This is a genomic window from Mycobacterium sp. NGS54 (genome assembly GCF_059812465.1).
Genome location: NZ_JCALCS010000004.1, coordinates 447954 through 501714, shown reverse-complemented (window position 1 = coordinate 501714; position 53761 = coordinate 447954). Strand labels below are relative to the sequence as shown.

The 53761-nt window shown below is 68.0% G+C and carries 61 protein-coding genes, 1 tRNA gene and 1 pseudogene (2 of these 63 only partly in view); 35 read left to right on the top strand and 28 right to left on the bottom strand.

Annotated features, from left to right (window positions below):
- Both AC5Y5E_RS14970 and AC5Y5E_RS14965 read right to left on the bottom strand, forming a co-directional pair.
- Window positions 1–476, bottom strand: the 5' end (the start) of a protein-coding gene (locus tag AC5Y5E_RS14970; protein ID WP_499903745.1) for an alpha,alpha-trehalose-phosphate synthase (UDP-forming). It extends 991 nt beyond the left edge of the window; only the first 476 of its 1467 coding nucleotides appear in the window; its start codon is at window positions 474–476; the stop codon falls past the left edge of the window.
- Window positions 477–641 carry a hypothetical protein gene (locus AC5Y5E_RS14965; protein ID WP_142281923.1) on the bottom strand — a complete coding sequence of 55 codons (165 nt, stop codon included), beginning with the start codon at window positions 639–641 and terminating at the stop codon, window positions 477–479.
- Between the two features lie 252 nt (window positions 642–893).
- On the opposite strand from AC5Y5E_RS14965, the gene AC5Y5E_RS14960 reads away from it, so the two are divergent.
- The 3 genes from AC5Y5E_RS14960 to AC5Y5E_RS14950 all read left to right on the top strand — a co-directional run bounded on the left by AC5Y5E_RS14960 (window position 894) and on the right by AC5Y5E_RS14950 (window position 3511).
- Window positions 894–1811, top strand: coding sequence for an enoyl-CoA hydratase (locus tag AC5Y5E_RS14960; RefSeq protein ID WP_499903744.1), 918 nt, complete (start codon window positions 894–896; stop codon window positions 1809–1811).
- 74 nt (window positions 1812–1885) lie between these two features.
- Entirely contained in the window at window positions 1886–2716 is an 831-nt protein-coding gene (locus tag AC5Y5E_RS14955; protein WP_499903743.1) for an SDR family oxidoreductase, read from the top strand.
- A 3-nt stretch (window positions 2717–2719) separates the two neighbouring features.
- Window positions 2720–3511, top strand: a complete 792-nt coding sequence (locus AC5Y5E_RS14950) for an SDR family NAD(P)-dependent oxidoreductase (protein ID WP_499903742.1) — start codon at window positions 2720–2722, stop codon at window positions 3509–3511.
- 57 nt (window positions 3512–3568) lie between these two features.
- On the opposite strand, the gene AC5Y5E_RS14945 is transcribed toward AC5Y5E_RS14950, so the two are convergent.
- From AC5Y5E_RS14945 to AC5Y5E_RS14935, 3 genes are all read right to left on the bottom strand, one after another.
- On the bottom strand, window positions 3569–5125 hold the full coding sequence (locus AC5Y5E_RS14945; RefSeq protein ID WP_499903741.1) for an LCP family protein: 1557 nt from the start codon (window positions 5123–5125) through the stop codon (window positions 3569–3571).
- A 287-nt stretch (window positions 5126–5412) separates the two neighbouring features.
- The gene (locus tag AC5Y5E_RS14940) at window positions 5413–5757 is read right to left on the bottom strand and encodes an integrase (protein WP_499903740.1); all 345 of its coding nucleotides are present in this window, start codon (window positions 5755–5757) and stop codon (window positions 5413–5415) included.
- Window positions 5758–5804: 47 nt separating this feature from the next.
- Complete coding sequence (locus tag AC5Y5E_RS14935) at window positions 5805–6074, bottom strand: hypothetical protein (RefSeq protein ID WP_499903739.1); 270 nt, start codon at window positions 6072–6074, stop codon at window positions 5805–5807.
- 72 nt (window positions 6075–6146) lie between these two features.
- Between AC5Y5E_RS14935 and AC5Y5E_RS14930 the strand changes: the two genes are divergently transcribed.
- The 3 genes from AC5Y5E_RS14930 (at window position 6147) to AC5Y5E_RS14920 (ending at window position 8230) form a co-directional block, all read left to right on the top strand.
- Window positions 6147–6893, top strand: coding sequence for an alpha/beta fold hydrolase (locus AC5Y5E_RS14930; RefSeq protein WP_499903738.1), 747 nt, complete (start codon window positions 6147–6149; stop codon window positions 6891–6893).
- 226 nt (window positions 6894–7119) lie between these two features.
- Window positions 7120–7296, top strand: coding sequence for a hypothetical protein (locus tag AC5Y5E_RS14925; protein ID WP_499903737.1), 177 nt, complete (start codon window positions 7120–7122; stop codon window positions 7294–7296).
- Window positions 7297–7357: 61 nt separating this feature from the next.
- The gene (locus AC5Y5E_RS14920; RefSeq protein ID WP_499903736.1) at window positions 7358–8230 is read left to right on the top strand and encodes an alpha/beta fold hydrolase; all 873 of its coding nucleotides are present in this window, start codon (window positions 7358–7360) and stop codon (window positions 8228–8230) included.
- Between the two features lie 15 nt (window positions 8231–8245).
- Here the strand turns inward: AC5Y5E_RS14920 and AC5Y5E_RS14915 are convergent, their stop codons facing one another.
- Window positions 8246–8734 carry an SHOCT domain-containing protein gene (locus AC5Y5E_RS14915; RefSeq protein ID WP_499903735.1) on the bottom strand — a complete coding sequence of 163 codons (489 nt, stop codon included), beginning with the start codon at window positions 8732–8734 and terminating at the stop codon, window positions 8246–8248.
- Between the two features lie 98 nt (window positions 8735–8832).
- On the opposite strand from AC5Y5E_RS14915, the gene AC5Y5E_RS14910 reads away from it, so the two are divergent.
- The 4 genes from AC5Y5E_RS14910 to AC5Y5E_RS14895 all read left to right on the top strand — a co-directional run bounded on the left by AC5Y5E_RS14910 (window position 8833) and on the right by AC5Y5E_RS14895 (window position 12174).
- The gene (locus AC5Y5E_RS14910; RefSeq protein WP_499903734.1) at window positions 8833–9480 is read left to right on the top strand and encodes a S1 family peptidase; all 648 of its coding nucleotides are present in this window, start codon (window positions 8833–8835) and stop codon (window positions 9478–9480) included.
- Between the two features lie 20 nt (window positions 9481–9500).
- Window positions 9501–9812, top strand: a complete 312-nt coding sequence (locus AC5Y5E_RS14905; protein ID WP_499903733.1) for a hypothetical protein — start codon at window positions 9501–9503, stop codon at window positions 9810–9812.
- 106 nt (window positions 9813–9918) lie between these two features.
- Window positions 9919–10698 (top strand): enoyl-CoA hydratase, encoded by a 780-nt coding sequence (locus tag AC5Y5E_RS14900; RefSeq protein WP_499903732.1) that lies wholly within the window; start codon window positions 9919–9921, stop codon window positions 10696–10698.
- Between the two features lie 159 nt (window positions 10699–10857).
- Window positions 10858–12174, top strand: coding sequence for a PE domain-containing protein (locus AC5Y5E_RS14895; RefSeq protein WP_499903731.1), 1317 nt, complete (start codon window positions 10858–10860; stop codon window positions 12172–12174).
- On the opposite strand, the gene AC5Y5E_RS14890 is transcribed toward AC5Y5E_RS14895, so the two are convergent.
- Window positions 12171–12962 (bottom strand): DUF4383 domain-containing protein, encoded by a 792-nt coding sequence (locus AC5Y5E_RS14890; RefSeq protein ID WP_499903730.1) that lies wholly within the window; start codon window positions 12960–12962, stop codon window positions 12171–12173. The two genes, AC5Y5E_RS14895 and AC5Y5E_RS14890, sit on opposite strands and share 4 nt — an antisense overlap.
- A gap of 146 nt (window positions 12963–13108) precedes the next feature.
- Window positions 13109–13264, bottom strand: a complete 156-nt coding sequence (locus AC5Y5E_RS14885; protein WP_499903729.1) for a hypothetical protein — start codon at window positions 13262–13264, stop codon at window positions 13109–13111.
- A 12-nt stretch (window positions 13265–13276) separates the two neighbouring features.
- Here AC5Y5E_RS14885 and AC5Y5E_RS14880 point away from each other — a divergent pair, with 12 nt between their 5' ends.
- Window positions 13277–13507 (top strand): deoxyribodipyrimidine photolyase, encoded by a 231-nt coding sequence (locus AC5Y5E_RS14880; protein WP_499903728.1) that lies wholly within the window; start codon window positions 13277–13279, stop codon window positions 13505–13507.
- A gap of 25 nt (window positions 13508–13532) precedes the next feature.
- Here the strand turns inward: AC5Y5E_RS14880 and AC5Y5E_RS14875 are convergent, their stop codons facing one another.
- The gene (locus AC5Y5E_RS14875) at window positions 13533–13676 is read right to left on the bottom strand and encodes a hypothetical protein (RefSeq protein WP_499903727.1); all 144 of its coding nucleotides are present in this window, start codon (window positions 13674–13676) and stop codon (window positions 13533–13535) included.
- Window positions 13677–13932: 256 nt separating this feature from the next.
- On the opposite strand from AC5Y5E_RS14875, the gene AC5Y5E_RS14870 reads away from it, so the two are divergent.
- Window positions 13933–14008, top strand: a tRNA-Thr gene (locus tag AC5Y5E_RS14870).
- Window positions 14009–14129: 121 nt separating this feature from the next.
- Here the strand turns inward: AC5Y5E_RS14870 and AC5Y5E_RS14865 are convergent.
- Entirely contained in the window at window positions 14130–14846 is a 717-nt protein-coding gene (locus AC5Y5E_RS14865) for a hypothetical protein (protein WP_499903726.1), read from the bottom strand.
- Between the two features lie 159 nt (window positions 14847–15005).
- Between AC5Y5E_RS14865 and AC5Y5E_RS14860 the strand changes: the two genes are divergently transcribed.
- Together AC5Y5E_RS14860 and AC5Y5E_RS14855 are read left to right on the top strand one after the other, a co-directional pair.
- Window positions 15006–15725 (top strand): response regulator transcription factor, encoded by a 720-nt coding sequence (locus AC5Y5E_RS14860; RefSeq protein WP_499903725.1) that lies wholly within the window; start codon window positions 15006–15008, stop codon window positions 15723–15725.
- A gap of 28 nt (window positions 15726–15753) precedes the next feature.
- Window positions 15754–17196, top strand: a complete 1443-nt coding sequence (locus tag AC5Y5E_RS14855) for a sensor histidine kinase (RefSeq protein ID WP_499903724.1) — start codon at window positions 15754–15756, stop codon at window positions 17194–17196.
- On the opposite strand, the gene AC5Y5E_RS14850 is transcribed toward AC5Y5E_RS14855, so the two are convergent.
- Window positions 17184–17588, bottom strand: coding sequence for an HIT family protein (locus tag AC5Y5E_RS14850; RefSeq protein WP_499903723.1), 405 nt, complete (start codon window positions 17586–17588; stop codon window positions 17184–17186). The two genes, AC5Y5E_RS14855 and AC5Y5E_RS14850, sit on opposite strands and share 13 nt — an antisense overlap.
- A 92-nt stretch (window positions 17589–17680) precedes the next feature.
- Between AC5Y5E_RS14850 and AC5Y5E_RS14845 the strand changes: the two genes are divergently transcribed.
- A complete protein-coding gene (locus AC5Y5E_RS14845) occupies window positions 17681–18316 on the top strand; it encodes a dihydrofolate reductase family protein (protein WP_499903722.1) in 636 nt (211 codons plus the stop codon).
- Between the two features lie 152 nt (window positions 18317–18468).
- A complete protein-coding gene (locus AC5Y5E_RS14840; protein ID WP_499903941.1) occupies window positions 18469–19863 on the top strand; it encodes a hypothetical protein in 1395 nt (464 codons plus the stop codon).
- A 2-nt stretch (window positions 19864–19865) separates the two neighbouring features.
- On the opposite strand, the gene AC5Y5E_RS14835 is transcribed toward AC5Y5E_RS14840, so the two are convergent.
- The 9 genes from AC5Y5E_RS14835 to AC5Y5E_RS14795 all read right to left on the bottom strand — a co-directional run bounded on the left by AC5Y5E_RS14835 (window position 19866) and on the right by AC5Y5E_RS14795 (window position 28391).
- Window positions 19866–20294, bottom strand: coding sequence for a ketosteroid isomerase family protein (locus AC5Y5E_RS14835; protein WP_499903721.1), 429 nt, complete (start codon window positions 20292–20294; stop codon window positions 19866–19868).
- 14 nt (window positions 20295–20308) lie between these two features.
- Window positions 20309–22321: an oxidoreductase gene (locus AC5Y5E_RS14830; protein ID WP_499903720.1), complete on the bottom strand. Its 2013-nt coding sequence runs from the start codon at window positions 22319–22321 to the stop codon at window positions 20309–20311.
- A 15-nt stretch (window positions 22322–22336) separates the two neighbouring features.
- Window positions 22337–23464 (bottom strand): NDMA-dependent alcohol dehydrogenase, encoded by a 1128-nt coding sequence (locus tag AC5Y5E_RS14825; protein WP_499903719.1) that lies wholly within the window; start codon window positions 23462–23464, stop codon window positions 22337–22339.
- A 151-nt stretch (window positions 23465–23615) separates the two neighbouring features.
- Complete coding sequence (locus AC5Y5E_RS14820) at window positions 23616–24161, bottom strand: nuclear transport factor 2 family protein (protein ID WP_499903718.1); 546 nt, start codon at window positions 24159–24161, stop codon at window positions 23616–23618.
- A gap of 2 nt (window positions 24162–24163) precedes the next feature.
- Window positions 24164–24373: a ferredoxin Fdx gene (gene fdx / locus AC5Y5E_RS14815; RefSeq protein WP_499903717.1), complete on the bottom strand. Its 210-nt coding sequence runs from the start codon at window positions 24371–24373 to the stop codon at window positions 24164–24166.
- Between the two features lie 12 nt (window positions 24374–24385).
- Window positions 24386–25741 (bottom strand): lanosterol 14-alpha demethylase, encoded by a 1356-nt coding sequence (cyp51, locus tag AC5Y5E_RS14810; RefSeq protein ID WP_499903716.1) that lies wholly within the window; start codon window positions 25739–25741, stop codon window positions 24386–24388.
- The gene (locus tag AC5Y5E_RS14805) at window positions 25738–26562 is read right to left on the bottom strand and encodes an SDR family oxidoreductase (protein WP_499903715.1); all 825 of its coding nucleotides are present in this window, start codon (window positions 26560–26562) and stop codon (window positions 25738–25740) included. The genes cyp51 and AC5Y5E_RS14805 overlap by 4 nt, the downstream gene beginning before the upstream one ends.
- Window positions 26563–27774 (bottom strand): cytochrome P450, encoded by a 1212-nt coding sequence (locus tag AC5Y5E_RS14800; RefSeq protein ID WP_499903714.1) that lies wholly within the window; start codon window positions 27772–27774, stop codon window positions 26563–26565.
- The gene (locus tag AC5Y5E_RS14795) at window positions 27771–28391 is read right to left on the bottom strand and encodes a TetR/AcrR family transcriptional regulator (protein ID WP_499903713.1); all 621 of its coding nucleotides are present in this window, start codon (window positions 28389–28391) and stop codon (window positions 27771–27773) included. The genes AC5Y5E_RS14800 and AC5Y5E_RS14795 overlap by 4 nt, the downstream gene beginning before the upstream one ends.
- A gap of 206 nt (window positions 28392–28597) precedes the next feature.
- Between AC5Y5E_RS14795 and AC5Y5E_RS14790 the strand changes: the two genes are divergently transcribed.
- The 4 genes from AC5Y5E_RS14790 to AC5Y5E_RS14775 are packed head-to-tail and all read left to right on the top strand — an operon-like array spanning window position 28598 to window position 32115.
- Window positions 28598–30067: an aldehyde dehydrogenase gene (locus AC5Y5E_RS14790; protein WP_499903712.1), complete on the top strand. Its 1470-nt coding sequence runs from the start codon at window positions 28598–28600 to the stop codon at window positions 30065–30067.
- A 9-nt stretch (window positions 30068–30076) separates the two neighbouring features.
- Window positions 30077–30826, top strand: coding sequence for an SDR family oxidoreductase (locus tag AC5Y5E_RS14785; RefSeq protein WP_499903711.1), 750 nt, complete (start codon window positions 30077–30079; stop codon window positions 30824–30826).
- Entirely contained in the window at window positions 30823–31680 is an 858-nt protein-coding gene (locus tag AC5Y5E_RS14780) for an NAD(P)-dependent oxidoreductase (RefSeq protein ID WP_499903710.1), read from the top strand. Before AC5Y5E_RS14785 ends, AC5Y5E_RS14780 begins: the two co-directional genes overlap by 4 nt.
- Window positions 31681–32115 carry a carboxymuconolactone decarboxylase family protein gene (locus AC5Y5E_RS14775; protein ID WP_499903709.1) on the top strand — a complete coding sequence of 145 codons (435 nt, stop codon included), beginning with the start codon at window positions 31681–31683 and terminating at the stop codon, window positions 32113–32115.
- Between the two features lie 79 nt (window positions 32116–32194).
- Here AC5Y5E_RS14775 and AC5Y5E_RS14770 read toward each other — a convergent pair whose 3' ends face one another.
- Window positions 32195–33280 carry an aldo/keto reductase gene (locus AC5Y5E_RS14770; RefSeq protein WP_499903708.1) on the bottom strand — a complete coding sequence of 362 codons (1086 nt, stop codon included), beginning with the start codon at window positions 33278–33280 and terminating at the stop codon, window positions 32195–32197.
- Window positions 33281–33395: 115 nt separating this feature from the next.
- Between AC5Y5E_RS14770 and AC5Y5E_RS14765 the strand changes: the two genes are divergently transcribed.
- Window positions 33396–33770, top strand: coding sequence for a MarR family winged helix-turn-helix transcriptional regulator (locus AC5Y5E_RS14765; RefSeq protein ID WP_499903707.1), 375 nt, complete (start codon window positions 33396–33398; stop codon window positions 33768–33770).
- Window positions 33771–33794: 24 nt separating this feature from the next.
- Window positions 33795–35063, top strand: a complete 1269-nt coding sequence (gene purD / locus AC5Y5E_RS14760) for a phosphoribosylamine--glycine ligase (RefSeq protein ID WP_499903706.1) — start codon at window positions 33795–33797, stop codon at window positions 35061–35063.
- On the opposite strand, the gene AC5Y5E_RS14755 is transcribed toward purD, so the two are convergent.
- Window positions 35060–36643 carry a gamma-glutamyltransferase family protein gene (locus tag AC5Y5E_RS14755; protein WP_499903705.1) on the bottom strand — a complete coding sequence of 528 codons (1584 nt, stop codon included), beginning with the start codon at window positions 36641–36643 and terminating at the stop codon, window positions 35060–35062. The genes purD and AC5Y5E_RS14755 overlap by 4 nt on opposite strands.
- A gap of 76 nt (window positions 36644–36719) precedes the next feature.
- Complete coding sequence (locus tag AC5Y5E_RS14750; protein ID WP_499903704.1) at window positions 36720–37637, bottom strand: alpha/beta hydrolase; 918 nt, start codon at window positions 37635–37637, stop codon at window positions 36720–36722.
- 61 nt (window positions 37638–37698) lie between these two features.
- Here AC5Y5E_RS14750 and AC5Y5E_RS14745 point away from each other — a divergent pair, with 61 nt between their 5' ends.
- Window positions 37699–38316 (top strand): TetR/AcrR family transcriptional regulator, encoded by a 618-nt coding sequence (locus tag AC5Y5E_RS14745; RefSeq protein WP_067011242.1) that lies wholly within the window; start codon window positions 37699–37701, stop codon window positions 38314–38316.
- A gap of 4 nt (window positions 38317–38320) precedes the next feature.
- Here AC5Y5E_RS14745 and AC5Y5E_RS14740 read toward each other — a convergent pair whose 3' ends face one another.
- Complete coding sequence (locus AC5Y5E_RS14740) at window positions 38321–39055, bottom strand: DUF429 domain-containing protein (protein ID WP_499903703.1); 735 nt, start codon at window positions 39053–39055, stop codon at window positions 38321–38323.
- A 38-nt stretch (window positions 39056–39093) separates the two neighbouring features.
- On the opposite strand from AC5Y5E_RS14740, the gene purB reads away from it, so the two are divergent.
- The 4 genes and pseudogenes from purB (at window position 39094) to AC5Y5E_RS14720 (ending at window position 43045) form a co-directional block, all read left to right on the top strand.
- The gene (gene purB / locus AC5Y5E_RS14735) at window positions 39094–40512 is read left to right on the top strand and encodes an adenylosuccinate lyase (protein WP_499903702.1); all 1419 of its coding nucleotides are present in this window, start codon (window positions 39094–39096) and stop codon (window positions 40510–40512) included.
- Window positions 40509–41753: a cytochrome P450 gene (locus AC5Y5E_RS14730; RefSeq protein ID WP_499903701.1), complete on the top strand. Its 1245-nt coding sequence runs from the start codon at window positions 40509–40511 to the stop codon at window positions 41751–41753. The genes purB and AC5Y5E_RS14730 overlap by 4 nt, the downstream gene beginning before the upstream one ends.
- Window positions 41754–41859: 106 nt before the next feature.
- Window positions 41860–42033: pseudogene (locus AC5Y5E_RS14725) on the top strand (tellurite resistance/C4-dicarboxylate transporter family protein); the annotation flags it as partial.
- A gap of 55 nt (window positions 42034–42088) precedes the next feature.
- On the top strand, window positions 42089–43045 hold the full coding sequence (locus AC5Y5E_RS14720) for an alpha/beta hydrolase (RefSeq protein WP_499903700.1): 957 nt from the start codon (window positions 42089–42091) through the stop codon (window positions 43043–43045).
- A gap of 4 nt (window positions 43046–43049) precedes the next feature.
- On the opposite strand, the gene AC5Y5E_RS14715 is transcribed toward AC5Y5E_RS14720, so the two are convergent.
- On the bottom strand, window positions 43050–43670 hold the full coding sequence (locus AC5Y5E_RS14715; protein ID WP_499903940.1) for a hypothetical protein: 621 nt from the start codon (window positions 43668–43670) through the stop codon (window positions 43050–43052).
- Window positions 43671–43730: 60 nt separating this feature from the next.
- Between AC5Y5E_RS14715 and AC5Y5E_RS14710 the strand changes: the two genes are divergently transcribed.
- On the top strand, window positions 43731–44624 hold the full coding sequence (locus tag AC5Y5E_RS14710) for a phosphoribosylaminoimidazolesuccinocarboxamide synthase (protein ID WP_499903699.1): 894 nt from the start codon (window positions 43731–43733) through the stop codon (window positions 44622–44624).
- Window positions 44621–46783: a S9 family peptidase gene (locus AC5Y5E_RS14705; protein WP_499903698.1), complete on the top strand. Its 2163-nt coding sequence runs from the start codon at window positions 44621–44623 to the stop codon at window positions 46781–46783. Before AC5Y5E_RS14710 ends, AC5Y5E_RS14705 begins: the two co-directional genes overlap by 4 nt.
- On the opposite strand, the gene AC5Y5E_RS14700 is transcribed toward AC5Y5E_RS14705, so the two are convergent.
- The gene (locus AC5Y5E_RS14700; protein WP_499903697.1) at window positions 46712–47158 is read right to left on the bottom strand and encodes a DoxX family protein; all 447 of its coding nucleotides are present in this window, start codon (window positions 47156–47158) and stop codon (window positions 46712–46714) included. The genes AC5Y5E_RS14705 and AC5Y5E_RS14700 overlap by 72 nt on opposite strands.
- A 95-nt stretch (window positions 47159–47253) precedes the next feature.
- On the opposite strand from AC5Y5E_RS14700, the gene AC5Y5E_RS14695 reads away from it, so the two are divergent.
- Window positions 47254–47817: a TetR/AcrR family transcriptional regulator gene (locus AC5Y5E_RS14695; RefSeq protein ID WP_499903696.1), complete on the top strand. Its 564-nt coding sequence runs from the start codon at window positions 47254–47256 to the stop codon at window positions 47815–47817.
- On the opposite strand, the gene AC5Y5E_RS14690 is transcribed toward AC5Y5E_RS14695, so the two are convergent.
- Window positions 47814–49406 (bottom strand): DHA2 family efflux MFS transporter permease subunit, encoded by a 1593-nt coding sequence (locus AC5Y5E_RS14690; protein ID WP_499903695.1) that lies wholly within the window; start codon window positions 49404–49406, stop codon window positions 47814–47816. The two genes, AC5Y5E_RS14695 and AC5Y5E_RS14690, sit on opposite strands and share 4 nt — an antisense overlap.
- A gap of 183 nt (window positions 49407–49589) precedes the next feature.
- Between AC5Y5E_RS14690 and AC5Y5E_RS14685 the strand changes: the two genes are divergently transcribed.
- Window positions 49590–50294, top strand: a complete 705-nt coding sequence (locus AC5Y5E_RS14685; RefSeq protein WP_499903694.1) for a DUF2334 domain-containing protein — start codon at window positions 49590–49592, stop codon at window positions 50292–50294.
- Between the two features lie 48 nt (window positions 50295–50342).
- Window positions 50343–52007, top strand: a complete 1665-nt coding sequence (locus AC5Y5E_RS14680) for an FAD-binding dehydrogenase (RefSeq protein ID WP_499903693.1) — start codon at window positions 50343–50345, stop codon at window positions 52005–52007.
- A 77-nt stretch (window positions 52008–52084) separates the two neighbouring features.
- Here AC5Y5E_RS14680 and AC5Y5E_RS14675 read toward each other — a convergent pair whose 3' ends face one another.
- Window positions 52085–52723 (bottom strand): MBL fold metallo-hydrolase, encoded by a 639-nt coding sequence (locus tag AC5Y5E_RS14675; RefSeq protein WP_499903692.1) that lies wholly within the window; start codon window positions 52721–52723, stop codon window positions 52085–52087.
- On the opposite strand from AC5Y5E_RS14675, the gene AC5Y5E_RS14670 reads away from it, so the two are divergent.
- The 3 genes in view from AC5Y5E_RS14670 to purQ are tightly spaced (at most 48 nt apart) and all read left to right on the top strand, a layout consistent with a single transcriptional unit that may run on beyond the window.
- A complete protein-coding gene (locus AC5Y5E_RS14670) occupies window positions 52700–53431 on the top strand; it encodes an ATPase (protein WP_499903691.1) in 732 nt (243 codons plus the stop codon). The two genes, AC5Y5E_RS14675 and AC5Y5E_RS14670, sit on opposite strands and share 24 nt — an antisense overlap.
- Before the next feature lie 48 nt (window positions 53432–53479).
- The gene (gene purS, locus AC5Y5E_RS14665; protein WP_499903690.1) at window positions 53480–53719 is read left to right on the top strand and encodes a phosphoribosylformylglycinamidine synthase subunit PurS; all 240 of its coding nucleotides are present in this window, start codon (window positions 53480–53482) and stop codon (window positions 53717–53719) included.
- Window positions 53716–53761, top strand: the 5' portion of a protein-coding gene (gene purQ / locus AC5Y5E_RS14660) for a phosphoribosylformylglycinamidine synthase subunit PurQ (protein ID WP_499903689.1). 629 nt of this gene lie beyond the right edge of the window; only the first 46 of its 675 coding nucleotides appear in the window; the start codon lies at window positions 53716–53718; the stop codon falls past the right edge of the window. The genes purS and purQ overlap by 4 nt, the downstream gene beginning before the upstream one ends.

The following is a 53761-nucleotide window of genomic DNA, read 5'->3' as shown; positions in this document are numbered from 1 at the left end:
ATCTTGGGAACCAGCTGCAGTTGGTAGTCCTGCACCCACACGGTTGCCCCGCGGGCCGCGGCGCGCGATGTGGCCTCGGCGAAACGGCGGTTGACGTCGACGTAGCGGTCCCACCAGTCGCGGTGGTAAATCGGTTTGACGATGACGTCGTGGTACAGCGGCCACAGCGTGGCGTTGGAGAATCCCTCGTAGTATTCGGCGACGTCGTCGGAGGTCAGCCGCACGGGGTGCAGCTGCAGGTCATCCTGGACGATCGGCTCGTAATCGAGCTCGTCGTCGTCATCGGCGACGCCGGGCCACCCGACCCACGCGCCGCGCCGGCGACGCAGCAGCGGCTCGAGGGCGGTGACCAACCCCCCGGGGCTGCGTTTCCACGTAGTGGTTCCGTCGGAAAGGCGCTCGAGGTCGACCGGCAGTCGATTGGCAACGACTACGAAATCGGAATTGCCGAATTGCTGGCCCCCGCTGGGAGTCATTTATGTGTCGTGTTTTGCCGGTCCGATACCGAGCATGGACAGGAAGACGCGGCACTCGTCGGCGTCGTTCGCGTACGCGGCGACCACCCGCCTGGCCTGGCTCGCGGTGCTGTCGGCCAAAGGCTCCACATCGCCGAGTTCGCCAGGATCAGATTTCGTAGGCATACGACAACTGTAGGCGACGTCGCTATTCGCCCGCAGGCATCTCTCACCGACGGCCGGCGCGCGGTCGCTGAACTTGCTGGTCAGTAGCATTTCGTTGCGCTGCCACCGGTGCATCGGGCGGCGCCGGGCCCGCGCTCGATCCACCCAGCGATCAGCGTCTTCGGCGGTGGCCGTAATCTGCAGAGAGTCGGTCCGGCGTTTACGGATCGGCCCCAACTTGTAACGAGCCCGATAACAAGGTAGGTGGGCGGAATGACACTCTCCGACCAGGCCGGCACTCAAGCGACCGACGCCGATCAGCTGGTGGCCTATGAAACCCTCGACGACGGCCGCATCGCCCGGATCTGGCTCAACCGGCCCGAGGCGCACAACGCGCAGAGCCGCGGGCTGCTGGTCCAGCTCGACGAGGCGTTCCTGCGTGCCGAGGCCGACGACACCGTCCGGGTGGTGATCCTGGCGGCGCGCGGCAAGAACTTCTCCGCCGGTCACGACCTGGGCTCGGAATTGGCGATCGCCGAGCGCAGCCAGTTGCCGAGCTTCCGCATCAACGGCGGCACCCGCGATCCCATCGCGGAAAAGATCTACCTGCAGGAGTGGCACTACTTCTTCCAGAACACCTGCCGCTGGCGGGATTTGCGCAAGATCACCATCGCCCAGGTGCAGGGCAACGCGATTTCGGCGGGCCTGATGCTGATCTGGGCCTGCGACCTGATCGTGGCGGCCGACAACGCGAAGTTCAGCGACGTCGTTGCCGTGCGTCTGGGGATGCCGGGCGTCGAATATTACGCCCACCCTTGGGAATTCGGCCCGCGTAAGGCCAAGGAGCTGCTGTTGACCGGTGATGCGCTGGACGCCGACGAGGCCTACCAGTTGGGCATGGTGTCGAAGGTGTTCCCGGTCGACGAGCTGGCGGACAAAACGCTCGAATTCGCGAGGCGCATCGCCGACCGGCCGACGATGGCGGCGCTGCTCGTCAAGGACTCGGTGAACGCGGCCTCCGACGCGATGGGATTCACCGAGGCGCTGCGGCACGCGTTCCACATTCACGAGCTGGGTCACGCGCACTGGGCCGCCCACAACGAGAACAGGTACGCGGTCGGCCTGCCGCCCGACGTCGAGGACTGGCGCGACGCCAAGCCCACGCAGATCGCCCGCCGCGATACGCCATAGCGTGACCCGTGTGGCGGCTGTTACCGCTCGCCTATGCTAGAACCCGTTTCAGTTTCGGCGTGAAGGGACGCGGCGTGCAGCTTTCTTTCGACAACCGGACGTACCTGGTGACCGGCGGTGGCAGCGGGATCGGCAAGGGCGTCGCCGCCGGGCTGGTCGCGTCCGGGGCGTCCGTCATGATCGTGGGCCGCAACGCCGATCGGCTGGCGACCGCGGTCCAAGAAATCGAAGTGCTCAAGGCGAACGGCGCGATCTGTTACGAGCCGGCCGACATCACCGACGAGGAGGAGGCCGCCCGCGCGGTAGACGCCGCGACGGCCTGGCACGGGCGGCTGCACGGGGTGGTGCATTGCGCGGGCGGATCGGAGACCATCGGGCCGATCACCCAGATCGACTCGGAGGCGTGGCGGCGCACGGTCGACCTCAACGTGAACGGAACCATGTACGTGCTCAAGCACGCCGCACGCGAACTCGTGCGCGGCGGCGGCGGCTCGTTCGTCGGGATCTCGTCGATCGCGGCCAGCAACACCCATCGTTGGTTCGGCGCCTACGGCGTCACCAAGTCGGCCGTCGACCACATGATGCAGCTCGCCGCCGACGAGCTGGGCCCGTCGTGGGTGCGGGTCAACAGCATCCGTCCCGGCCTGATCCGCACGGACCTCGTGGTGCCCATTACGGAATCACCGGAGCTGAGCGCGGACTACCGGCAATGCACGCCACTGCCCCGGGTGGGTGAGGTCGAGGACGTCGCCAACCTGGCGATGTTCCTGCTCAGCGATGCGGCCAGCTGGATCACCGGGCAGTGCATCAACGTCGATGGCGGCCACATCCTGCGGCGCGGCCCCGACTTCTCGGCGATGCTGGAACCCGCCTTCGGCGCCGAAGGTCTACGCGGGGTGGTCTGAGCGATGAAGCGACTCGAGGGCAAGAGGATCCTGGTGACGGGCGCGGCGTCCGGCATCGGCCAGGCCAGCGCGCTGCGATTGCTCGACGAGGGCGCCTCCGTGGTGGCCTCCGACGTCGCGGAGGACGGCCTGGCCGCCACGCGGGCCCTCGCGGACGAGGCCGGAACCGCCGACCGGCTAAACACCATGCCGATGGACGTCGGCGACGAGGGCTCGGTGATCGACGGCGTCCGCCTCGCGGTGCAGACGCTCGGCGGCCTGGATTCGCTCGTCAATGCGGCCGGCATCCTGCGCGCCGCACACACCCACGAGACCAGCCTCGAACTATGGAACTGGATCGTCGGGATCAACCTGACCGGAACGTTTCTGGTGGTCCGCGAGGCGCTGCCGGCGCTGCTGGGCAATTCGCGCAGCGCCATCGTGAACTTCAGCTCCACGTCAGCCTCGTTCGCCCACCCCTACATGGCGGCCTACGCCGCGAGCAAGGGCGGCATCCAGGCCTTCACCCATTCGTTGGCACTCGAATACGCCAAGGAGGGCCTGCGCGCGGCCTGCGTGGCGCCGGGCAGCATCAAGTCCGGAATCACCGACGCCACGGGCGGATACATTCCCAAAGACGCCGACTGGTCGCTGTTTCCGCGGCTCATGCCGATCCTGCCGACGACCGTCGAATCAAGCGGCGCCGGAATGGCCGAGCCCACCGCGATCGCCGGCGTCATCGCCATGCTGGTATCCGACGACGGCGCGTGGATAACCGGCACCGAGATCCGCATCGACGGCGGAACGCACGCGTAGGCCGCCCGATGGCGGCGACCCGCTGCACCCGGCTTCGCCGCGCTTGCGATCGCCGCGCTAGTTAACGCACGGCACGCCGCCGGCCGCCATCGGCTTCCCTTGATCGGGCGTCGGATACGTGGTGGTGGTTCCGTTGTAGTAGTACGTGTTCGACTTGCTGGTCGTCGTCGTGGTCGTGGTGTCGTCCATCGCGGTCTCGTCCTGCGACGGCATCGAGAAGTTGGTATCCACGGTCACCCGGATGTGCCCGGGCTGGAGGTCGGCGTTCGGTTGCTTGGGCGTATCGAGCCCGAGCAGGGTTGCCACGTTGCGTGCGTCCGTCTCGGCGCCGGCGCCATATTCGATGGTGGTCGCGGTCGGCTCACCCGAATTGCGGTCGCGCACTTGGCCAGCGGTGTAACCGCGCTTCTTCAGGGCGCGGGACACCTCGCTGGCCATCCCGCTCATGCTGCCCGCATTGATCACGTCGACGACGGTGGACGGACTGGGTTTGGCAGCGGTGGTGGCGGGCGTGGTCGTCGGCGGCGGCGCCCCGATCGCCTCGGCCACTTCGGCCTTGATCGCCGCCGGGTCGATGATGTTGACGTCCTGCCCGTCGATGTTGTCGTAACGGACGACGGGCAGCGTCCGGAATTCGAGGTTGCCACCGGAGGCCAGCGACCCCAGCCGTTGGATCAGGTCCTCGTCCCAACCAGCCGACAGCACAACGTCTTTGCGCGCCACCGCCATCAGGCTCTTGAGCTTGTCCAGGTCGGTGAAGGTGCCCGACGCCTGCAGTTCCTGCATGACCGACGAAAGGAACGCCTGCTGCCGATGCGTGCGGTCCAGGTCCCCGTTTTCCAGGCCGTGGCGCTGCCGGACGAACGACAGCGCCTGGGAAGCGTCCAGCCGCTGCCGGCCCGCCGGAAAGTCCGCACCCGAATACGAGTCCTCGACAGCATGATTCAGGCAGACCTCCACGCCGCCCAGGGTTTGGGCCAAGTCGTAGAAGCCGGCCAAATTGACTTCGGCGAAGTAGTCGATCGGAACACCGGTCAGGCTCCGCACCGCGCGCAGCGTCGCCGCCCGGCCCGCTTCGCGGCCCCGGGTCTCGAGTTCCTTCTGGGTGATACTGCCCTGGTTGGCGAGCTTGTTCGCGACGTACTGCTTCGTAAGCCCGTATGCCTCTTTGATTTTGATGTGGTTGTATCCCGGGACGCCGTTGAACGGCACCCAGTCGTCGCGGGGGATGGAAAAGGCGACGGCTTTGTTGTCCGCCCCGACATGTATGAGTATCAGGGTGTTGGTGTTGTACCCGCCGTTGTCGGAATCGCCTGCGTGCAAATGCTTTAGGATCGACCAGGGCAGGTCGTTGCCGTCCTGATCTTTGCGCGAGTCCAGCCCGATGAGCAAGATATTCATGTTGTCGCCGCTGGATCGCGGGTCCTCCGACGACAGGGCGTCCGAAACGGTGATGCCGCCCAGCGCGCCGTGGGCGACGTAGTATCCCGCGCCCGTCATCAGCACGGCCCCCACCGACACCAGCGTCATCAAGCTGCGCGTCAGGGCCTTGCGAAGGCGCGACGGTCGCCGAACGGCGCGACGGCGACGATGTGCGCCGCCAGACTGAGCCATCAAATTCCTCGTTCTGTTACCAGCGCACCACCCGCCACCGCAATAGGGGTTTGCGGTGATGTCGCTTGCAGCATGCCGTCAAGTATGCGGTAGCTTGCTATGAACCCTCCAATCAAGCGGCCCGATGTAAGCAGGCTCACGCGCCGGGAATACCCGGATTTTATGCTGCCAATCGGGCGCTTACCAGCGGTTTTAGTCACCGACGGCGAACCTGTTACCGCGCTGGTGTCACGATCGAGTCCGACTTGTTATTTCCCTGGCATCAAATGTTGGCCGCCCGAGCCCATTCAGCAATACGGGTATTCGATATGCCATCTGCCGTTCACATAGTCGGCGCGGTATTGGCCGCCCAGTTGCGGATTGGAGTCCCGGATGACACCGGAACCGCCGACGTTCGGCGCGAAGCCCGGCGGATCCCACGTGATCGACTGGGGATTGGGCGGCAGGCCTGGCGTGCAATTGATTTGCTTCTGGATGTACCCGTCTTTGATCTTCTGCTCGGCCGTGGCTTGGTCGCCGGCGTCGGGTGCGGGGTTGGCCGGGCAGAAACCGCTTGCGCCGCACATGCTTTGGCGCGCACCGACGAGCGCCACCTCGCCGGCGGCCATGCTTGGCATCAGCACTGCCGTCACCAGCAGCCCCGCCGCCGCGGTGCCGGCATGTCGCCACATATGGCCCCCTAGCCCGCCTTGACCAAATCTTCGCCCGAGGTGTAGTAGAGGCGAATGTTTGAGCCCGCGATGATTTCGGCGAGGTACACGCCGACCGGTTCGACCTCGTAGTAGTAGTGAGTATTGCCCTGCGGATCGACCGCCGTCGCGCAAAACAGGCCCGGCGCACCGCATCGTTGCTTGACCGGGATGGCGAGGATGGCGATTACCAGCGCGACAAGCAGCCCGACCGTGAGCGGGACTCTGATCGCTGCGTGCCTGGTCGGCACAGGATGCATCAAAGGAGTGTAAGCGCCGTCCGGGCGGCCGGCCCGCCCACCGGACTGTCGTGTCGTGCCACGATGTTCGCCATGACCGTGGTTCTGGTGCATGGCAATCCCGAGACCGCCGCCATCTGGGGGCCACTGGTCGAAGCCCTCGGGCGCCAGGATGCGGTGCTGCTGTCGCCACCGGGGTTCGGGGCGCCGTTGCCCGAGGACTTCCCGGCTACCTACCTGGCCTACCGCGACTGGCTCGAAGCCGAGCTGGAGCGCATCGAGCCACCGATCGACCTCGTCGGGCACGACTGGGGCGGCGGCCACGTGGTGAACGCCGTGATACACCGGCCGGAACTCCTGCGCAGCTGGGCCAGCGACGTGGTCGGGCTGTTCGACCCCGACTACGTCTGGCACGACTTCGCCCAGACTTGGCAGACTCCGGGTGAGGGCGAAGAGCTGGTGGATACGTTGCTCGGCGGCACCGACCAGGACCGCGCAGAACGGATGGCCTCGCTCGGCATCCCTATCGAGATCGCAAACTTGATGGCCCCGGAGCAGGGACCGGAGATGGGCCGGGCAATCCTGGCGTTGTACCGCTCGGCGCGCCAGCCCGCCCTGGCCGAGGCCGGTCGGGAGCTGGAGCGGGCCGCGGCCCGGCCGGGGCTTTCGCTGCTGGCCACCGAGGACCCCTTCATCGGCGTCACCGACAACCGGCGCCGGGCCGCCGGCCGGGCGGGCGCCCGCACCGAGGTGCTCGACGGGCTCGGGCACTGGTGGATGGTGCAGGATCCGGCCCGCGGTGCCGCGGCCCTGACCAGCTTCTGGGAAACGCTCGGCTAGGCCACTTTTGGGTTCCGGCTCGTTTCGATGCGCGTGCCCGGTGGGTACGCACTGGGGATGATCGACACCGAACCCGGTACGCCGGGAGAGACGCCGGAGCGACTGACGCCGGCGGAACCACCCGAACGGCTCACGCCGACGGACCCGCCGGAGCGCCTGACGCCCGCGGACCCGCCCGAACGTGAGACGCCGGCATGACAGACCCGAGCACGGATGGAGATGAGGCATGCGCGCCGAAGAGGGCGACGAAACGATGAAGGACTACGCAGTCGAGGGCGAGCAAACCCTCGACCGGATCATGGACTCGCAACGCGCGGGGAGCCCCCTCGGGCGGCTTTTCCTGCGGATAACCAAGTTCGTCGGGGTCAACCGGGCTTCCAGTGGCGGGCGGCGCGCCGGCTGACTCAGCAACTCTTCGGCGCCGGAAACGCCCGGAGATTTCGAGATGGTCTTACTATCCTCTGGTGACCACCGCGCCTGAAACGTTCTCGACCCAGGGTCCCGGCGGTGTCCGCATCGTCGCCGACCGCCTGGGCGATCCCGAGGCGCGGGCCGTGGTGTTCCTCCACGGCGGCGGACAGACCCGTCGTTCCTGGGCCAAGGCGGCCGCGGCCGTCGCCCAGCGCGGCTTTCAGGCCGTAACCATCGACCTGCGCGGCCACGGCGAATCCGACTGGTCCAGCGAGGGCGACTACCGGGTGGTCAGCTTCGCCGCCGACGTCCAAGAGGTGTTGCGCACCTTGCCGCCGCAGCCCGTGCTGGTGGGCGCATCGCTGGGTGGGTTCACCACGATGCTGCTGGAGGGGGAACTCTCGCCGGGCACCGCCAGCGCCGTCGTCCTCGTCGACATCGTGCCCAACATGGAGCAATCCGGCGCGACCCGCATCCACAACTTCATGGCCGACCGGGTCGAATCGGGATTCGCCTCGCTCGACGAGGTCGCGGACGCGATCGCCGAATACAACCCGCACCGCCCCAGGCCCACCGATCTGGACGGCCTGACCACCAACCTGCGCCGCCGCGGCGATCGCTGGTACTGGCATTGGGATCCGCAATTCATCAGCGGCACGGCGCCGAACCCCCCGTTCGAGGTCACCGACGCCGACCGCATGCACACGGCAGTCGAGGCGATATTGCGCAACGGCGTGCCGATGCTGCTGGTGCGGGGCCAGGTGAGCGACCTGGTCAGCCAGGAGCGCGCCGACGAGTTCCTCGCGCGCTTCCCGCAGGTCGAGTTCACCGATGTGCGCGGCGCGGGGCACATGGTCGCCGGCGACCGCAACGACATCTTCGCCGAGGCCGTCATGGATTTCCTCACCCGCCACGTCGGCGGCTGACAGATCCCGAATTCCCTACTGTCCGAGCAATCTTCGCTTCTGGGCCTCGTACTCGTCGGCGCTGAGGACGCCGCGGTCGCGCAGATCCATGAGTTCGGTGAGCCGGTCCACCGGACTGCGGGCCTGCTCCGCCAGCCACTGCTCGCGCATCGCGAAAGTCGCCTGCTGCGCGGCGTTTTGGGCCTCGGCGGACCGGTCCAGGACGACCTTGCGCTGATCCGATGGATCGTAGAGCACGGGCACGACCGTATTGAGCCAGGGCCGCTCCCTTTGCCACAGCCAGGCCTCGATTTCGGCGTCGAACGCGGGCGCGCCGTCGGGCTGCACCCTGATCGTCATCGTCCAAAGATCCGGAGTCGCTTGGGTGGGTGGGGTCTGATAGAACGGATCGTTGCTCTTGTAGAGCCCAGACATCGCCCGTCGGGTGGACAGCACGGTGGCCATCGCCGCCCTTCCGCGCCGGCGTAGTTTCCGCTCCAGCCGCCGGCTACCGATACCGAACACGCATCCTCCGCTCCGAACCGGATAGAGCCTACGGCAGACGCGCGGCGCGACTCAGTCGCTGCTGTTAACATGCTGCCCTACACGAGAAGAGAGGCGGCGTGGCCGTGCGTTGGTTGCGGGGGTTGGGGCTGTTCGGCGCCGTCGTCATTGTCGCGACGGCATTGGCGAACCCGGTGTGGGCAAATCCGGGCGTCGAGCCGGGCATTAAGGTCGAGGACGAAAACAGCACGTGCACAGCAGGTTTCGCTGCTCAGGGCGCCGACGGCAGCTATTACCTGATGACCAGTGGGCACTGCGACGCGCACGACAGCTCGGCGTGGACTTACGGGGACAACGTGCCGCTCGGCCGGATCACGGCCAGCGAGCACGAGGCCGACACGAAGGACGCCGCGATCATCCGGCTCAATCCGAGCGTCGGTGCGCCCACGGGTGACGTCGGCGGCAAGTATGTGGTCCGGGACGTATTGAGCGCCAACCAGATTCAGGTCGGCATGCCTTTCTGCAAGATCGGCGCGGTAACCGGCGAGACGTGTGGCGCGGTCAAAGACGTCGAGGGCGACGTCGTCGAAGCCAGCGTTTACAGCCTCAACGGCGACAGCGGCAGTCCCGGCTTCGTGAAGAACCCGGACGGCACCGTCAGCGCCGTCGGCCTCTTGATGTCGTCACCCGACGGCGACGATTACACGACGTACTTCGCGCTCGTGGATCCGCTGCTGGGCAGATGGGGTTTGCGCGTGCTGCCCTGAGCCCGCCTGAGAATCGACGTTTGCAATCGGTTGGGCACGGGTATCTGGCGAGGCGGCGCTCGGCGGCGTCCGTTCATCGGCTGGAACGACGGCCCGGCCCCGCACCACGCCCCGCCCGGCTGGTATGGCCCCGGCCTCCCGCCGGCTGGGACCGCCCGCCGCCTCCGGGTGGGTGGAACCGCCCCTGGGCCGGCCCGCCGCGTGACGTGGTCTACGCCCGGTCCGACTTCGGCCCGTTCGAGTACAACACCTTCACCGTCTTCCCGGTCTTCAACTGGTATCACGGCGCTCGGGGATACTGGTTCTTCGGAGTCTGGGTCCCGCTGTACTGAACGTCCCCCAGCCCGCAGGGACAGATGAAACGCCGCCCCCGGTCCGCCCCGGGGGCGGCTTTTTTCGTTGCTGACCTTTCCCCGCGACTCGTGTAGGCGTATAGGCATGGACGCGACGGAAACAGGGTTCGTCAAGCTCGGTCGCGACGGCGGCGCGCTCACCATCGAGTTGATCAACTCCAAGCCGCTGAACATCGTCGGCACCGGGGCCATCGAGGAACTGACCCAGGCGTTCGGCACCGTCGGCCAGGACGGCGACGTCCGGGTCGTCGTGCTGCGCGGAGCCGGTGAGAAGGCGTTCATCGGCGGCGCCGACATCAACGAGATGGTCGCGCTCGACCGGTCCAGCGCGGAGGTGTTCATCCGGCGGCTCGCGGGGCTGTGCGAGGCGATCCGCGACTGCCCCGTCCCGGTCATCGCGCGGCTCGCGGGGTTCTGCCTCGGCGGCGGCTTGGAGGTCGCGGCGGCCTGCGATCTGCGAATCGCGGAACCGGGCGCCAGGTTCGGAATGCCGGAGGTGGCAGTCGGCATCCCGTCGGTCATCCACGCCGCGTTGATCCCGAGGCTGATCGGGGCCTCGCACGCGGCCTGGCTGCTGCTCACCGGTGAGACGATCGACGCCGCCACGGCCGCCGCCTGGGGCCTGGTCCACGAGGTCGTCGCGGCCGACGCCCTCGACGTCCGCATCGCCGAGCTCAGCGCGAGGCTCGGCGGCTTCGGCCCGCAGGCGGTCCGGCAACAAAAGCGCCTCCTCAACGCCTGGCTCGACACGACCGTTCACGGCGCTATCGAGGACAGCATCGAGCAGTTCGGCCTGGCGTTTCTGACCGGGGAGCCGCAACATCACATGCGGGCGTTCCTCACGCGCAAGGAGGCTCGGCGCTAGGCCTCCACCGCGAGAGTGCAACTACCGACGGGTCCCCTCGCGGGAAATGCGTCGCTAGTTGAACTTTCGCGTGATGCTGATTGGTCGAAACCGGCCACATCTTCGCGCGTCGCGCTCCATGATGGCTAGTACTCATCACCAAACCGGGGGGTTAGGCGAATGTCATCTGTGCTCGTTGTGCCGGAAATCTTGGAGACGGCCGCGACCGATGTGGAGCGCATCGGTTCGGCCGTGACCGCCGGCAACCTGGCGGCGGCCATCCCGACGACCGAGCTCGCGGCGGCGGCCGCCGACGAGGTGTCGGCGGGCATCGCGGCGCTGTTCGGCGCGCACGCCCAGAACTATCAGGCCGCGGCGGCGCAGGCGACGAATTACTACGAGCAGTTCGTGCGCACGTTGAGCGCAGCGGCCGCGTCGTATACGGCCACCGAGGCGGCATCCGCCGCGAGCCTTCCCGGCGAGCTGCAGACGTTCCTCGACGCTCCGCTCAACACGATCACCGGGGCCTGGGCCACCAGCCCGTTCGGCAGCGCGATCGACCAGGCGCTGTTCGGCACCGGCGGCAACCAGCAGTCGATCGTCATCGACTTCGTGCGGCACGGGCAGTCAGTTGGCAACGCGGCCAACCTGATTGACACGGCCGTGCCCGGATTGCCCCTCACGCCGCTGGGCGTGCAGCAGGCGACGGTCATCGGCACCGCGCTCGGGCCGCAAAGCAACTTCGCCGGGGTTTTCGAGTCGCAGCTGACCCGGGTGCAGCAGACCGCCTTCTACGCCGGCATGACCAACGTGCCGGCATTGGCCGGGCTCAACGAGATCAGTGCCGGCGTCTTCGACGGCGCGCCGGACATCAGCCCGCAGGGCCTGCTGTATCTGGTCGCCCCGCTCGCGTGGACGCTCGGATTCCCCATAGTGCCGATGCTTGCCCCCGGCTCGGCCCACATCAACGGGGTCGTTTTCGACCAGGGCTTCACCAACGCGGTGCAGACCATGTATGGCACCGCCATCACGAACCCGGTCGTGAACCCCGCGAACGGCCAGATCACCGACGTCGGGTTCTCGAGCGAGTTTGCGATCGAGGTCGGCACGCTGATGAACGTCAACAATCCCGATCCGTTGCTGATGCTCACCCACCCGCTGCCCAACACCGGCGTCGTCGTGGTGCAGGGCAGCCCGCAGGGCGGCTGGACGATGACCAGTTGGGACGGCATACCCGTCGGCCCGCCGACCCTGCCGACCAAGCTGTTCGTCGACGTGCGCGACCTGATCACGGCGCCGCAATTCGCCGCCTGGAACAGTTTGGCGTCGCTTGGCACCGGCGATCCGACGACGATCGTGAACGCGGTGCAAAACGGCGTCGACGAGGTCGCGGCGGCGACGGTCCACTTCCCAGTGGCGGTGACCCGCGACCTGATCCACGCCGTCACCAACACCAGTGTCGGCGGCCTGACGGCCGAGCTGAGCGGCTTGCTCTAGTGACCGCGGCGGCTTATCCAGACGGCGATGCCGACGACAGCCGCCAGGACCGCAACGGCCATCAGAACCCGGCGTGGTTGCGCCCTGTCGGTCGCCCGAGCGGCGGAATGCTCTACCGGCGTTGACTTCTCGGCATCGGGGGCAGAGAGATCATTGGTTTCTTGGTTGCTCGACTGCCCGAAGTCGGCGGGTTGAGGTGGGTTTGTTTGAGAGCCCGACTCGTGCGTACGTGCCGCCGCGGCGTGGGGTATTGCGGTGACCGCTTCGGGGGGCCGGGGCGGGCGCCGATCGCGGTCGCGCCCCCGCCGTCGCGGCGCCCAGACCTCGTCGCCCAACTCGTCGGGAATCAGCCACATCAGCAGCGCGAGGTTGACCACCGCCAGCACCCCGTGCAGCAAGATGTCAACGGCGTGGAACCCCATCGGCGTCGGGATCCTGCGCGCCGTGGCGACGCTGCTGAAGAACAACAACATCGTGTAGCCCAGCGCGCTGAGCGCGGTGACGGTCACCGCCGCGCGGCGATTGCCGACGGCGGCGATGGCCACGATCCCGAAGGCGAGCAGCAGGCCGCTGTGCGCCGGGGTCGACGTCAGGCCGAGAACCGGGGCACCGGTGGGCCCGGCGTGCGGATGCAGGGCGGCCGAGACCAGAGCGGCAATGCCGAACGCGCTCACCGCCGCGCCCTCGGCCAGCAGGAACCAACGCCCGCTGTGGAAGCGCCCCGGATCCATCGGCACCCGGCGCCAACCCGACGTCAACCCGGGAACGTGCCCCGCGGTAACCGGCATCGCGCAACCTCCAGGCCGAAACAAATTCCTTGCCATCGGCTACCCGTTACCCGCCGGACTACTCCGGTGGGTTTTCCTGCCGGCCTAAGGATTGAGCACCCGTTCCCAGATCGTCGCCAGCGTGTCGATGAGCGCCACCGCGTCGTTCACCCGTTGCTGGCCGGGCTCGCCGGCATCAGCTTGCTGCTGGGAAAGCGCCGCTCGCAGGAGACGATCTCGGATCGCTGACGGCCGGCTTGGTTGCTGGGCCGTTTGGGTATGTATGCGAGGAGATCGGCGCACGCCCGGACTGTGTCGTTCACGAAGGAGGCACCATGTTGCACAGCATCGTCCTTGCAGCGGCGCAACAGCCCGAGGCCGCGGGCATCATCCTCAGGGGGATCAAAGGCATCTTCGTCGCGATCGGAAGCATCATCGCCGCCATCGTGTGCGCCGTGGTCGCCGGCATGAAGGGTCGCAGCGCAATCGTCTGGGGCATTCTCGGCCTCTTCTTCTCGATCCTGACGCTGATCGTCGTGATCGTCATTCCGTCGAAGAAGTCTTGATCACCGCGTCACGAAAAGCTTCGGTCTACCAACCCCACTCGTCCTCGTCCAACACATCTACGGTGAGTGAGTTGTCCGCAGCGCCCTGCGTTCCGTAGAGGAAGGTGAGCAGAGTCCGGTCGTCGTCGAGGGGTTCGGTCGCGACGACGGTGGCGTGCCCGATCTTCATGCGGATCCTGTCTCCGGGCTTCAATTCGTCGACACGCCTAAGGGGCACGCTCAACCATAAATGCCAGTGACGCTGCCAATGCCCCAACCGCCTCTGGTCGGCGCGCACTGTCGTTGAGGTTGACGATTCGCCGGGCCGCCACCTCGGCCCGACGACACGACCGCGCTGTCATGCACCTCTGCCGGCTCGGGTCGGCGCGGAGTTCCGACGGCATCACCCCGTCGTAGAATCGTCATGGCTCATCGAGCCGGCCCCGGCCGCGTTAGCTCAGTTGGTAGAGCGTCGCTCTTGTAAAGCGGATGTCGAGAGTTCGAGTCTCTCACGCGGCTCCATTTTGTGTCAGCACTGACCGATAGTGTCGTCCTAGGTCAAGGACCTGTCTCGGGTGCGGAGTCGTTCTCGAAGACCGTCGACTAAAGGTGTTCTGCACCAATGCATGCCAACAGTGGTCGGTCAATCGTCGCTCTCGATGATCCGCGTGGAGCGCACCGGCCGCGACGACGGACGCCGTCGGCCGGGCAGCGGAATCCGGTCGGCGATGTTGCTGAGCGGGTTGACCACCATGGTGAGCCCGATGACGGCGTCCTGCAGGGTGGCGATCGCCGGCTCCAGCGCCTCCATCCCCGGGGTCAGCCGGGCCAGCGTGTCGGCGACGTCGGCGAGCTGTTCCAGCGGACCGTTCCTGGCGGTCAGCTTGTCGATCAGCCCGCCCTCGGCGAGCAGCCGGTCCGCCAGCCCATCCTCGGACAGCACGCGCTCGACCAACCCGTCTTCGTCGAGCAACTGATCGGCCAGCCCGCCGGGCTGCAGCGCGCGCTGCAGCGCGCCGCCCTCGGCGGTCAGCCGGTCCAGCACGCCGCCCTCCGATGTCAGCATGTCGACCACCCCGCCCGGTCGCAGCAGGCGGTCCAGCGGCCCGTCCGTCGCCACGGCGCGTCCCAGCGGCGCGTCCTCGTCCAGCAGCCGGGCCAGCCGGTTGGCGCGCACGATCGCCTCGTCGATTCCGAGCATCGAAGCCATCGCGTTGGTCCCGGAGTCCCCGACATCGCCCAGCGCGCGCTTCGCCACTCCCACCGCCGCGGTGGCGACGTTCAGGCCCGCGTCGGCCGCGGCCAGCCCGACCCGCGCGGGGGCCGTCGCAAGCGACACGATTCCCTTGGCGAAGTTCATGCCTCCAGATTCTATTCGTGAGACCCCTGCGCGACCCCAGCCGTTCCAAGCTCATACGATGACTCTTTGCAGCGTGTTAGCAGACGACTGGCATCGAGCTTTCAGGAATTACACAATAATCGGAAAGGCAACGTTCAAACAAAGGACAGACGTGACCTCATGACAGCGCCCAGCCCAAGCGGATCCAAACCGGAAGCTCGCGTCCTCGTGATCGACGACGAGGCCAACATCGTCGAACTGCTCTCCGTCAGCCTCAAGTTCCAGGGCTTCGAGGTGTACACCGCCACCAACGGGGCCCAGGCCCTGGACCGGGCGCGTGACGCGCGCCCCGACGCGGTGATCCTCGACGTGATGATGCCGGGCATGGACGGCTTCGGGGTGCTGCGGCGGCTGCGCGCGGACGGCATCGACGCACCGGCGCTGTTCTTGACCGCCCGCGACTCCCTGCAGGACAAGATCGCGGGCCTCACGCTGGGCGGCGACGACTACGTGACGAAGCCGTTCAGCCTCGAGGAGGTTGTCGCCCGGCTGCGAGTCATCCTGCGGCGCGCCGGCAAGGGCGGGGCCGAACCGCGCAACGCCCGCCTGAGTTTCGCCGACATCGAGCTCGACGAGGAGACCCACGAGGTGTGGAAAGCCGGCGAACCGGTGTCGCTGTCGCCCACCGAGTTCACCCTGCTGCGCTACTTCGTCATCAACGCGGGCACCGTGCTGAGCAAGCCGAAGATCCTCGACCACGTCTGGCGCTACGACTTCGGCGGCGACGTGAACGTGGTCGAGTCCTACGTGTCGTACCTGCGCCGCAAGATCGACACGGGGGAGAAGCGGCTGCTGCACACCCTGCGGGGCGTGGGCTACGTGCTGCGGGAGCCGCGCTGAGCGGCGAGTGGTAGCGAGGAAGACGGGCATGCCCAACAAGATTCGACGCGGATTGCCACTCCGGGTGGGGCTGGTGGCCGCCACCCTGCTCCTGGTGGCCTGCGGTCTGGCGGTGTCCGGTCTGGCCGTCACCTCGATCCTGCGGCACAGCCTGATCGGCCGCATCGACCAGACACTGCTCGACGCGTCGCGCAGCTGGGCACAGGCCCCGCGGCGGGAGTCACCCCCGCCCTACGAAGGCCCCGATCCCGGCCGTCCGCCCTCGAAGTTCTACGTGCGAGGCATCGGCACCGACGGCACCCCGTTCACCGCCATCAACGACCGCAACGCGGAGCCGGCGCTGCCCCCCGACAACGACGTCGGACCCAATCCGACGACACTGCCCTCGGTCAACGGCTCGGACATCCAGTGGCGTGCGGTGTCGGTGCGCGGGCCGCACGGCCTGACGACGGTCGCGGTCGACCTGTCCGACGTGCAGCACACGCTGAGCTCGCTGGTCTGGTTGCAGATCGGCATCGGGGTGGCGGTGCTGGCCGTCGTGGGGATCGCCAGCTTCGCGGTGGTGCACCGCAGCCTGCGGCCACTGATGGAGGTCGAACACACGGCCGCCGACATCGCCGCGGGCCAGCTGGATCGCCGCGTCCCGGAACGCGATCCCCGAACCGAGGTGGGGCGACTTTCGTTGGCGCTCAACGGAATGCTCACCCAGATCCAGCAAGCGGTGGCCTCATCGGAGTCGTCGGCCGAGAAGGCCCGCGGTTCCGAGGAACGGATGCGGCGGTTCATCACCGACGCCAGTCACGAGCTGCGCACGCCGCTGACCACCATCCGCGGCTTCGCGGAACTGTATCGCCAGGGCGCCGCGCGCGACGTGTCCATGCTGTTGTCGCGCATCGAAAGCGAGGCCAGCCGGATGGGCTTGCTGGTCGACGACCTGCTGCTGCTGGCTCGCCTGGATGTGCAGCGACCGCTGGAGCACAACCGTGTCGATCTGCTGGCGCTGGCCAGCGACGCCGTGCACGACGCGCAGGCGATCGATCCCAAGCGCGCCATCACCATGGAGGTGCTGGACGGGCCCGGCACCCCGGAGGTGCTCGGCGACGAGCCCCGCATTCGCCAGGTGCTGGGCAACCTCGTGGCCAACGCCCTGCAGCACACCCCGCCTAGCGCCGATGTCACCGTTCGCGTCGGCACCGCGGGCCACAACGCGGTGCTCGAAGTGGCCGACAAGGGTCCGGGGATGAATCAGCAGGATGCGTCGCGGGTTTTCGAGCGGTTCTACCGAACCGACTCGTCGCGGGCGCGGGCCAGCGGCGGCACGGGCCTTGGGCTGTCGATCGTCGACTCGTTGGTGCGCGCGCACGGCGGCGATGTCACGGTGACGACCTCACCCGGCGAGGGGTGCTGCTTCCGCGTCACGCTGCCCCGCGTCAGCGATGTGTCGGCGCCGGAGCCGGCTCACGCCAGTTGAGCCAGCGCCGCCTTGATCTTGGCTTGGGCCGCATCGAGGGATTCCGCTGACGGGTTGCGGTCCACGTTGGCGAAACCGAAGTCGCTCAGGCTGCGGGTGGGGAAGACGTGGACGTGCAAATGGGGGACCTCCAGCCCGGCGATGATCATTCCGGCACGCTCCACCCTGAACGCCTTGCACAGGGCCCTGCCGATCAGCTGGCTCACCGCCATGACGCGGGAGAACACCGCACCGTCGACGTCCTGCCACTGATCGATCTCGGCCCGGGGCACCACCAGCGTGTGGCCCTGCGTCATGGGCTCGATCGTCAGGAACGCGACGATGTCGTCGTCCTCGTAGACGAAACGGCCGGGGAGTTCACGGTTGATGATCTTGGTGAAGATCGACGCCATGGCCCCCAGCATAGGTTCGCCGATCGACCGATGAGTTTCGCGGGTACGGACGGTCAACCCTGCGACGACCCACGACCCAAAGGAGACCCGCCATGTCGCAGGTGCGCGTACACAATTTCTCGGTTTCCCTCGACGGTTTCGGCACGGGGATCGGACAACGCGCGGACGCGCCGTTCGGGCACGCCGGCGGCCGGCTGCACGAGTGGTTCTTCGCCACCCACACCTTCCGCGCGATGCACGGCGAGTCGGGTGGGACGACGGGCATCGATGACGCCATGGCGCGCGCTTGGGCGCCCGGGATCGGCGCCGAAATCATGGGGCGCAACAAGTTCGAGCCATGGGACGCCGGCGACGGATGGCAGGGCTGGTGGGGCGCCGAACCGCCGTTTCACACGCCGGTCTTCGTGCTTACCCACCACCCCCGGCCGCCGATCGAGATGGACGGGGGCACCACCTTCCACTTCATCGACGCCGGCCCCGCGGAATCCCTCGAGATCGCTCGAAAAGCCGCCGGAGGCCTCGACATTCGCCTCGGTGGAGGGCCGTCGACAATCCGCCAATTCCTTGCCGCGGACCTCGTCGACCAGCTGCACGTCGCGGTGGTGCCCATCATCCTGGGGCGCGGGGAGCCGTTGTGGCAGGGACTGGAGGGCCTCGAGCAACGGTTCGCGGTGGAGGCGGTGACCGGCCCCAGCGGCGTCACGCATCTGAGCTTTACCCGGCGCTAACCAACCGCGTCTGCCACGCCGTCTCGAAGCCGAATCGTTAGCTCACCGTTGCCATTTCGTTCCGCAGCGTCGGGAAAATCACTGTACGCAATTCACGGGAGGAGACCTCTGTGCGGTTTCCCGTGGCATTGCTGGCCGCTTGCGCCGTCGCCATGGCCCCGGCCCTGGTCTCCGGCGCGGCGCCGTCCGTGCGGGCGGCCGCCGCGTTCGGGCCGTTGGCGCCGCCCAACCCGTTCATGGCTCCGCAGGGGCTCGCGTCGCTGCACAACGACTCCGAATCATCCGACGCCGGACCGCTTCCCGGTCCGGGCGCCCACCTGGTCCCGATCTTCGGCTACCCGCTGCTGGCGGCGTGCCCGACGATCATGCAGGGCACCGACGGGCTGGTGTTGGCGCTGTGCACCACCGACATCGGCCAGACCCCGACGGTCGTCCTGATCGATCCGGGTGGCTGGGTCCCCGTCTTCGTCCCGTTGGCCAAGCTGCACGTCGCCAAGGGGGGCCTGCTCGGCGGCGTCTACGCCTACCTCGACAACAACAACCAGGTGGTGATGATCGACGGCACCAACCACCTGTTGCGCATCGCCCACGTCAAGGACGGGGCCCTGGGCTGCTGGAAGCTGGTCGTCACCGAGTCCACCGACCTGTCCGGCGCGATACCCGCCGGCGACAACTCGGTGGGCCTGGTCCCCGACTATGCGGGCAACGTCTGGTTCGCCACCGGCAACGGCGTTGTGGGCGTATCCAAGCCGGGCGGCGGCGTCGCCACCGTTCAGCTGCCCGCCGGCGAGCAGGTGGCGAACAGCATCTCGTCGGCGCCCAGCGGGCGCGTCGCGGTGGCCACCACCTTCGCGGTCTACGAACTGAACCTCGACGTCGCGGGCAACCCGCAAATCCTTTGGCGCGCAGCGTATGACCGGGGCCCGGCCCGCAAGCCCGGCCAGCTGAGCTGGGGGACGGGCTCCACCCCGGTGTACTTCGGCCCCACCAGCGGAGCCGACTACCTGACCATCGTCGACAACGCCAGCCCCCAGGTGCACGCGCTGGTCTACCAGTCCGGCACCGGCCAATTGATCTGCCAGCAACCAGTTTTGACGCTGGGCGGCCCGGGCAGCGAGAACGCGCCGATCGGGGTCGGCAATTCGGTGTTCGTGTCGAGCACCTACGGCTACCCCTACCCGGCGGTTCCTGCGGGAGCGCCCCCGGCCGTTCCGCCGACGGCGCCGTTCGTCGGCGGGATGACCCGGGTCGACGTCGACAACCCCGGCTGTCATACGGTGTGGGAGAACAAGGTTCGCAGCGCGGCGCTACCGCACTTGTCGATCGCGGACGGTCTCCTCTACACCATCACGCGGATCGGGTGCGACAACACCACGCCGCTCGACCTGTTCGCCTACGGTGTAGTCGACGCGGGCAGCGGGGCGCTGCTCTGGCAGCAGCCGAAGTCGGCCACCATCCTCAGCGACCCGCTGCAGACCCCGACCATGGTGCTGATGGACGGTAAGGCCATGCAGGGCAACCTCACCGGGCTGGGCCGCATCGGCTGAGCTCAGTCCTCCTTGCCGAACTTCATCATGTCGAGGTTCCAGTAGCCGCGCATGTTGCTGATCAGGCCCGCGTCGTTGACCTTGTAGGTGAACACCCCGCGCACCGTGCTGGTGAACCCGCCCTCGAACTTGCTGTGCAGCACCAGGATATGGGCGATCTCGTCGGGCGAACTCGACGGGAACGTCTCCTCGCAGGTGATGGTCAGCTGGTTGGCCGCGATGTTGTTGTCGTAGAAGGCCGCGACGCCCTCTTTGCCCTTGACGCCTTCACCGTCGGGGTTGGTGACCGACTTGCCGATCGGATCCTCGACGACAACGTCGTCAGCCATCAGCGCCAGCCAGCCCTCCCGGTCGTGGGCTTGCACGCAGCGCCACGAGGATTGCGATGCGGCCAGAGCTGGGGAGGCCTGAGATTGCGCGGTTTCGGTCATGCTGTTCTCCTTCTCTAGATTGCGCACGCGGCGCGTGCGCCTTCCTCGGTGGCTTTGCGGATGAGGCCGAGGCCGGTGCAGTCGCCGGCGGTGTGCACCTCGGCGCCGGGCAGGGTGGCGACCAGGGTGTCGAACAGGGCGGTGTCGGGCTCGACCGTCCCGGCGACGACGACGCTGTCGGCGGCCAGCTGCCGGGTGGCGCCGCCGGCCGGCGCAAACACCACGGCCTGCGTCGTGATCCGTTCGACGGCCGCGCGGACGTGCACGGTGACGCCGAGCCGGTCGAGGCGATCCATGTGCTCGGTCTTGCGTTTGTTGCCCACCTCGGGGGCGATGTCCTTGCCCGCCTCGAGAATTGACACCAACCTGCCGCGGGCGGCGAGGAACTCGGCGAGTTCGAGGGCGACCAGATCGCCGCCGATGATGGTCACCCGCCGGCCCAACGGCATCCACGCACGGCTCGCCAGACGGAACGCCGCGGGGTGCACCAGCCGCTGTCGCCGGCCGGCGAACAGCCGGCCATCGAGCAACTCGCGCAACCCGGGCCCGGTGTGCACGTGCGGCAGTCCGGCGCCCGGAATGGTTGGCACCGCGACGTGGCCGCCGGTGGCCACCACCACGGCGTCGGGAGTTTGCGCGGCCACCTCGCCGGCGGAAACGCTTCGTCCCAACCGGACTTTGACGGTGCTCGCCTTGATCTCGTCGCGCAGGTATTGCAGGAACGGCTGATTCTCCGGATGCAGCACCGATGCCCAGCGCAATGCCCCGCCGAGTTGGCCGGCGCGCTCGAAGAGCGTGACGCGGTGGCCGCGTTGCGCGGCCACGCGGGCGGCCTCCAGGCCGGCTGGCCCGCCGCCGATCACCACGACGCGCTTGGCGCGGTCGGCGCGCGGCGCGGCCAGCTCCCGCTCCTTGCCGGTGCGGGGATTGACGGCGCAGTCGACGGAGAAGCGTTGTTCCATTGCGTCGATGCAGTTTTCACACGAGATGCACTTACGGATGCGATTCGCCCGGCCGGATCGCAGCTTGCCGGCCAGGTCGGGGTCGGCCAGCAGCGGACGGCCCATCGCGATGAAATCGGCGCGGCCCTCGGCCAGGATGCGTTCGGCCCGCACCGGGTCGTGGATGCGGCCTACGGCGATCACCGGCACGTCGACCACCTGCTTGACCGCGGCCGCGGCGCCCACGTTGAGCGCGTCGCCGTCGTCGGCACCGTTGACCATCCCGGTCACGAGCCGGTCGATCACGCCGCCGCTGACGTGGAATGCGCTCACGCCGGCGGCGACGAGTTCGGTGGCCAGCCGCGCGGTTTCGTAGATCGGCCGCCCTCCCGCGACCCGCTCGTAGCCGGAGATGCGCAGCGTGATCGGCAGGGCGTCGCCGATCTCCGAGCGGATCGCGGCCAGCGCCTCCAGCACCACCCGCACCCGGCCGCGGGACGAGTCGCCCCGGTAGTCGTCGGTGCGCCGGTTGCGTTGCGGGGCAAGGAAAGACCCCAGCAGCATGTAGCCGTGTGCGGCGTGCAGCTCGATGCCGTCGTAACCGGCCTCGACGGCGCGGCGCGCCGCGGCCTTGAACAGATCGAACACCTCGCACAGCTGCCGCTTGCTGATCTCGGCCGATGGCCGCCCGGTGAGGTAAGAGGGGATCACCGAGGGGCCCAACGAGGTGACACCGAAGATCTCCGGCCCCAGCCCGTCGGGCCCGGCGTGCACGATCTGGGGCTGGATCTTGGCCCCGTGTTCGTGCACCACCTCGACCAACGCCCGGTGCGCCGCGACGGCGTCGTCGGTCGCCAGGTGCAGGCCCCCGGGCGTCTCGGGGTGCTGGTGGTCGACCCCGGTGGCGCCCAACGTGATCAGGCCGACCCCGCCCTTGGCGCGCGCGGCGAAGTAGTCGCGGGTGCGCTGTGACGGCAGCCCGTCCGGGGTGCCGTACATCGTCTCCATCGGGGACATGACGACCCGGTTGCGCACCGCCATGGCGCCGATTCGTCCTGGCGCCAAGAGGTGGGGAAAGCTGGTCACTGAGGACCGGTCGGATTACCGGTCGGCGTCGGTGTACCGGATGACGCCGCGAATGTTCTTGCCTTCCAGCATGTCCTGGTAGCCGTCGTTGATCTGCTCGAGCTTGTACTGGCGGGTGATCATGTCGTCCAGGTTGAGCTTGCCGGCCTTGTACATCGACAGCAGCTGCGGGATGTCGTACTGCGGGTTGCCGCCGCCGAAGATGGTGCCCTGCAGGTTCTTCTGCATCAGGGTGAGCATCGCCAGGTTCAGGTTGACGTTGGTGTCCAGCAGGCTACCGATCGCGGTCAGCACGCAGGTGCCGCCCTTTTGGGTGATGTTCAGGTAGGCGTCGACGTCGGCGCCGTGCAGCTCGCCCACCGTCACGACCACCTTGTGGGCCATCAGACCGTAGGTGACTTCGGCCATGCCCGCCAGCGCGGCGTTGATGTCGGGGTAGACGTGGGTGGCGCCGAACTTCAGGGCCTGATCGCGCTTCCACTCCACCGGGTCGATCGCGAAGATGTAGCGCGCGCCCGCGTTGACGGCGCCCTGCAGCGCCGCCATGCCCACGCCGCCGACGCCGACGATGGCGACGTCCTGGCCCGGCCGGATGTCGGCGGTGCGGACCGCCGAACCGTAGCCGGTGGTGACGCCGCAGCCGACCAGGGCTGCGACCTCAAACGGGACCGACGGGTCGATCTTCACCACCGAGCTGCGGTGCACGACCATGTACGGCGCGAAGGTACCCAGCAGCGTCATGGGGAAGACGTTCTGGCCGCGGGCCTGGATGCGGAAGGTGCCGTCGGATACCGCGGCACCGCCGAGCAGCCCGGCCCCGAGGTCACACAGGTTGCGCATGCCGGCCTGACATGTCGGGCAGGACCCGCAGGACGGGATGAACGACAGCACCACGTGGTCGCCCGGGGCGATGTCCTCCACGCCGGGGCCGACCTCGGTGACGATGCCGGCGCCCTCGTGGCCGCCCAGCACCGGGAAACCCGCCATCGGGATGCCGCCGGTAACTAGATGGTGATCCGAATGGCACATGCCGGCGGCTTCCATCTGGATCTTGACCTCATGCGCCTGCGGGTCGCCGATCTCGATTTCCTCGATGGACCACGGCTGGTTGAATTCCCAGATCAGCGCGCCTTTTGTTTTCATGAAGGACCTCCATCAGCATGCCCTGACCCGAGTATCGGTGAAAGGGACCGACCGGTACCGGACGGCAAGTTAGAACGTGTTCTCATTCGCAGACCATTATGACCTGCGTCACCGGGCTGTCGACAAGGGGTACCACCAACCGGTCGGGCGGTCACCAGATGGGTACCGGAGCCTCGCCGAGCGGGTAGTAGCCGGGCAGCCTATCGCCGGCCAGGCTGCGCTCGATCCGTTTCTGCATGCCGGTGGACAGATCGCCGGACTCGATCAGGGTCGCGAACATCTTCGCGACGTGACCGAAGTCGAAGAAGTCCCGCTGCCACTCGATGAGCTGGTCACTGCCCAGGCGGAACCAGCTGCCGCCGATGCCGTAGATCTCGTCCTGGCTGCCGTCGGCCTTGTTGACGATCTGCTTCCAGAAGCCGACGATCTCGCCCTGCTTCTCGTCGATGAGCACCTTCTGGTACTCGTAGACCCAGTTCTCCAGGCCCTCCATCTCCAGGCCGAGCGCAATGTCGCGGATCTCGTCGACGCCGACGCACATCACGTCCTCCTTGGGACCGATGTTCCAGCCGTAGGTGGCGTCCTTGGCGTAGAAGTCCGCCAGCGGCCGCCAGTCGCCGGCCTTTTCGCAGTCCCTGTTGACCTGCAGCCAGCGATCGACCCATGCCTCGAGGTCCTCGCGCGAGTGTGACGCCATGGTCAGTCTTCTTTCTCTTTGAGGAATAGTGCTTGCGTTGGGCACATAGCGACCGCGCGCTCGACGTCGTCGCGGGCGTCTTCGGGCGGTTCGGGGTCGAGGATCTCGACCTTGCCCCGCTTGGGCACCCGGAAGTAGTCCGGCGCCTCCAATTCACACATGGCGTGGCCCTGACACAAATCCAGATCCGCTTCGATCCTGAATCCGCCCATGGGACTGACTCCTTACGCGCTGCGCTTGCGGTAGCGGGCCTTGGCCGGCCGGGCGAGCTGGACGACCATCTTGGAGTGGTCGTTGTGGTAGCTGTCGGCGGGCTGCGCCATCTCGAACTCGTACTCGCGCAACAGAACCGAGAAGATCGCCTTGATCTGCATCTGGGCGAAGGCGGCGCCCACGCAGCGGTGCCGCCCCGCGCCGAACGGAATCCAGGTCCACCGGTTGACGATGTCGGCCTGCTCCGGCTTGTCGTAGCGGTCGGGCTTGAACGCGTCCGGATCGGGAAAGTCCTCGGGAATCCGGTTCGAAATCGCCGGCGAGGCCGCGACATAGTCGCCGTTGTGAATGGGGAAGCCCTCCACCTCGAACTCGCCCTTGGCGACCCGCATCAAGATGATCAGCGGCGGGTGCAGCCGCAGGGTCTCCTTGACCACATTGTCCAGCTTCGGGATCTGGCGCAGGGCATGGAAACTCACCTCCTGGCCGTCGGCGTAGAGCTCCTCGAGCTCGGCCAGCACCTCGGCGTACACCTCGGGATGGCGGATCAGCTCGATCAGGGTCCACGCGGAGGTTCCAGAGCTGGTGTGGTGCCCGGCGAACATCAGCGAGATGAACATCCCGGTGACCTCGTCGGCCGAGAAGCGCAGGTTGCCCTCCTCGTCCTTGATCGAAACCAGCACGTCGAGCATGTCGCGGTCGGCCTTGTCCTTGGGCGGGTTTGCGATTCGCTGATCCATGATTTCCTGCACCAGCGCAACGAGTTTCACGCGAGCCTCGTCGCGGAGCTGGAAACTCTCGATCGGGAGGTACGGGTCGACGTAGCACAGTGGGTCGGTGCCCCGTTCCAGCTCGTGGTAGTACTCCGCGAACCGGTGGTCGAGCTGTTCGCGGAACTTCAGACCGATCAGGCAGGCCGTCGAGGTGTAGATGGTCAGCTCGGCGAAGAAGTCGAGCAGCTCGATCTCGCCCGCGTCGCCCCAGTCGGCGATCATCTTCTTCACTTCGCCCTCGATGGTGGCGGCGTGGCCCTTCATCTGCTCGCCGCGCAGCGCCGAGTTGTGCAGCATCTCCTTGCGCCGCTCCGGGCTGGCGTCGAACACCACTCCCTTGCCGAAGATCGGCGTCATGAACGGGTAGGCCTCGGCCTGGTCCAGGTCCTCGTCGGCGGACCGGAAAAAGAACTCGTTGGCGTTCGCGCCGGACAACAGGATGACATGCTTGTCCGCCAGCTGGAACCAACCCACGTCCCCGCATTCGTCTCGCACCCGTTGCATCAAACCGATTGGGTCGGTGCGGAATTCCTCCAGATGACCGTGCTCTTCTTCGCCGCCGGAAACCCGCGGCACGGTGGCGGTGGTTGTCATGACGGCATCCCCTCTTCGCCGAGTGCGAGCTTCTGGCGATCTTTCTTGTCGGCCAACGGGGCTTCGGGCTGAAGCTCCATGTTCGCGATGAAGCCACCGCGCGGGGTCTCGGCGACGAAGGTGATGGCTCGTGCCAGGTCCGCCGCGCGCAGGAAGTAGTCGTGGCGGGCTTGGCCCCACTTGGCCCAGTCCTCAAGTGCGGGGCCGATCTTCTCGGCCGGGAGGCTCCAGCCCATCGATGTCTTGGTGGGGCCGGGGTGCACGATCGAGGCTCGCACGCCGGTGCCCTCGAGCTCCATCTGGAAGTTGGTGACCATCGCGACGAGTGCGGCCTTGGCGGCGCCGTAGGCGCCCATGTGCGGTCGCTGGCGCAGCGCCACATCGGAACCCACGAAGATCAGGTCGCCGCGCCGCCGGTCGAGCATGCCCGGCAGCACCGCGGCGGCCAGCCGGTTTGCGCCGACGAGGTGGATTTGGAGCTGCGACTCGAACTCGTCGGTGGTGATCTCGGCGAGCTTGCCGAAGTAGGTGTCGCCCGCGCCGGTCACCAGCACCTCGATGTCGCCGAGCGCGTCGACCGACTGCGCGACAAAGGACTTCACCGAGTTCGGGTCGGTGACGTCCAGGTGGAATCCGACCGCCTCGCCGCCCTCGGCGTTGATCTTTCCGACGATGTCGTTGAGCTTTTCCACCCGGCGGGCGCCCAGGGCGACGGGGAAGCCGTGCGCCGCGAGTTCGATGGCGGTGGCCTCTCCGATCCCGGAGGAGGCGCCGGCCACAATCGTGGGGCGACGTTCCGGTAGCGGGTCAAAGCGGGGCATTCAGCGGACCTCCACGGTCATGGGTAGGTGAGCGAATCCGCGGACGTTGCTGGAGTGGACGCGGACGGCGTTGGCCTCGTCGACCTCATATCCGCGGATTCGCTTGAACAACTCGATGAGCGCGACCCTGGCCTCCATCCGGGCGAGGTGGGCGCCCAGGCAGAAGTGCGCGCCGCTGCCGAAACTCAGTAGCTTGGGCCCGATTTCGCGCCCGATCAGGAAGTCGTCCGGCTTGTCGAAGACCCGCTCGTCGCGGTGGCCCGATCCGGGCAGCAGCAGCAGGACGTCGCCCCCCGGGATCGTGGTGTCGTAGAGGGTGAGCTCTCCCGCCACGGTGCGGGCCAGGATCTGGCTGGAGGTGTCGTAGCGCAGCGTTTCCTCGACCCACAGCGGCACCCGGGACAGGTCTGCGTAGACCGGCGCCAGCTGGTCGGGGTTCTTGTGACCCCAAAAGGCGGCGTTGGCAAGGAGTTTGGTGGTCGTCTCGTTGCCGGCGATCACCATCAGGAACATGAACCCGAGGATCTCGTCGTCGGTGAGGCGGTCGCCGTCGATCTCGGCTTCCAGCAGCGCCGACGTCAGATCCTCCGTCAGCTTCTTGCGCCTCTCGGCCACCATCCCCTGGTAGTAGACGATGAGGTTGATGGAGGCCTCGACAGCCTCGGGCGGCACGTCGGTGACGCCCTCGTCGCGGTGCATCACGCCGTCGGCCCAGGCCCGGACCTGTGGTCGATCCGGTTCGGGGACACCCATCAGCTCGGAGATGACGTCCATGGGCAGCTTGCCGGCGAACTCGTCGATATAGTCGACGGTTCCGTCCTTCGACATCTCCAGCATGGTGTCGAGGTGCCGCGTGGCTATTTCGGTGACGCGAGGCTCCAGTTCCCGAATCCGCCTCGGCGTGAAGCCCCTTGACACGAGCGTCCGCAGCCTCAGGTGGGCCGGATCGTCCATTGCCAGAAACGACATCGTCTTGGACGCATGCGGGCCGCGCGACGCCGGATCCAGCGAGACTCCGTACTTGTTGGAAAGCGTTGTGCTGTTACGGAACCCCTGCAGCACATCGTGATGTCGTGACAGTGCCCAGAAATTCAGTTCCTCGTTGCGGTACAGCGGCGCCTCGTCGCGCAGCCTCTTGTAATACGGATACGGATCCTCGTGGAAGTCGTAGTCGTAGGGATCCAAGACCGGCTTTTCGGTCTGTACGGTCATTGGTCTGCTCCGGGGTGGGGGAGGATGAGGCCGACGACGTAGCCGAGGCGGTCGGCGATCTGGTGATAGGTGAACTGGCCGCTGGCGGCCTGCACCAATGCGCCGAAGAACGCCATCTCGAGCGCCGAGACGGTGCTGGGGTCCGCGCCGGGCCCGATCGCGGTGGCGATGCGGCGGTGGATCTCCGCACCGATCCGGTCCCGCGCGGCGGCCACCGCGGGGTCGGTGCCGCCGCCGAGCAATGCGGTGGTGCATGCGGCGCCGACCTCGGGCTCATCGGCGACGACGAGCGCGAGGTGGCGCAGCACCTTGTCCACCCGGACCGGCATCGGGTCGTTGACGTCGGTGAAGTACGGGACTTGCCGGACCAGGTCGAGGTAGACCTCGGCGATCAGGTGGTTCTTCGACGAGAAGTAGGTGTAGGCGGTGGCCGGAGCGACCTTGGCGCGGGCGGCCACCGCGCGCACCGTCAGGTCGGCATAGGACTTCTCCCGCAGCGTTTCGATGCCGGCGGCGAGGACCTTGCGGAAGGTCTCCTCCTGGCGGCGGTTGCGCACAGGTTCCCCGGTCTTCCGGTCGGCCTGGGAGGTGATCGCAACCAGTGCATCGCTGGACACGTGTCCACGCTAGAGGATGTCGGCGAGTGGAAGCAAGCATCATTGGTGAATACACAGGTGAACGTGGTATCCATTGACGGTGAATGGCGGCCGACTAGATCGGACCTTGCACCCCTGACCGCCCGGCGACTATGGTGCGAGACGGCAATATCGGACAACTGTCCACTCACCTTTGCGGGCCCCACGATCAGGCGGGAGCGGGAGACATGGCGTTACTGGCCGACGGCGCGAGCGCACTGTTCATCGACGGCAAGCTGTCGCCCGGGAGTGCGGGGACTTTCCCGACGATCAACCCGGCGACCGAGGAAGTGCTGGGAGTCGCCGCCGACGCGGACGCCGACGACATGGGCCGCGCCATCGACGCGGCGCGGCGGGCCTTCGACGACACGGACTGGTCGCGCAACACCGAGTTGCGGGTACGGTGCGTGCGGCAGCTGCGCGACGCCATGCAAGCGCATCTCGAGGAGCTGCGTGACATTACCATCGCCGAGGTCGGCGCGCCGCGGATGCTCACCGCCATCGCCCAGCTCGAGGTGCCCGTAAAGGACTTGGCGTTCGCGGCCGACACGGCCGAGTCCTACGTGTGGAATCAGGATCTCGGCGAGGCGGCGCCGATGGGGATCCGCACCAGGCGCACCATTGCCCGTGAGGCCGTCGGTGTCGTCGGCGCCATCACCCCGTGGAACTTCCCGCACCAGATCAACCTCGCCAAGATCGGGCCCGCCCTGGCCGCCGGAAACACCGTGGTGCTGAAGCCCGCGCCCGACACGCCGTGGTGTGCGGCGGTGCTGGGGGAGCTCATCGCCGAACACACCGACTTTCCGCCCGGGGTCGTCAACATCGTCACCTCCAGCGATCACGGTGTCGGCGCGCTATTGGCCAAAGACCCTCGGGTGGACATGGTTTCGTTCACCGGGTCGACGGCCACCGGGCGCAGCGTGATGGCCGACGGCGCCGCGACCATCAAGAAGGTCTTCCTCGAGCTGGGCGGCAAGTCGGCATTCGTCGTGCTCGACGACGCCGACTTGGGCGGCGCCGTCGGGGTTGCGGGATTCTCGGTGTGCATGCACGCCGGGCAGGGGTGCGCGATCACCACCCGGCTGGTGGTGCCGCGGGCACGGTACGACGAGGCCGTCTCCATCGCGGCCGCAACGATGGGCGGCATCAAGGCCGGCGACCCCACCGACCCCGGAACCATTTGCGGCCCGGTGATTTCGGCGCGCCAGCGCGACCGGATACAGGGCTACCTCGACTCGGCGATCGCCGAGGGCGGGACGTTCGCGTGCGGCGGCGGCCGGCCGGCGGACCGCGAGGTCGGGTTCTTCATCGAGCCCACCGTGATCGCCGGCTTGGGTAACGACGCCCGCGTAGCGCGGGAGGAGATCTTCGGCCCGGTGCTCACGGTCATCCCGCACGACGGCGACGACGACGCCGTGCGCATCGCCAACGACTCGCCATACGGCTTGTCGGGCACCGTCTTTGGCGCTGACCCGGACCGGGCCGCCGCGGTCGCCGCCCGAATAAGGGCGGGCACCATCAACGTCAACGGCGGTGTCTGGTACTCCGCCGACGCGCCGTTCGGCGGCTACAAGCAGTCCGGCAACGGCCGCGAGATGGGTCTGGCCGGTTTCGAGGAATACCTGGAAATCAAGACCATCGCGACAGCGGTCAACTAGAGGAGCGGCATGCGATTCGAGAACAAGGTGGCCATCGTCACCGGATCCGGTGGCGGCATCGGGCAGGCGTACGCGGAGGCGCTGGCGCGCGAGGGCGCGGCCGTCGTCGTCGCCGACATCAACGTGCCGGGCGCCGAGAAGGTGGCCGACGGGATCAAGGGCGAGGGCGGAACGGCGCTGGCCATCCCGGTCGACGTTTCGGACCCGGCATCGGCCAAGGAGATGGCCGACCGCACGCTGGCCGAGTTCGGCGGCATCGACTACCTGGTCAACAACGCCGCGATATTCGGCGGCATGAAGCTGGATTTCCTGCTCACCGTCGACCCCGAGTACTACAAGAAGTTCATGAGCGTGAACCTCGACGGCGCGCTGTGGTGCACCCGCGCGGTGTACAAGAAGATGGCCAAGCGCGGCGGCGGGGCGATCGTCAACCAGTCTTCCACCGCAGCATGGCTTTACGCGAACTTCTACGCACTGGCCAAGGTCGGCATCAACGGCCTGACCCAACAGCTATCGCGCGAGCTGGGCGGCCAGAACATCCGGATCAACGCGATCGCGCCCGGCCCCATCGACACCGAGGCCAACCGGACCACCACCCCACAGGAGATGGTCGCCGACATCGTCAAGGGCCTGCCGCTGTCGCGGATGGGAACGCCCGAGGACGTCGTCGGGATGTGCCTGTTCCTGCTGTCCGACGAGGCGTCGTGGATCACCGGACAGGTCTTCAATGTTGACGGCGGACAGATAATCCGGTCATGACCGACCACGCGAAGCTCGGCTACATCGGGCTGGGCAACATGGGCGCCCCGATGGCCACGAAGATGACCGAATGGCCCGGCGGGGTGACGGTCTACGACATCCGGGCCGACGCGATGACTCCGCTGGCCGAGAAGGGCGCCAGCCTGGCCGACAGCGTGGCCGACGTTGCCGCCGCGGACATCGTTCACGTCACCGTGCTGGACGATGCGCAGGTGCGCGAGGTCGTCGGCGAACTCGCGGCGCACGCCAAGCCCGGAACGGTCATCGCGATCCACTCGACCATCAGCGACACCACCGCCGTCGAGTTGGCCCGCGAGATGAAACCGCGCGACATCCACGTCGTCGATGCGCCCGTCAGCGGTGGCGCGGCCGCCGCCGCGAAGGGCGAGCTGGCCACCATGGTGGGAGCCGATCGCGAGGTATACGAACGGATCAAGCCGGCGTTCAAACACTGGGCCGCGATGGTGATCCATGCCGGCGAGCCGGGCGCGGGTACCCGAATGAAGCTGGCGCGCAACATGTTGACGTTCACCTCGTACGCCGCGGCGTGCGAGGCCATGAAACTGGCCGAGGCGGCCGGCCTGGATCTGCAGGCGCTCGGGCGGGTGGTGCGCCACACCGATGCCCTTACGAGCGGCCCGGGGGCGATCATGGTGCGCGAGAACATGGACGACCTTGAGCCCGACAACTTCCTGTACCAGCCATTCCTGCACACCCGCGGGCTCGGCGAGAAGGACCTCAGCCTGGCGCTGGCGCTGGGCGAGTCGGTGGCGGTCGACCTGCCGCTGGCGCAGCTGGCCTTTGAGAACCTGGCGGCGGGCCTCGGCGTGCCACACACAGAGAAAGAGACGTAAATGGACGAACTGCGCCGCAAGGGCCTCGAGAAGATGAACGAGGTCTACGGCTGGGAGATGCCCAACATCGAGGGCGACGCGTACTTCGACCTGACCGTCGATCACCTCTTCGGCAGCATCTGGACCCGACCGGGCTTGTCGATGCGCGACAAGCGGATCATGACGCTGACGGCGGTGACCGCGATCGGCAATCGTGACCTGGCCGAGATCCAGATCAACGCCGCGCTGCTCAACGGGGAACTGTCCGAGACCGAACTGAAAGAAATGGCCGTCTTCCTGACCCACTATCTCGGGTTCCCGCTGGGGTCGGCGCTCAACGGCGCGGTGGACGCGGTCGTGGCCAAGCGCAAGAAGGCCGCGGCGAAGGGCGCCGGTGAGGACAAGAAGGCCAACGTGGACGCCGCGGTCAGCATGCACAGGGGCAAGGCCGACTAGTTCCCGCGAGCAGACGCAAAATCGCACGTTCCGAGGCGGAAACGTGCGATTCCGCGTCTGCTCGCGGTGATGACGGACGTCAGTAGGGCCGGGCGCCCTGCGGCATCACATATTCGGACGGCGGCGCGGAGATGCCGTTGATCCTTGTTCCGCCGTTGATGATGCCCGGCGCCAATTCCAGCATGTTGTGGGGAAATCCGAACGCCGGTTTGGTCAGCTCGTCGAGGCGGGCCAGCTCCTCGGCGTCGAGCTCCACGTCGACGGCGCGGAGGTTGTCGTCGAGCTGCGAGAGCCTGCGTGCCCCGATGATGACCGACGAGACGGCGCGCTGCGCGCTGACCCACGCCAGCGCCACGCTGGCGACCGTCGTGTCGTGCGCCTTGGCGATGACCTCGAGTTCGTCGATCAGCGCGTAGGTCTTCTCGTTGAGGAAGCTGTCAACCATCGCGCCGCGATCGGCGTTGTGCTGCCCGGCGTTTCGGCGGGTGTACTTGCCGCTCAGCACGCCGCCCTTCAGCGGCGACCACGGTGTCATCCCAAGTCCGAACTCGGAGGCCATGGGCACGAGTTCCTGTTCGACGTCGCGTTCGAGCAGCGAGTACTCGACCTGCAGCCCGACGAATGCCGACCAGCCGCGGAAGCGGGCGATGAGGTTGGCCTGGGCGATCTTCCACGCCGGGGTGTCCGAAACGCCGACGTAGCGCACCTTGCCGGCCCGCACGAGGTCGTCGAGTGCCGCCATCGTCTCCTCGATGGGAGTATTCGCGTCCCAGATGTGCAGCCAGTACAGGTCGATGTAGTCGGTCTGCAGGCGCCGCAACGAGTTTTCGCACGCGCTGATCAGTGATTTGCGGCCCGACCCGCCACCGTTCGGATCGCCGGGATAGAGGTTGCCGCTGAATTTGGTCGCGATCACGAGGCGGTCGCGGCGGGCGGGGCGGCGCCCGATGTGGTCGCCGATGATCTTCTCCGAGTGGCTCCGGGTATAGAAGTTGGCGGTGTCGATGAAGTTGCCGCCGAGCTCGGTGTACCGATCGATGATCTGTTGGGACTCTTCCACACTGGTGCCCCACCCGAGGTCTTCGCCGAATGTCATCGCGCCGAGGCACAGCGGGCTGACGCGCAGGCCGGAGCGTCCGAGTGTCACGTAGTGATCCAGAGGCATGGTGATCGCTTTCTGGTAGATTGTTCGCCTATGCGCTTGTTCCATTCTAAACTAGTTCACTTCTGAACGATCTGGCAAGTCGATGTCAGCGGTCGATGCGGCGAAGATCTGGTCGTTGAACTACCGGGTGCTCGTTTCGGTCATCTCTTGCGCCGAGGCCGACATCTGCGCGCTCGGGCTCGAGTCCAAGGAGCTGTTCCTGCTCGCCGAGATCGACGAGCATCCCTACCCAGCCGAACTGGCGGCGACGCTGAGCATGCCGAAGGCGACGGTGACGGTCTACCTCAAACGGCTTGAGGCGGCGGGATTCGTACAACGCGAGATCGACCCCACCGACCTGCGGCGCCACCGGCTACTGCTCACCCCGGCCGGCCGAAAAACCGCCGCCGACGGCCTCGCGCTGCTGTCGGCGGAGTTCGAGAAGCGTCTCGGGCGCCTCACCGCTGCGCAGCAAAAAGAGCTCAAAGGCCTGCTGGAGCGAATTGTCTGAACGGCTGGGCTAGTCTGACGTGTCGTGCGCGTCCTGGTGATCGGTTCCGGTGCCCGTGAGCATGCGCTGCTGCTGGCGCTTCGCGAAGACCCGCAGGTCACGGGGCTGGCCGTCGCCCCGGGCAACGCCGGCACCGGGCGGCTCGCCGAGCAGCACGACGTCGACATCACCTCGGGTGAGGAGGTCGTCGCCCTGGCCCGTGAGGTCCGCGCCGACCTGGTGGTGATCGGCCCCGAGGTGCCGCTGGTACTGGGGGTGGCCGACGCCGTGCGCGCCGCCGGGATCGTCTGCTTCGGGCCGAGCAAGGACGCCGCCCGCATCGAGGGCTCCAAGGCGTTCGCCAAGGAGGTCATGGCCGCCGCCGGTGTGCGCACCGCGGCCAGCGAAATCGTCGACAGCCCAGCGCGTTTGGATGCCGCCCTGGGCCGGTTCGGGCCGCCCGCCGGTGACCCCGCCTGGGTGGTGAAGGACGACGCCCTAGCCGCCGGCAAGGGCGTGGTGGTTACCCCCGATCGTGATGTGGCGCGCGCGCACGCGGCAAGCCTGCTCGAGTCGGGGCACCCGGTGCTGCTGGAATCCTTCCTCGAGGGGCCCGAGGTGTCGCTGTTCTGCGTCGTCGACGGCGCCACGGTGGTGCCGCTGCTGCCGGCGCAGGACTTCAAGCGCGTCGGCGACGGCGACAGCGGACCCAATACCGGCGGCATGGGCGCCTACGCGCCGCTGCCGTGGCTGCCCGAGGACGTGTACCGGGAAATCGTCAGCGGAATCGTCGAACCCGTTGCGGCCGAACTCGTTCGGCGGGGCAGCCCGTTCTCCGGATTGCTCTACGTCGGCCTGGCGATGACCGGAAAAGGCCCCGCGGTGGTCGAATTCAACTGCCGCTTCGGGGATCCCGAGACCCAGGCCGTGCTGGCGCTGCTGGAGTCGCCGCTCGGCCAGCTGCTACACGCCGCGGGCGCCGGCACGCTCGCCGATTTCGGCGAGTTGCGGTGGCGCGAGGGCGCCGCGGTCACGGTGGTGCTGGCCGCCGAGAACTACCCCGGGCGCCCCCGTGTCGGCGACGTCGTCGTCGGGTCCGAAGCCGACGGGGTATTGCACGCGGGAACCGCCCGGCGCGACGACGGCGCCGTCGTCTCCTCGGGCGGGAGGGTGCTGTCCGTGGTGGGCACCGGCGCGGACTTGTCCGCCGCCCGCGCGAACGCGTACGAGATCCTGAGTTCGATTCGATTGCCCGGCAGCCATTTCCGCAGCGACATCGCCCTCGCGGCCGCCGAGGGCAAGGTCAGCGTCTAGAAACCCGCCGACTGCCCGTCGCGGCGGGGATCGCTCACCGCCAGGTACCCGTCATCGAGGCGCCAGATCGCCTGGCAGCTGCCGAACTGGTTGTAGTCGTCGACGGCGACCAGGTCGTGTCCGCGCCGCCGCAGCTCGTCCAGCGTCGACTGCGGAAAACCCTTCTCGCAGCTGACTTGCACGCCCTGCACCCACCGGAACCGCGGGCCGTCACACGCAGCCTGCGGATTCTGCCCGTGGTCGGCGATGCGCACCATCACCTGCACGTGGCCCTGGGGCTGCATGGTGCCGCCCATCACCCCGAAGCTCATCACCGGGGCGCCGTCCTTGGTGACGAACCCCGGGATGATCGTGTGATAGGGACGCTTGGCCGGCCCGACCTGGTTCGGATGACCCTCCGCCACACCGAAATCCGCGCCCCGGTTTTGCAGGGAGACCCCGGTGCCCGGCACCACCACGCCGGACCCGAACCCCATGTAGTTGGACTGGATCATCGACACCATCATCCCGCTGGAGTCGGCGGCCGTCAGATAGACGGTGCCCCCTCGCGGGGTGCCGGCCGACGCCGGCTTTGCCCGGGTTCGATCGATCAACCCCGCGCGCTCCCGCAGATATTCCCTGTCCAGCAGGCGATTCGGTGCCAGCGCCATGTGGTCGATGTCGGCGACATAAGCCTGCGCGTCGGCGAAGGCCAGCTTCACCGCTTCGATCTGCAGGTGCACGCTGTCGGCGGAATCGGCCGGCAACGAAGACATGTCGAAGTGCTCCAGGATGCCCAACGCGATGAGTGCCACGATGCCCTGGCCGTTGGGCGGTATCTCGTGCACGGTGTATCCGCGGTAGCCGGCATCGATCGTGCCGACCCAGTCGGCGCGGTGCGCGGCGAGGTCGCCGGCCCGCATCGCCCCGCCGTTGGCCGAGGCGTGCGCCTCGAGTCTGTCGGCGACGTCCCCGCGGTAGAACGCCTCGCCGTTGGTGGCGGCGATTCGCTCGAGCGTGGCCGCGTGATCGGCAAACCTGAACAGCTCACCGGGTTTCGGCGCCCGCCCGCCGGGCAGAAACGCGTGGGCGAATCCGGGCTGGTCCTTGAACAGCGGCACCTGGTCCGCCCATTGCTCCGCGACCGTCGGCGAGACCAGAAAACCCTTGCGGCCGTAGGAGATCGCGGGCTCGAAGAGCTTCTCGAACGGAAGCCTGCCGAACTTGGCGTGCAGCTCGGCCCACGCCGACACCGCCCCCGGCACGGTCACCGAATTCCAGCCGACCACCGGAACGGCGTTCCCGCCGAAGTATTGTGGCGTCCAGGCGGCGGGCGAACGACCGGATGCGTTCAGCCCGTGCAAGCGCTCGCCGTCCCAGACGATGGCGAACGCGTCCGAGCCGATGCCGTTGGACACCGGTTCCACCAGCGTCAGGGTGACGGCGGTGGCGATCGCGGCGTCCACAGCGCTGCCGCCGTCGGCGAGCATGCGCAGACCCGCCTGGGCCGCAAGGGGTTGCGACGTGCAGACGACGTTCGCGGCCAGGACGGGCTTTCGCGGCCAGGCGTAGGGGAGGCTCCAACCGAAGGGTGTGGTCACCTCCGCGAGCCTAACGCCACTGCGATTTTCGGCGCGATTTCTCGCGGTGAGGTTCGGCTCGCGGCCGAAGGTGAACTCACGCCGTCAGCAGCGGCGCCATCCAGGTCAGCTCGGCCGGTAGTTGCGAGCTCCAGAACTCCCCGTTGTGCCCGCCGGGCGAGAACCCGCCCGCGGGCGGGTTGGGCAGTTGCGCGATGAACTGCTTCGTCGCCCCGTAGAACGGGTCGCTGTCGCCGCAATCCACCCGGATCGGGATCGACGCCAGCGCCGGCATCCCGAACACCGAGTTGGCCGCGAAGTCGTCGGGCCCGTCGAACGCGCCGGGCGCCGCCGCCCCGGACGACATCCACAACGCCGGGCTCACCGCACAGATCGCGGCGGTGCGCCCGGCTCCCAGCCGCCCGCCGAGCAGCAAGGCGCCGTAGCCGCCCATCGACCAGCCCAAAAACCCCACCCGTGACGTGTCCAGGTCCTGGCTCCCGAGCATCGGGATCAGCTCGTCCAGCACCATGGCCCCGGCGTCCTCGCCGGAGGCCCTCTTGTGCCAGTAGCCGCCCCCGCCGTCCACGGCGACCACGGCGAACGGCGGCAACCCGGCGTTGACGGCCTGTGCGAGGCCCTGCTCCACCCCGCCCGCCATCACGGTGGACGCGTCGCTGCCCTTGCCGTGCAACGCGATAACCGGCCGAAGGGCCTTGGTCTGCCCGGGCGGTCGCGCGATCGCCCAGTTGGTGCTGACCCCGCCGCGCGCCGCCGACACGAAGGAGCCCGTGACCATCGTCGGCGCAGGCTGGGCCGGTGCGGCGGGCTCGGGCGGCGCGAGTGGCGGGGGTCCCACCGGCGCCCGGGGCGCTCGTGTCGACACCGGCGTGGCGTGTGACGTGCGGGGCTGGAACACGATGTCGAGGGCGTACGCTCCCGTAGCACCGATGGCCGCGCTGGCACCGAGACCGAGCAGGGTTCGGCGGCTCAGGTCGGGCATGCGGGCCATCATGCCATGGGCGTTTGGCCAAAATGGCAATGCAGTACCACTTTTGCTGGCACGATGGCTACTCGTGACTGCAGCAGTTACTCCAAAAGGAGAACGTCGACGGTATGCGCTCGTCAGCGCCGCCGCCGAGCTGCTTGCCGAGGGCGGGTTCGAAGCGGTGCGGCACCGGGCGGTCGCCCGGCGCGCCGGCCTGCCCTTGGCCTCCACCACCTACTACTTCTCGTCGCTGGACGACCTGATCGCGCGCGCCGTCGAGCACATCGGGATGATCGAGATCGCCCAGCTGCGCTCGCGGGTCAACGCGATGTCCCGGCGGCGTCGCGGACCCGAGACCACCGCGGAGGTGCTGGCGGACCTGCTGGTCGGCGACCTGTCGGACCCGGCGCTGACCGAGCAACTGATCTCCCGATACGAGCGGCACATCGCCTGCACGCGCCTGCCCGCCCTGCGCGAGACCATGCGCCGCAGCCTGCGCCAGCGCGCCGAGGCGGTGGCCGAGGCCCTCGAACGATCCGGCCGATCCGTGCGCATCGAGCTGGTGTGCACGCTCATCTGCGCCGTCGACGGCTCGGTGGTTGCCGCGCTTGTCGAGGGCGGCGATCCGGCCGCCGCGGCGCTCGGCACCGTGGTCGAACTGGTCGACGTGCTCGCGCCCATCGACCCGCGCCCGGTGCAGATCTGACCCGTTAGCCGCGGGGCAGCGACGGCGTCACGATGCATCCGGTGGTCGCGTCGCCATAGATCGTGATTTCGGCCGGGCGGCGCTGGGCGTACAACGCGACGTAGGCGCAGACGACAGCGTCGACCGGATCTTCCGCGCGGCGCAGTTCGCTTTTGCGTTGCGCGGCCAGGACTTCCCGGCGCAGCTCCGCCCAGCCGCCGTGGCTCTCGACATGCAGCGGCACCGCGGCATGGGCAAGCTTTTCGATGCCGTCCATCAGCAGCAGCAGTTCCGATTTGAGCCGCGCGACGTCTCGGCCCGGTTTGGCCTTGTACTTGAGGGTCCGCTCGAGCCGGAACACAACGACCGTCGCCGCGTGCGGGTAGACCTCGATGGCGCGCCGGGCGGTCGACGACCGCGGGTCCAGGTCGAGGCCCAGCGCCGCGGCCAGCCGCGCCGCGCGGGGCGTCTCGGCGAACTCCGGCCTGGCGGTGTTGCATGGGTGCGCGCCGGCCTCAAACCTGCGGAAATCGCGGTTGAGCGCCGCCTCGGCGGGCCGCTGGCCTTTCGCGTTGGTCACCACCAGCGGCGCGTCGAACGCCACCAGACAATCGCCCCGGGTGTAGGGCGACAAGGCGGCCAGCACGTCGGCGTCGTCGCGCGCGGCGCCGAGCTGCACGAGATGGCCGGCGGCGTCGACCACCGCGACGCCGGTCGGCTTGCGACCGCCCCAGGCGAGGTCCACGCCGGCGAAGTGCACCCGCACAGCGTATGGCCGCCGCCGTAAGCTGTGTGCTTGTGAGCATTCCGAACGTGCTGGCCACCCGGTACGCCAGCGCCGAAATGGTTGCGATCTGGTCGCCGGAAGCCAAGGTCGTCGCCGAGCGGCGGCTGTGGCTGGCCGTGCTGCGGGCCCAGGCCGAGCTCGGAGTCAACGTTCCCGCCGAGGCGATCGCCGACTACGAGCGGGCGCTCGACGACGTCGACCTGGCCTCGATCGCCAACCGCGAACGCGCGCTGCGCCACGACGTGAAGGCCCGCATCGAGGAATTCAACGCGCTGGCCGGGCATGAGCACGTGCACAAGGGGATGACCAGCCGCGACCTCACCGAGAACGTCGAGCAGTTGCAGATCCGGCGGTCGCTGGAACTGGTTTTCTCCCACGGCGTTGCGGTGGCGGCGCGGCTCGCCGAACGGGCCCTGACCTACCGCGACCTGGTGATGGCCGGACGCAGCCACAACGTCGCCGCGCAGGCCACCACGTTGGGCAAGCGGTTCGCCTCCGCGGCCCAGGAGACGCTGATCGCGTTGGGCCGGCTGGGGGAGCTGATCGACCGTTACCCGCTGCGGGGCATCAAGGGCCCGATGGGCACCGCGCAGGACATGCTCGACCTGCTTGGCGGGGACGCGGCCAAGCTCACCGAACTCGAGGGACGCATCGCCGACTTTCTCGGCTTCGCAACGGTTTTGACCAGCGTCGGGCAAATCTACCCGCGCTCGCTGGATCACGACGTGGTCTCCGCGCTGGTGCAGCTCGGCGCCGGCCCGTCGTCGATGGCGCACACCATCCGGCTGATGGCCGGGCACGAACTCGTCACCGAGGGGTTCGCCGAAGGGCAGGTCGGGTCGTCGGCCATGCCGCACAAGATGAACACCCGCAGTTGCGAACGGGTCAACGGGTTGCAGGTGGTGCTGCGCGGCTACGCCTCGATGGCGGCCGAGCTGGCCGGCGCGCAGTGGAACGAGGGCGACGTGTTCTGCTCGGTGGTCCGCCGAGTTGCGTTGCCGGACAGCTTCTTTGCCATCGACGGGCAGATCGAGACGTTCCTGACCGTGCTCGACGAGTTCGGCGCCTACCCGGCGGTGATCGCCCACGAGCTGGATCGTTACCTGCCGTTCCTGGCGACCACCAAGGTACTGATGGCCGCGGTGCGCGCCGGCATGGGTCGCGAGGCGGCCCACCACGTGATCCGGGAACACGCGGTCGCGACGGCGCTGGCCATGCGGGAACGCGGCGCCGAGCCCGACCTGCTCGACCGTTTGGCCGCCGACGGGCGGCTGCCCCTGGACCGCGCGGCGCTGGACGCCGCGCTGGCCGACAAGAAGGCGTTCACCGGGGCCGCTGGTGACCAGGTGGACGAGGTGGTCGCGGCGGTGGAAGCGTTGGTGAGCCGCTACCCGGACGCGGCCAAATACACCCCGGGCGCGATCCTGTGACGCTCGCGAGCTCGCTCTCGGGGATCGATTTCACCGACCTGGACAATTTCGCCGGCGGGTTCCCGCACGAGTTGTTTGCCGTCCACCGGCGAGAGGCGCCGGTGTTCTGGCACGAGCCGACCGACAACACCCCCGACGGCGAGGGTTTCTGGTCCGTCGCCACGTACGCGGAAACCCTTGAGGTGCTGAGGGACCCGACGACATACTCGTCGGTCACCGGCGGGCAAAGGCCATACGGCGGCACGTTGCTGCAGGACCTGGCCATCGCGGGCCAGGTGCTCAACATGATGGACGACCCCCGCCACACCAAGATTCGGCGGCTCGTCAGCTCCGGGCTGACACCGCGCATGATCGGCCGCGTCGAGGACGACCTACGGACCCGGGCGCGCCGGCTGCTCGACGCGGTGGCGCCGGGCGAACCGTTCGACTTCCTGGTCGACGTCGCCGCCGAACTGCCGATGCAGATGATCTGCATCCTGCTGGGAGTGCCTGAATCCGAACGCCATTGGCTGTTCCAGGCCATCGAGCCGCAGTTCGACTTCGGCGGCTCGCGCAAGGCCACGATGTCGCAGCTGTCCGACGCCGAGGCCGGGTCGCGGATGTTCGCCTACGGCCAGGAGCTGATCGCCTCCAAGCGCGCCGAGCCGACCGACGACATGCTGTCGGTTGTCGCGAACGCCACGGTCGACGACGAGGACGCGCCCGCGCTTTCCGATCTCGAGCTGTACCTGTTCTTCAGCCTGCTGTTCAGCGCGGGCGCGGAGACGACGCGCAACGCCGTCGCCGGCGGCCTGCTGGCGCTGGCCGAGCACCCGGAGCAATTGCGCGCGCTGCATTCGGATTTCGGCCTGCTGCCGACGACGGTCGAAGAGATGGTGCGGTGGACGTCGCCGTCGCCGTCGAAGCGGCGCACCGCCACCCGCGACGTCACCCTCGGCGGGCAGTCCGTGCGGGCGGGACAGAAGGTCCAGATCTGGGAGGGCTCGGCCAACCGCGACGCCGACGTGTTCGACCGCCCCGACGAATTCGATATCGGCCGGAAGCCGAACCCGCACTTGGGATTCGGCCAGGGTATCCATTACTGCCTGGGCGCCAATCTGGCCCGGCTGGAGCTGCGGGTCCTATTCGAGGAACTGCTGACGCGCTTCGGCGGTGTGCGGGTCGCCCGGCCCGTCGAATGGACGCGTAGCAATCGGCACACCGGCATTCGGCACCTGGTTGTGGAGCTACTCGAGGAATAGTGGCGCTCCGGGTCGTCGATGCCGAGCCGTCACCCGATGTGTTCGCCGCGGTGATGGCGACCGGAATCTTGTCGATCGGCGCGCGCGATCACGGATCCCGGTGCTGGTCTTCCCGCTGGGCATGTACTCCGCCGCCAGCTACGCCATGGCCGCCGAGATCGGTCTGCGTTGGCTGACCACGGTTTCGCTGGTCTTCTTCTGGGACGCGTTGGCGGCGTGGCTGATTGTGGCCATCGCCGGGCTGCTGCGCCTGTGGCGGCCGGTGGGTGACCGCCGATGAGCGCAAATTCGCGCCTCGAAGTGATCTGCCACACACGAACCTGCATAATCTCCCCGTGACCAAATCTTCCCGTGTTCGCTCGTTCGTTGTTGCACTGCTCGCTGCGCTGCCGATGCTGGCGATTCCGGTCGCCGCCGCGGACCCGCCGCAGGGCGCGCACATCACCGACATCCAGCACATCAATGACCGTTGGGACAAGGTCTCCGTGTACTCGCCCGCGATGAACACCGTCATCGTGAACGATGTGTACAAGGCCCCCAACGCGGGTGCACCCGCCTTCTACCTGCTGCCCGGCATCGACGGCGGCGACAACAGCGCTTGGTTCGGAATGACCGACATCCAGGGATTCTTCGCCAACAAGAACGTCAACGTCGTCTCGCCCCTCGGCGGTGCCTTCAGCTGGTGGACCAACTGGGTCAACGACGGCGGCAAGCAGTTTCAGACGTACATGACCAGGGAACTGCCCCCGCTGATCAACGCGCAGTACCACGCCAACGGCAAGAACGCGGTCGGCGGATTGTCCAGCACCGGCGGCACCGCCATCGACTACGCCGTTCAGGCGCCGGGCGTCTACCGGGCCGTCGCTTCCTACAGCGGTTTTCCCTCCGTTTCCGATCCGGATGAGGCCCAACAGGTCGCGCTGACCCTGGCGAGTGGCGGCCAAAGCGCCGAGAACATGTGGGGACCCCTGGGCGGCCCCGGTTGGGTGGCCCACGACCCGTCCAAGAACGCCGGGAAGCTGAGGGGCGTCGCGGTTTACGCCGCCGCGTCCGGCAGTGGCGGCGTGGGTGACGTGGACCGGCTGCCCGCGGGCTTCGGCCCGAACGTCGCCGGCGGCCTGATCGAGCGCATAACCGCGGACAGCACCAAGCGGTTCGCCGACGCCGCGAACGCCGCGGGGGTGCCGATCACCTACATCGTCCGTCCGGAGGGCTCGCACACCTGGGGCCTCTTCGAGTCGGAGATGCAGGAGTCCTGGCACACCACCGTCGGACCCGCGCTCGGCGCATAGCGGGCTAGCGCGCGCGCAGGGCGATCCCGGCCGACCGTAGTTCCAGCGCGGCCAGCGCCCGGATGGTGGCCGGATCCTCGTGCCGCCACCCGCCGACCGGGTCCGCGCTGATCGCCGCCAGCTTGCGCGGCGCCCGGTTGGTCAGGGCCCGTAGCGCCAGCAGCTGTTCGCCGGCCGGCGTCGTGGCCAGGCCGCTGACGGTCCACTTGCGCCGGAAGAACCGGAGCCGCAGCAACAGCCACGGGATGACCACGATGAGCAGCGGCACGGCGACGACGGCGAGCGCCGCCAGCACCGCGAGCCAGCCCGCGGTGGTCTCCAGGCTGTGTCCGGCCCCAGCGATGTCGAGGGCGGCCGCGCTGGCCGAGGCGAGTGGCTGGCTGACCGCGTCGCCGACGACCGGGATGTTGTGCGCGCCCTGGCCGGCCGACGCCAGGTTGCCCGCCACCCCGTTCGCGCCGATCTCGACCTGCCGGCCGGCCTCGGCGATGGTCGAGATGGCGTCGTAGACGGCCGTGCCGACGACCAGCCACAGCGCCGTCCACAGGAAGATGGCGAAGTCGCTGAACAGTTGGACGGCCAGCCGGCCTGGCGTGGTGGCATAAGGCAGAACCCGCGATGGCAGCGATGTCATAGCGCAATACCAGCACAGGGCCTGCCGTACGGCGCCCGATAGGCTGGCTCGATGCGCCCTGCACTGTCCGAGTACGAGCATTTGGCCAGCGGCAAGGTCCGCGAGATCTATCGCGTCGACGACGAGCACCTGCTGCTGGTGGCGAGCGACCGGATCTCCGCGTACGACTACGTCCTCGACAGCACGATCCCGGACAAGGGACGCATTCTGACCGCGATGAGCGTCTTCTTCTTCGGCCTCGTCGACGCCCCCAACCACCTGGCCGGACCGCCCGACGACCCGCGCATCCCCGACGAGGTGCTGGGCCGAGCGCTGGTGGTGCGCCGGCTCGAGATGCTTCCGGTGGAGTGCGTGGCCCGCGGATACCTGACCGGCTCGGGGTTGTTGGACTACCAGGCGACCGGCAAGGTCTGCGGCATCGCGCTGCCGCCCGGGCTGGTGGAGGCCAGCAAGTTCGCGAACCCGCTGTTCACCCCGGCGACCAAGGCGGCGCTGGGGGACCACGACGAGAACATCTCGTTCGCCCGGGTCATCGAGTTGGTGGGCGCGGTGCGGGCCAACCAGCTGCGCGACCGCACGCTGCAGATCTACGTTCAGGCCGCCGACCACGCGCTTACGAGGGGAATCATCATCGCCGACACCAAGTTCGAATTCGGCACCGACCGCGACGGCAACCTGCTGCTGGCCGACGAGATCTTCACCCCGGATTCCTCGCGGTACTGGCCGGCCCGCGACTACCGGGCCGGCGTCGTCCAGACCAGTTTCGACAAGCAGTTCGTCCGCAACTGGCTGACCAGCCCCGAGTCCGGTTGGGATCGCCACGGGTCCCAGCCCCCGCCGCCACTTCCCGACGACATCATCGACGCCACCCGGAGCCGTTACATCGAGGCGTACGAGCGCATTTCGGGCCTGAGTTTCGGCGACTGGATCGGCCCGGGCGCATGACCGACGCCGCACTGGACGCGCCCACGCCGCCCGTCGCGAAGCGGGTGGAGACCCGGCGGGAATTCCACGGTGACGTCTTCATCGATCCGTACGAATGGCTGCGCGACAAGGCCGACCCCGAGGTCATCGGCTACCTGGAGGCCGAGAACGACTACGTCGACGCGATGACGGCGCACCTGGAACCGTTGCGGCAGAAGATCTTCGACGAGATCAAGTCGCGCACCAAGGAGACGGATCTGTCGGTGCCGACCCGGCAGGGCGACTGGTGGTACTACGCGCGCACCTTCGAGGGAAAGCAGTACCGAGTCCAGTGCCGTTGCCCGGTCGCCGATCCCGATGATTGGGATCCGCCGGTCCTCGACGAGAACACCGAAATCCCCGGCGAGCAGGTCCTGCTCGACTCGAACGTGGAAGCCGAGGGCCACGAGTTCTTCGCCTTGGGCGCCGCGATGGTCAGCCTTGACGGCAATCTGCTGGCGTACTCCGTCGACACCGTCGGCGACGAACGTTATACCCTGCGGTTCAGGGACTTACGCACCGGCGAGCAGTACCCCGACGAGATCGCCGACATCGCGGCGGGAGCGACCTGGGCGGCCGATAACCGCACGGTGTACTACCTGACCCTGGACCCGGCCCATCGCCCCGACAAGGTCTGGCGCTACCGGCTCGGCGCAGGCGAGCCGTCGGAGCTGGTGTATCACGAAGCCGACGAACGGTACTGGCTCGGTGTTGGGCTCACCCGAAGCGAGAAGTACGTGTTCATCGCCGCGGGCTCGTCCATCACCTCCGAGATCCGCTACGCCGACTCTGCCGACCCGCGGGCGCCGTTCACCGTCGTGCTGCCACGGCGCGAAGGCGTCGAGTATTCGGTCGAGCACGCCGTGGTCGGCGGACAGGACCGATTCCTGATCCTGCACAACGACGGCGCGGTGAACTTCACGCTCACCGAGGCGCCCGTCAGCGACCCGACGCGGCAGCGCACCCTGATCCCGCACCGCGACGACGTCCGGCTCGACGGACTGGATGCCTTCGCCCGTCATCTGGTGGTCAGCTACCGCCGCGAGGCGTTGCCCCGAATTCAACTGTGGCCCATCGGTTCCGACGGACAATACGGTGAACCCGAAGAAATCTCGTTCGACTCGGAGCTGATGTCCAGCGGTCTGGGCGGCAACCCGACCTGGGACTCGCCCAAGCTGCGGATCCGGGCGGGGTCGTTGATCACTCCGGCGCAGGTATACGACATCGACCTCGCCACCGGCGAGCGCACGTTGCTGCGCGAGCAACCCGTGCTCGGCGGCTACCGGCCCGCCGACTACGTGGAACGGCGGGACTGGGTGAGCGCGGACGACGGGACCCGGATCCCGGTGTCGATCGTGCACCGCGCCGGGCTCGAATTTCCTGCGCCGGCCCTGCTCTATGGTTACGGCGCATACGAGATATGCACCGACCCAAGCTTTTCCATCGCCCGCCTGTCGTTGCTGGACCGGGGCATGGTGTTCGCCATCGCCCACGTCCGCGGCGGCGGGGAGATGGGCCGGCTGTGGTACGAGCACGGCAAGCTCTTGGAGAAGAAGAACACCTTCACCGACTTCGTGGCCGTGGGAAGGCATTTGGTTGACTCGGGCCTGACCCGACCGCAGCAGCTGGTCGCGCTCGGGGGCAGCGCGGGCGGCCTGCTGGTGGGTGCGGTGGCGAACCTGGCGCCGGACCTCTTCGCCGGGATCCTCGCGCAGGTCCCGTTCGTCGACCCGCTGACCACCATCCTCGATCCCTCCTTGCCGCTGACCGTCACCGAATGGGACGAATGGGGAAACCCGCTGAGCGACAGCGATGTTTACTCGTACATGAAGTCGTATTCGCCCTACGAGAACGTCGAGCCCAGACGGTATCCGGCCATCCTGGCGATGACGTCGTTGAACGACACCCGCGTCTACTACGTCGAGCCGGCCAAGTGGGTCGCGGCGCTGCGCCACGCCAACGCCGACGGCAACCCGATCCTGTTGAAGACCCAGATGAACGCGGGGCACGGCGGCGTCAGCGGCCGCTACAAGGCGTGGCAGGAAACCGCGTTCCAGTACGCCTGGCTGCTAGCCGCTGCCGGCCGCGACCGCTACGGCGGCGGCCAGGAAGACGACCTGCATCGCGGCCCGCAGGGGTAGCCGGGTCGTCATCGACTTGGGCGGATCAGGCATCCGGGAGGCGTAGACGTTGGCCGGGAACATGGCCAGCATCAGCACCGCGAGGCACACGGCGGCCGCCACCCGGGTCACCGGAACGAGCAAACCCACGGCCCCCGTCAGCTCCAGGACTCCGGTGATGGTCACCAGGTAGCCGGGGGCGGGCAGGCGCGGCGGCACGATCGCGATGAGGTCGCGCCGCAGCGGCGGCGCGAAGTGCGCGAGTCCGGTCAGTAGGAACATCGCCGCGAGGCCGACGGCGAGCGCGGCCGTCCAGTTGTTGACGTAGGCGATGCCGAGCCAGCCGATGCTCCGGGCCGCGATGGTGCTCAACAGCAGCGTGATCAACGGGGCCATCTGAATCATTCCAATCTAGACACTGACAAGATTTCTAGCATCCGAAGGTAACCGGGTATCTAGTCACTGTCAAGTTCCGCCGGTATGCTGACCCCGTGACCCGGCCCAACTACCACCACGGCGACCTGCGCGCGGTGATCCTCGCCGAGGCGGCGCGCCTGGTGGCCGAACGCGGCGCCGACGGGATCTCACTGCGGGAGTTGGCCCGCAGCGCCGGCGTATCGCACGCCGCGCCCGCCCACCACTTCACCGATCGGCGCGGGTTGTTCACCGCGCTGGCCGCCGAGGGCTTCCGCTTGCTGACCCGGGCGCTGACCGAGGCCCGCGGCCGGTTCACCGACGCCGCGCTGGCCTACGTGCGGTTCGCCCTCGAGCATCCCGGCCACTATCAGGTGATGTTCAACAGGCCGCTCCTGGACCCCTCGGACGCCGAACTGGCCGCGGCCGAGGCCGCCGCCGGGGCCGAGTTGTCCCGTGGGGTCGCGACGTTGCGGGATCCCAACGCGCGGGCCGATCCCGCCGCCGCCCAGCTGGCGGCCTGGTCACTGGTGCATGGGTTTTCAACGCTGTGGCTCAACGAGGCCGTCAACGCTCAGATCAAACAGGCCGACCCGATGGACACCGTGATGCGGATCGCGACCATGCTGTTCGACGGCTAATCCTCGCCGGCCGTCACGATCGCGGGCTGCTTCGGCAGGAACATCGCCGGGATGACCGTCAGCGTCACCAACACGGCCGCGATCACGAATACCGTTGTGTACGCGTGCGAAAGGTCGTGCAGCACGTCGCCGGAGAAGCCGGGCGCAAGCGCTTGCCGGGGTATCGCGGCCGGGTCGACCGGCACCCCGGTGGCCGCCGCCTTCTGTTGCAGGGCCGCGAGTTTGTTGGCCGCGGAGATGTTCTCGCTGCGGTTGGACTGATTGGTGAGGATCATCGACATCAACGCGGTTCCCATGGAACCGCCCACCTGATTGCTAACGCTCATCAGCGTTGTGCCGCGGGCGATCTGGTGCGGGGAGAGCGCCTGCACCGATGCGACGGAGAGCGGCATCATGGTGCATCCCATGCCCAGGCCCATGATCGCCAGGGCAACCAGCAGCGTGGGCAGGTATCCCGCCTGCCGGGCCACCCCGAACGCGAAGGCGCCCATTCCGACGGTGATCAGTGCGATGCCGATCAGCACGATCTTGCCCGGGCCCTGCCTGTCCACCACCGGGCCGGTCAGCCGCATGGTCAGCATGGCGCCCAGCCCCTGCGGGATCAAGTGCACGCCGGCCTGCATCGGCGTTTGGTGCAGCACTTGCTGGAAGTAGCTGGGCAGCAGCAGGCCCGCGCCAAAAAAAGCGGCGGCGAACAGCAGCATCGTCACATTGGCCTGGCTGATCACCTTGTTTTGGAACAGCCGTAGATCGATCAAAGGATGGTCCAGGCGGCGCCGCGCATGCACGACGAACGCGGCGATCAACACGAGGCCGACGGTCGCCGGTATCAGGACGCGACGATCGGCCACGGTCCCACAACGCGGCACCGACGACACCGCGAACAGGAACGTCGCCAGCCCGGGTGACAGCAGCAGCGCGCCGACGACGTCGAACGTCTCCGAGCGCGACGGGTGATCCCCGGGGAACACGATCGCCGCCAGAATCAGCGTCAGGAGCCCGATCGGCAGGTTGATCAGGAAGATCCACCTCCAGCTGGAGGTGTCGATGAGCCAGCCGCCCAGGATGGGCCCACCGATCGGCGCGAGCAGCATGGGGATGCTCAGGATCGACATCAGACGGCCGAGGCGCCGAGGACCCGCCTCGCGGGTCATGATCACGAATCCCAGCGGCATCAGCATGCCGCCGCCGATGCCCTGCACCACGCGGAACACGATGAGCTGCACGATCGTTGATGCCACCGCGCACAGCAGCGAGCCCAGCGCGAACGCCACCACCGATCCCATGAAAAGCCGTTTGGTGCCGAACCGGTCGGCGGCCCAGCCGGTCAACGGAATCACGGTCGCCAGCGCCAGCGTGTAAGCGGTCATCGTCCAGGCGACGACGGCCTGAGAAGAGCCGAACTGGTCGATGAACGTGCGTTGCGCAACCGCCACGACGGTGACGTCCAGGATCGCCATCACGGTGGCGAGCAGGCACACCCCGGAGACTCGGAACAGCCTGGCGTCCAGCTTGTCCGGGTAGACATGAGCGCCCGGATGCTGAGGAAGAGCGGTGGGCGGCGAGCTGTCCATGACGTTGCTTAGCATATCGAATCGATCCACGGGGAGGTGCCGGAACGCGTTTGCTGCCGGGGCCCGGCAGGGCGGCTCGTTCGCGGTATTTTCCACGCCCTGGGCCATCCTCGACGGGCCTCGCGGCCTGGGCCGATATACGCCTGCCGTCTGCGTGTCCTTCACCATCCCGACACCTGGAATCGTCAAACTGCGGGTGTGTCTGGAAAATTGATCGTCTCGGTCTCGGGGATCGGTGAACGTACCCTGGGCGACGTCGAGGCGTTCTGCGCACAAATGGACGCCCGCAAGGTCCCGGTTTCGTTGCTGGTAGCTCCCCGGCTCAAGGGTGACTATCGGCTCGACCGCGACCCGCGCACCGTGGAGTGGCTGACCGCCCGTCGGGCCGGCGGCGACGCCATCGTGCTGCACGGCTACGACGACCCCGCAACCAAGAAGCGTCGCGGCGAATTCGCGGTGCTGCGGGCGCACGAGGCCAACCTCCGACTGACGGGCGCCGACCGGGTGCTCGAGCACCTCGGGCTGCGCACTCGACTCTTCGCGGCACCGGGCTGGGTGGTCTCCCCGGGTGTGGTCAAGGCGTTGCCGCAGAACGGGTTTCGGCTACTCGCCGATCTGCACGGGATTACCGACCTGGTCCGGCACAGCACCGAACGGACCCGGGTGCTGGGCATCGGCGAGGGCTTCTTGACCGAGCCGTGGTGGTGCCGCATGGTCGTGCTGTCCGCGGAGCGGATCGCACGCCGCGGCGGCATCGTGCGGGTCGCGGTCGCCGCGCACCAATTGCGCAAGCCCGGGCCGCTGCAGGCCATGCTGGACGCCGTCGACCTGGCGTCGATGCACGGCTGCACCCCGACGGTTTACCGGTGGCGGTCGGACCGGGCCGTCCTCGACGCGGCCTGACCCGGCGTCCGATCAGCTCTCCGGACGGGCGCATTACCCTGTTCGGACATGAGCGATTCTTCGGCGGGCTTCGCCGCTGACGCGATCATCGTCGGTGCCGGTCTTTCGGGTCTGGTGGCCGCCTGCGAGTTGGTGGAGCGCGGCCTGCGGGTGCTGATCCTCGACCAGGAGAACAGCGCCAATCTGGGTGGGCAGGCGTTCTGGTCGTTCGGAGGGCTGTTCTTTGTCGACAGCCCGGAGCAGCGCCGCCTGGGCATCCGCGACAGCCACGAATTGGCCCTGCAGGATTGGCTCGGCACCGCCGCGTTCGACCGGCCCGAGGACTACTGGCCACGCCAATGGGCGCACGCCTACGTCGATTTCGCCGCGGGCGAGAAACGCAGCTGGCTGCGCGCCCGGGGGCTGAAGATTTTCCCGTTGGTGGGCTGGGCCGAGCGTGGGGGTTACGGGGCGCTGGGGCATGGCAATTCGGTGCCCCGCTTCCATATCACCTGGGGTACCGGGCCGGCCCTGGTCGAGGTCTTCGCGCGCCGGCTGCGGGATCGCTCGTCGGTGCGCTTTGCGCACCGACACCAGGTCGACGAGCTGATTGTCGAGGGTGATGCGGTGACCGGCGTCCGCGGCACCGTGTTGGAGCCCTCGGTCGCGGCGCGCGGCGTGCCTTCGTCGCGAAAAGCGGTGGGGCAATTCGAATTCCGGGCGTCCGCGGTGATCGTCACCAGCGGCGGCATCGGCGGAAACCACGAGCTGGTGCGCAAGAACTGGCCGTTGCGGATGGGCCGCGTCCCCGAGCAGCTGCTCAGCGGCGTGCCCGCGCACGTCGACGGCAGGATGATCGGCATCTCCCAGCAGGCAGGCGCGCGGGTGATCAACCCCGACCGGATGTGGCATTACACCGAGGGCATCACCAACTACGACCCGATCTGGCCGCTGCACGGCATCCGCATCATCCCCGGCCCCTCGTCGCTATGGCTGGATGCGTCCGGCAAGCGGTTGCCGGTGCCGCTGTACCCCGGCTTCGACACCCTCGGCACGCTCGAGCACATCACCAAATCCGGGCACGATTACACCTGGTTTGTGTTGAACGCCAAGATCATTGAAAAGGAGTTCGCCCTTTCCGGCCAGGAGCAGAACCCCGATCTGACCGGGCAGAGCGTGCGCGAGCTGCTGCGCAACCGGGCCAGCTCCGGACCGCCGGCCCCGGTGCGGGCCTTCATCGACCGGGGCGCGGACTTCGTCAGCGCGGACTCGCTGCGCGAGCTGGTGACCGCGATGAACAAGCTGCCCGATGTGGAACCCCTCGACTACGCCACGGTGGAGACCGAGGTGACCGCCCGGGACCGCGAGGTGGCCAACCGGTTCAGCAAGGACGGCCAGATCACCGCGATCCGCGCCGCTCGCGACTACCTGGGCGACCGGCTGGGCCGGGTGGTGGCGCCGCACCGGCTGACCGATCCGAAGGCCGGGCCGCTGATCGCCGTCAAGCTGCACATCCTGACCCGAAAGACGTTGGGCGGCATCGAGACCGACCTGGCCGGGCGGGTGCTGACGGCCGACGGCACCCCGCTCACCGGGCTGTACGCCGCCGGCGAGGTGGCCGGGTTCGGCGGCGGCGGCGTGCACGGCTACCGCGCGTTGGAGGGCACGTTCCTGGGCGGCTGCATCTTCTCCGGTCGCGCCGCCGGCCGCGGCGCCGCCGACGACATTTCGTAGCTCATTTCTGCCCGTCGAGCGCCGCGCTGGCGTGACGCTGGAGCTCGAACGTCACGCCAGCGCGACGCTCGGCCGAATTAGAAGGTGATCGCGCTTTCCTCGGGCAGCACCTGGAAGTCGGTGGTGGTCATCTCGGTGAGCCGACCGTAGTAGATGCCCCGCGCGTCGGGGGCGATGATCCCCTGATGAATGGGCACGGCCCGCGCCGGCGCCACCGCGCGCAGGTAGTCGACGGCCTCGGCGATCTTCATCCATGGTGCCGCCGCCGGCGCGGCCAGCACGTCCACCGGCTCGTCGGGCACGAACAACGCGTCGCCGGGGTGCATCAATCGCGCCGAATGCCCACCGTCGCCGACCAGAAACGAAATGTTCTCTATTACAGGGATTTCCGGATGGATCACGGCGTGCCGGCCGCCGACTGCGCGGACGGTCAGCTCCCCGATCTGCAGCTCGTCGCCGACGTGTACCGCCCGGCAGGGCGTGCCCAGCTGCTCGGTGGTTTGCGGATCAGCGTAGAGCGCCGCATCGGGGTTACCCTCGAGCAGCGAGGGCAACCGGGTCACGTCGACGTGGTCGGGGTGCTGGTGGGTGATCAGGATGGCGGAGAGACCGGTGATTCCCTCGAAACCGTGCGCGAAGGTTCCGGGATCAAAAAGCACACGCGTGTTGTCGAACTCGGCAAGTAGGCAGGAATGGCCGAAGTGCGTAAGTTGCATATTTACGATTGTGCCCTGACGGGGGTGATGCCGATGCGGGTGATCCTGGCGGCGATGCTGGCTGTGGGCGGCTTCGCGGTGACCCTGATCGTCGTGGTACCCGCCCATGCGGACCCGGAGACATGCCCGACCACCTGCGACCAGATCCCGAACAGCGCCTGGATCCAGCAGCGCGCGGTGCCGCTGGACTCGGTGTACAACTGGCCGGCGCTGGCCGGTTCGTCGGTTCCGTTGACGGGCACCGGGACGGCGAGGTTTCGGTTCGAGGACCTGTGTGCCGCGCCGGAGGCACCGCAGGACGCCCGCGCTTCGGCGGTCGCGGCGCGCGTGACGATCACCCACCCGGACGGCCAGTGGCAGATGCAGGCCGAGATCCTGCACTGGCGCGGTGACACGGCCCGCGGCGGCCCGACGGCGGCCTCGGTGTTCAGCAACGCGGTCGCCGCCCTGCGCGGCTGCCAGCAACGGGCCCCGGCGCAGTCGCCGTCGATCACCAGCGACGAGCCGAACCGGATGGCCGCGGTCGTCAGCGGCCCGGTCATCATGCACACCTACCTGGTGGCCCACGTGGCGAGCAGCACGGTCAGCGAGCTCACGCTGTGGTCGCAGGGGCCGCCGCAGGTGTCCTGGCCGGCGATGGCCGACGACCCGGTGCTGAATTCCATGATCGCGCCGCTGTGCGACGCCTATATCGCCTCGTGCCCGTGACCGGCCGGTAGAGTTGGGGCCCAGATAAACCCCTGAGGAGGAGCGCCGGTGAGCCGGGTGGTCGTTCATGTGATGCCCAAAGCGGAGATTCTGGACCCGCAGGGTCAGGCGATTGTCGGCGCGCTGGGCCGGCTCGGCCACCCCGGTATCTCGGATGTCAGGCAGGGCAAGAGATTTGAGCTCGAGGTCGATGACACGATCGGCGACGCGGAGCTCGCCGAGATCGCCGAATCGCTGTTGGCCAACACCGTGATCGAGGATTGGACGATCAGCCGGGAGGCGCAGTGACGGCGCGGATCGGCGTGATCACCTTTCCCGGGACGCTTGACG

Excerpts from the sequence above, each read along its gene's own strand:
- AC5Y5E_RS14965 (WP_142281923.1), bottom strand. The coding sequence starts at position 641 with ATGCCTACGAAATCTGATCCTGGCGAACTCGGCGATGTGGAGCCTTTG.
- AC5Y5E_RS14960 (WP_499903744.1), top strand. The coding sequence starts at position 894 with ATGACACTCTCCGACCAGGCCGGCACTCAAGCGACCGACGCCGATCAG.
- AC5Y5E_RS14950 (WP_499903742.1), top strand. The coding sequence starts at position 2,720 with ATGAAGCGACTCGAGGGCAAGAGGATCCTGGTGACGGGCGCGGCGTCC.
- AC5Y5E_RS14945 (WP_499903741.1), bottom strand. The coding sequence starts at position 5,125 with ATGGCTCAGTCTGGCGGCGCACATCGTCGCCGTCGCGCCGTTCGGCGA.
- AC5Y5E_RS14935 (WP_499903739.1), bottom strand. The coding sequence starts at position 6,074 with ATGCATCCTGTGCCGACCAGGCACGCAGCGATCAGAGTCCCGCTCACG.
- AC5Y5E_RS14930 (WP_499903738.1), top strand. The coding sequence starts at position 6,147 with ATGACCGTGGTTCTGGTGCATGGCAATCCCGAGACCGCCGCCATCTGG.
- AC5Y5E_RS14925 (WP_499903737.1), top strand. The coding sequence starts at position 7,120 with ATGCGCGCCGAAGAGGGCGACGAAACGATGAAGGACTACGCAGTCGAG.
- AC5Y5E_RS14900 (WP_499903732.1), top strand. The coding sequence starts at position 9,919 with ATGGACGCGACGGAAACAGGGTTCGTCAAGCTCGGTCGCGACGGCGGC.
- AC5Y5E_RS14895 (WP_499903731.1), top strand. The coding sequence starts at position 10,858 with ATGTCATCTGTGCTCGTTGTGCCGGAAATCTTGGAGACGGCCGCGACC.
- AC5Y5E_RS14890 (WP_499903730.1), bottom strand. The coding sequence starts at position 12,962 with ATGCCGGTTACCGCGGGGCACGTTCCCGGGTTGACGTCGGGTTGGCGC.
- AC5Y5E_RS14880 (WP_499903728.1), top strand. The coding sequence starts at position 13,277 with ATGTTGCACAGCATCGTCCTTGCAGCGGCGCAACAGCCCGAGGCCGCG.
- AC5Y5E_RS14875 (WP_499903727.1), bottom strand. The coding sequence starts at position 13,676 with ATGAAGATCGGGCACGCCACCGTCGTCGCGACCGAACCCCTCGACGAC.
- AC5Y5E_RS14865 (WP_499903726.1), bottom strand. The coding sequence starts at position 14,846 with ATGAACTTCGCCAAGGGAATCGTGTCGCTTGCGACGGCCCCCGCGCGG.
- AC5Y5E_RS14860 (WP_499903725.1), top strand. The coding sequence starts at position 15,006 with ATGACAGCGCCCAGCCCAAGCGGATCCAAACCGGAAGCTCGCGTCCTC.
- AC5Y5E_RS14855 (WP_499903724.1), top strand. The coding sequence starts at position 15,754 with ATGCCCAACAAGATTCGACGCGGATTGCCACTCCGGGTGGGGCTGGTG.
- AC5Y5E_RS14850 (WP_499903723.1), bottom strand. The coding sequence starts at position 17,588 with ATGGCGTCGATCTTCACCAAGATCATCAACCGTGAACTCCCCGGCCGT.
- AC5Y5E_RS14845 (WP_499903722.1), top strand. The coding sequence starts at position 17,681 with ATGTCGCAGGTGCGCGTACACAATTTCTCGGTTTCCCTCGACGGTTTC.
- AC5Y5E_RS14840 (WP_499903941.1), top strand. The coding sequence starts at position 18,469 with ATGGCCCCGGCCCTGGTCTCCGGCGCGGCGCCGTCCGTGCGGGCGGCC.
- AC5Y5E_RS14835 (WP_499903721.1), bottom strand. The coding sequence starts at position 20,294 with ATGACCGAAACCGCGCAATCTCAGGCCTCCCCAGCTCTGGCCGCATCG.
- AC5Y5E_RS14825 (WP_499903719.1), bottom strand. The coding sequence starts at position 23,464 with ATGAAAACAAAAGGCGCGCTGATCTGGGAATTCAACCAGCCGTGGTCC.
- AC5Y5E_RS14820 (WP_499903718.1), bottom strand. The coding sequence starts at position 24,161 with ATGGCGTCACACTCGCGCGAGGACCTCGAGGCATGGGTCGATCGCTGG.
- fdx (WP_499903717.1), bottom strand. The coding sequence starts at position 24,373 with ATGGGCGGATTCAGGATCGAAGCGGATCTGGATTTGTGTCAGGGCCAC.
- cyp51 (WP_499903716.1), bottom strand. The coding sequence starts at position 25,741 with ATGACAACCACCGCCACCGTGCCGCGGGTTTCCGGCGGCGAAGAAGAG.
- AC5Y5E_RS14805 (WP_499903715.1), bottom strand. The coding sequence starts at position 26,562 with ATGCCCCGCTTTGACCCGCTACCGGAACGTCGCCCCACGATTGTGGCC.
- AC5Y5E_RS14800 (WP_499903714.1), bottom strand. The coding sequence starts at position 27,774 with ATGACCGTACAGACCGAAAAGCCGGTCTTGGATCCCTACGACTACGAC.
- AC5Y5E_RS14790 (WP_499903712.1), top strand. The coding sequence starts at position 28,598 with ATGGCGTTACTGGCCGACGGCGCGAGCGCACTGTTCATCGACGGCAAG.
- AC5Y5E_RS14785 (WP_499903711.1), top strand. The coding sequence starts at position 30,077 with ATGCGATTCGAGAACAAGGTGGCCATCGTCACCGGATCCGGTGGCGGC.
- AC5Y5E_RS14780 (WP_499903710.1), top strand. The coding sequence starts at position 30,823 with ATGACCGACCACGCGAAGCTCGGCTACATCGGGCTGGGCAACATGGGC.
- AC5Y5E_RS14775 (WP_499903709.1), top strand. The coding sequence starts at position 31,681 with ATGGACGAACTGCGCCGCAAGGGCCTCGAGAAGATGAACGAGGTCTAC.
- AC5Y5E_RS14770 (WP_499903708.1), bottom strand. The coding sequence starts at position 33,280 with ATGCCTCTGGATCACTACGTGACACTCGGACGCTCCGGCCTGCGCGTC.
- AC5Y5E_RS14750 (WP_499903704.1), bottom strand. The coding sequence starts at position 37,637 with ATGATGGCCCGCATGCCCGACCTGAGCCGCCGAACCCTGCTCGGTCTC.
- AC5Y5E_RS14710 (WP_499903699.1), top strand. The coding sequence starts at position 43,731 with ATGCGCCCTGCACTGTCCGAGTACGAGCATTTGGCCAGCGGCAAGGTC.
- AC5Y5E_RS14705 (WP_499903698.1), top strand. The coding sequence starts at position 44,621 with ATGACCGACGCCGCACTGGACGCGCCCACGCCGCCCGTCGCGAAGCGG.
- AC5Y5E_RS14700 (WP_499903697.1), bottom strand. The coding sequence starts at position 47,158 with ATGGCCCCGTTGATCACGCTGCTGTTGAGCACCATCGCGGCCCGGAGC.
- AC5Y5E_RS14690 (WP_499903695.1), bottom strand. The coding sequence starts at position 49,406 with ATGCTAAGCAACGTCATGGACAGCTCGCCGCCCACCGCTCTTCCTCAG.
- AC5Y5E_RS14680 (WP_499903693.1), top strand. The coding sequence starts at position 50,343 with ATGAGCGATTCTTCGGCGGGCTTCGCCGCTGACGCGATCATCGTCGGT.
- AC5Y5E_RS14670 (WP_499903691.1), top strand. The coding sequence starts at position 52,700 with ATGGCCGAAGTGCGTAAGTTGCATATTTACGATTGTGCCCTGACGGGG.
- AC5Y5E_RS14675 (WP_499903692.1), bottom strand. The coding sequence starts at position 52,723 with ATGCAACTTACGCACTTCGGCCATTCCTGCCTACTTGCCGAGTTCGAC.